We start from the raw sequence: 48,764 nt of genomic DNA, 5'->3' as shown, positions 1-48,764 counted from the left end.
AGGATTCTCGGGTTAAGATGTGTAAGAACCTAATTATTAACCTGGAGGAATTATCTGTAATTGGAAAAACTGAAGTAAACTACTTGAAATCCCTAATCAGTAAGGTTTTCATTAATGAACGACTCCCGTACGAACGCAGAGCTGAGAACTTACCTCGTATTTGCTCATTTGTTGGTTCAACAAATATGGTCGATTTCCTTACTGATGAAACAGGTTCGGTTCGATGGATAATTTTTGATGTTATCGGAAGAATCGATTTTAATTACTCTAAAGAAATTGACATGGACGATGTGTGGTCACAATCATACTTTTTGGCTTATCATGACAAAAATTTTGAGCCGGAATTAACGCAACAGGATATTATTGATAATGAAAAGAGAAATGAAAAATATACCAGTCTGACAATTGAGCAAGAAATGGTAATTAAATACTTCGAAAAAACGGAGAATTTAATCTATTTCAATACATCAACTGAAATCATGACAAAACTAATTCCATTGGGATTAAAACTGAGCAGAGAGAAAATTGGTAAGGCACTGAGTGGTTTCAAATTTTCTAGGATAAAACATCCTCAAAAGCAAGTATATGGCTACTTGGCAAAGCCAAAGTTCAATATTAGTCCTGTTGAAATTATGAATAATTAGAAAATGTACTTACCTAACTTACCTACTTACCTAAACCCCTATAAAATAAGACTTTTTTTTAGGTAAGTATATATAATTTAACCTACCTATACTTACCTAAAAAACTCAGGTAGGTAGGTAAGTATTAGGTAATTTATAAAAATGTTGCGAACACTTGAATTTACTGGTTTAGGTAAGTAGGTAAGTAAAAATGGCAAATACTTAGATAAAACTAAAAATGAATATAGAAAAAGCGAAGCAAATTCCAATTGAATTAGTACTTCAAAAAATGAATTATACACCATCAAAAACCAACGGATTTGATAAATTCTATTTCAGCCCTTTTCGTGACGAAAGAACTGCATCATTTAAGATAAATACTAAAATCAATAGGTGGTACGACCACGGACTTCAGAAAGGCGGAAACATAATAGATTTTATTGCAATTAAATTCAATTATACGATTCCAGAAGTTTTAAAATTCTTAAAAAATTATTCTGATGAATCTATTTTTTCTTTTCAAAAGCAAAAAAATATTGTATCCAATTTTAGTGAAACTGAAACTAAAGTAAACATAATAAAAGTAACTGAAATTCAACATTTTGCTTTAAAACAATATTTAGAAAACAGAAAAATTTATCATTACGAAAATGAACCAAATTTAAAAGAAGTCCATTATGAAATAAACGGAAAAAAATACTTCGGAATTGGATTTCAAAATCGTAGTAATGGATTTGAAATTCGTTCCAAATATGCAAAAATTTGCATTGGAAAAAAAGACATTACTTTAATTGTAAAAGGTGATAAAAACAAAAAAACTATCCGAATATTTGAAGGTTTCACTGACTATATTTCTTTTAAAAGTTTAGAAAAAAATTCAAGTGATTATTTAATTCTTAATTCATTAGCATTAATAAATCGATGTAATGAAGTTCTATCAAACTATGAAGAAATTGAATTGTATTTTGATAATGATGCAGCTGGAGATTTGTATACAAAATCAACTCAAGAAAAATTTAAAAATGCAAAAGATTTTAGGGGATTTTATAAAGATTTCAAAGACTTAAACGAATGGCTTATAAATACGATTTTATGAGGGTGGTTTAAGACTAGCAAGACGGAATGGAGGGAAACCCTGCCATTAGTAATGAATACGACATTAGTTTTTTAAATCTTACGGAAATAATACGGAAATACAATTTAATTAATTTATAATCAAATATTTAACACTACGGAAATGAAAAAAATGACACAAAATAAAGACATCCGTTTATCAGGAACTTTAGCAGACAGATGGGTAACATTACAAAACAGATTTGGTTACAAAACCAACATCCATTTAATTGACGATATGATGTATTTTTTTGAAACAAATCCTGTAAATCCAAAACAAAGTTTTGGTGGACTTTTAAAAAAATTAGAAGAAAAAATGATTGAATTTAATTCAGATAATAATCGAGTTATTGCAATTGTTCGTAACATTGAAAAAATAAAAATTGACCCAATATACCGTATTTTATCGACTGAAATAACTTCAGATTTAAGAGATATTAGAAAGAGAATATTGCTATCAGAAGCGTATAAAAAACCTTCAGAAAACAACTCTGAAATCCAAAAAGAAATTGAAGAAAAAATCACAAAACAACTTACTGAAAAATATGAAAATAAATTAACAGAGCACCGTAAGAGCTACATGGAATTAAATAAAAAATATGACCAAATCACACTTGAAAACGCTCGAATTCAGAATAAATTTTTAAAGTTTGGTAAATTATATTCAATTGAAAAATCAACATTTGGTTCAAAAAATAAAATTGTTTTCGATATGAGTGAAAGTGATTTTTTGGAACTAATTTCTTTAAAATAAATTTATTCAAACTGGATTTTTTTTGTTGTATAAATTTTCAAAACAGATTCATATTCTTGTTCCGAAATTTGAGAGCTTTTTGAAAATTTTACTTCGAATAAATCAACGAAATATAATCTGAAATAGATAAGAATAAGCGTATTTAATTGGTTGTCTGACTGATAATAGAGCAACATTTTTAAGAATTCAGCTTGAATATTATCAGGTTTATTTTTGAAATGTTTTTCTATTTCCATTGTAAATAAAAACAATAAAACATCATAACTATTTTTGTCATCTAATAGGGTATCAATGATTTCGCCTCTATCCTCATAGTTCAGATTAAGTAACTGAATTTTGAATATGTCAATTAATTTTGAATTCAGAACTTCTTCTGTTAATGTTCCGGTTTTATTCTTTTCAACAAAACTTTCTGATAGATTAGCGTACCCTGAACTAAAGTCTGGAATAGTAAAGTCTTGGAACAATAAATAGTTTAGGATTTTTTGAAAAGCCTTTTTACCGCTTTTTGTAGTTGCTTTTTCTTTCATAAGCGTAAAAAAATGCGTGAGACATTAGCCATCAGTAAAAGAGGTACTCGGAGACCCAACAACCAAATGACTACGCCCACGCAAGTATTATGCACAGGCGTAAGTCTATTAAAGTTGGTTGTTAAGAAGATTCCGAGTTTTCTTTTACCAAATTAATAGCTTACGCGATTAAATATATTTTTCTGATGTAAAAATATTACTTTTTCCTGATTGTTAATTATAAATCTTAATCAATATTAAAAAAAGAAACTAAAGAAAAACAAAAGAAAGATATTTAAAATAATAACTTACAAAAAATTAGAATTTTCAATATCTTTGAACATCATATTTTAATCACAATAAATTAATGGTTAATAAAAAAAAATTAACTGAAAGAGATATTTGTACTAAATTCATTACTCCTGCACTAATAAATTCAGGGTGGGATTTACACGTTCAAATTCGTGAAGAATTTCCTCTTACTAATGGACGTATTATTGTTCGTGGTCAGTTACATACACGTGCTAAAAACAAACGTGCTGATTATGTTTTATTTTATAAACCAGGAATTCCAATTGCTATTATTGAAGCTAAAGATAATAATCATTCGGTTAGTGATGGCATGCAACAAGGGCTTAGTTATGGCGACATGATTAACGTGCCTTTTGTGTTTAGTTCTAATGGAGATGGCTTTTTATTTCACAACAGCATAGCTAAAGATGGTAAAATTGAAACTGAAATTTCTTTAGAAGACTTTCCTTCGCCAGAAACATTATGGAAAAAGTGGTGCGAACACAAAGAAATTACACCAGTTCAAGAAGCTATAATATCGGAAGATTATTATAGTGATGGAAGCAATAAAACACCAAGATATTATCAATTATTAGCAATAAATAAAACCATTGAAGCTGTTGCGAGAGGAGAAAATAGAATTCTTTTGGTAATGGCAACGGGCACAGGTAAAACATATACTGCTTTTCAAATCATTTGGAGATTATGGAAGTCAAAAACTAAAAAAAGAATTCTATTTCTTGCAGATAGAAATATATTAGTTGACCAAACTATGACTAATGATTTTAAACCTTTTGGTTCAGCAATGACAAAAATTTCCAAAAGACAAGCTAATAAATCGTATGAAATATATTTGTCATTATACCAAGCGGTAACAGGAACTGAAGAAGAACAAAATATTTACAAACAGTTTTCTCCTGAATTCTTTGATTTAATAGTTATTGATGAGTGCCATAGAGGTAGTGCTGCTGATGATTCTAATTGGAGAAGAATTTTAGAATACTTTTCAGGAGCAACACAAATTGGATTAACTGCAACACCCAAAGAAACTCAAGAAGTTTCAAATACCGATTACTTTGGAAAACCAATTTATACTTACTCTTTAAGACAAGGTATTGATGACGGTTTTTTGGCTCCATACAAAGTAGTTAGAATAGATTTAGATAAAGATGTTACAGGTTGGCGTCCAGATAAAGACATGGTCGATAAATACGGAAATGTAATTGACGATAGAATTTACAATCAAAAAGATTTTGATAAATCTTTAGTACTCGATAAACGTACAGAATTGGTTGCAAAGAAAATATCCGATTTCTTAAAACAAACCAATCGTTACGATAAAACGATTGTTTTTTGTGACAATATTGACCATGCCGAACGAATGAGACAAGCATTGGTAAATGAGAACAGTGATATAGCTGCAACAAATAATAAATATATTGTTAGAATTACTGGCGACAACGAAGAAGGAAAAATGGAATTAGACAACTTTATCTTTCCAGAATCTAAATTCCCTGTTATTGCAACCACCTCAAAACTAATGACTACTGGTGTTGATGCACAAACTTGTAAACTCATAGTCCTTGACCAACGTATTCAATCCATGACCGAATTCAAACAAATAATTGGTCGTGGAACAAGAATAAATGAAGATTATAACAAATTCTTCTTTACCATTATGGATTTCAAAAAAGCAACTGAATTATTTGCTGACCCTGATTTTGATGGGGAACCAGTTGTTATTTATGAACCAAAACCTGGAGGTTCACCTGTCCCTCCAGATGATATTGACGGCGGAACAACAAATTTTCCACCAGATAATGGTGTTGATGGAGAACCAGATGGAAATGGAGGTGATACGCCTACAATAAAAAAATTCCATGTTGCAAATGTGCCTGTTTCAGTTATTGCTGAGAGAGTACAATATTTTGATGCTAAAGGGAAATTAATCACAGAATCATTAAAAGATTACACTAAAAAAGCACTTGAAAAAGAATTTACTTCTTTAGACGATTTCTTAACCAAATGGTCAGATGCTGATAAAAAGAAAATAATTATTGACGAACTGGCAAACGAGGGTGTTTTCTTTGAAGCGTTAGCCGAGGAAATCGGAAAAGACCTTGACCCATTCGATATTATTTGTCATGTGGCTTGGGACAAACCTCCATTATCAAGAAAAGAACGAGCAGAACAAGTTAAAAAAAGAAACTACTTTACTAAACACGGTGAACAAGCCCAAAAAGTAATAAATGCGTTACTCGATAAATATGCTGATGAAGGTGTTGAACCTATAGAAGAAACCAAAATCTTAACCATTCAGCCTTTTACCGATTACGGAACCCCAATCGAAATTATTAAAATTTTTGGAGGGAAAGCACAATACGAAGAAGCAGTAAAAGAATTAGAACAAGCAATATATTCATCTTAAATTAAAAATACTAAATATGTCATTAAGTACATTAATAAAAACCATTCAGGACATAATGCGTAAGGATGTTGGTGTCGATGGAGATGCACAACGTATTAGCCAGATGGTTTGGTTACTTTTTCTAAAAATATTTGACGATAAGGAAAAAGAATGGGAAATAACTATTGACAATTACAAATCACCATTACAAAGCCGTTTCAAATGGTCTAATTGGGCTGCCAACGATGAAGGAATGACAGGTGAAGAATTAATTGATTTTGTCAACAATGACTTATTTCCATCTTTGAAAAAATTATCAACTACTGCTGGTGTTTCACCACACGGCAAAATTGTAGGTAGTGTTTTTGAAGATGCCTATAACTACATGAAATCAGGTACGCTTTTGCGACAAGTTATCAATACCATTCAAGATGATGTAGATTTTAATTCGTCTAGCGACCGACATGTATTTAATGATATTTACGAAAAGATATTACAAGATTTACAATCGGCTGGTAATGCAGGAGAATATTATACACCTCGAGCTGTTACACAATTCATGGTGGATATTTTAAATCCTCAATTAGGGGATAGAGTATTTGATCCAGCTTGTGGAACTGGTGGTTTTTTGGTAAATGTAATTGAACACAAAAAGAAACTTTTCAAAACACTCAAGGACATTGAAAAATTACAAGATAACATTCACGGTATAGAGAAAAAACCTTTGCCTCATATGCTTGCCATGACCAATATGATGTTGCACGGAATAGATGTTCCAAGCAATATAAGACACGATAATACTTTAAGCAAACCGCTTAAAGATTACGGAACAAAAGACCGAATGGATATTATTATTACCAATCCACCATTTGGAGGGGTTGAGGAAGATGGTATTGAGAAAAACTTTCCGAAAAAATACCAAACTAGAGAGACTGCCGATTTGTTTATGGCTTTAATCATGCACTTACTAAGAGCCGACACTGGAAAAGCTGGTGTGGTGTTGCCTGATGGTTTCTTATTTGGTGAAGGTGTTAAGACTAATTTGAAGAGAGAATTGCTTAAAGAATTTAATTTACACACTATAGTGCGTTTACCTAAAGGTGTTTTTAGCCCATATACCAGTATTAGTACTAATATTTTATTTTTTGACAAAGGAAAACCCACAAAAGAAGTCTGGTTTTTTGAACATCCTTACCCAGAAGGTTATAAATCCTATTCTAGAAGTAAGCCATTACGAATAGAAGAATTTGACTTAGAAAAAAAATGGTGGAACAACCGCAAACAAAATGAGTATGCTTGGAAAGTTTCTGTAAAAGAAATTGAAGAGAAAAATTACAATCTTGATTTTAAAAATCCTCACAGTATTGAATTTATTCATACTGACCCGGAAATATTAATGAAAGAATACGAGGAAATAAGTAATGAACTTAATTCTACTAGAGATAAGCTAAAGTTAGAGCTTAAACAAAATCATAAAGATCATACTTTCATTAAATATTTTGATAAAATATATTCGACCAAAGAAAGTATTGAAAAACTAAAGAATGTAATTTTAAATCTTGGAGTAAAGGGCGAGTTTGGGACTCAAAATAAAAATGATCAACCCGTTTCAGAATTATTAGAACAAATAGATTTAGAAAGAAAATTACTTATAAAAAATAAGAAAATTAGTAAACAAAAAGAACTTTTACCTTTAACAACATTCGACAAAAAGTTTGAATTACCAAGTGGTTGGGATTGGGTTAGGTTAAATGAATTTGGAACTTGGAAATCAGGCTCAACCCCTAGCAGAACAAATAAGTCTTTTTACGATGGTGAAATTCCATGGGTTAAGTCTGGCGAAGTTAAACAAGGTAGAATAAAATTCACAAGCGAGACCATAACTTCATACGCATTAGAAAAATGTTCTCTGCATATAAACCCGATTGGTTCAGTTTTAATTGCAATGTATGGTGCAAACATTGGCGAAGCTGGAGTTTTAGAAATTGAAGCGGCAACAAATCAAGCAGTTTGTGCTTGTAATACTTTTGAAGGAATTGATAATAACTATTTATACAATCTACTGCTTTCATTAAAAAACAACTTTATTTCTCAAGGAGCTGGCGCAGCACAACCAAATATATCTCGTGAAAAGATAATAAATACTGTGGTTCCCTTACCTCCTTACGAGGAACAAAAAAGAATAGTCGCTAGAATAAGTCAACTTTTTGAACTGTGTGATAAACTTGAAAAAAAAATAGAGCAATCATCACAAAAGCAGTCTCAAATCCTAAATGCAGTTTTAGCGGAAGTATAAAGTCATGAGGATAAAATATTTACACATTATAGGCGAATATAAAAACCTAAAAGATTTTAAATTAGATTTTGATGGCATTAGTTTTATTGATGTTTTTGTAGGTAAGAATGGTACCGGTAAATCTAATTTGTTTGAGGCAATCATAGAGATTTTCAAGCAACTTTTTGAATCAGATTATGAAATAAATTTCGATTATGAAATAATTTATGAATTAAACAAAGAATATATAAGAATTAAATGGGAAGCAGGAAAACTAATTTGTAATGGTGGTGAATTTAAATCAATACCCAAGAACAATTTACCTGACAATATCATAATCTACTATTCTGGGCATAATGATAAAATAACAAGTTTAGTTACACAATATGAACAGAATTTCAAAAAGAAAGTAAAAGGTGCAAATATTGATGATATTAGAGAGTTTATAGGAATTGGAAAAGAATATAAAGCCTTGTTGCTAGCTGTTTTGTTGTTGCAAAATGATGATAACAATGCCAAAAACTTCATAAAGCAAAAATTAGGAATCAATCAAATTAGCTCTGAAGTAAAAATTGTTTTAAAGAGACCAGATTACGCAAGAGGAAAAGAAGAATTTAATGTTGTACTTGGAGACTCAACAACAAATTATTGGAAAGCTGATGGTGTAGTAGGTCAATTTCTAGAGAAATTATCAAAACTTAAAATTGGTAATTCCAATGGTAAATTTAGAGATGAAGGTTATTTCGAAAGAGTTAAAAATGAAGATGAATATATATTCTATTTTGATATTGCGGATTTACAAACAAAATTTACGGATTTTACGTCTTTAGATTTATTTAGAAGTTTTGACAATTTGAAAACTATTGGAATGTTAGACGAACTTTCAATATCTATCACTCTTGAAAATGGAACTGTCGCTGACATTAATAATTTCAGTGATGGACAATTTCAAACAGTTTATATTTATTCTATTGTAGAATTATTTAAAGATAAAAACTGCTTAACACTTCTTGATGAACCTGATGCTTTTTTACATCCAGAATGGCAGTTTGATTTTTTAAAACAAGTCTTAGAAATAAATGATAAAAAAGTCGAAAAAAACCATGTCCTTCTAAGTAGTCATAGTGCAATTACCTTACTTCAAAGTGAAGAGCGTAAAGTGAACTTTTTTAAAATTAATGGAAATACACTAAATATTTTCAAGGTAGACAAAGCTTATGCAATTTCACAATTATCCTCTCAATTGATTAACTTACAAGTTGATAAACAAATATTAAGTGTTATCCATACTCTTGGACAAGACAAACCGATTCTTTTCACAGAAGGATATTCTGACCCTATAATATTAAAACATGCTTATCAAATTCTTTACGACACGCATGACATTCCATTTGAAATATGTTTTGGTCATGGATGTTTATATCTACGACTGCTGTTACAAAATCAGAAGTTTTTAAATGAAATGAATGGCAAACCTATTTTTGGATTATTTGATTTTGATGAAGCATACAGTGAATGGAATTCAATAAAGTCAAACAAAGATTTATTGGTTGATAATTTGTCTCACGGTCTTGTAAAGCAGTTTAATGATAGAGAAAGTTATGCCATAATACTTCCGATTCCAAATATCCCTGAGATAATGCCACAAGTAATGAAGAAGGATGGTTCAACATATGAAAACCGTTCAAAAGTAGAGATGGAACATTTATTTTATAAAGAAAACACAAAGAAACATTTTCATGAAATTGAAATTACTGGTGGAGTAAAGATAATTGAGATAAGTGATGCTCAAAAAATGAGTTTTTCAACAGAAGTTATACCAACACTTGAAAAAGCAGAATTTGAAATATTCAGACCTATGTTTGAATTTATTAAAAGTAAAATTCTAAATACATAATAATGGAACTTAAACCAAGCCAAGTAGATATTAAATTAGCTGCATTTCATAAATCATGGAACTTAGAACGAATTCAAAACATGACATTAGAAGAATATGCTGATTTAAATAATCATGATTCATTATGTTATTGGTTAGAATATGGTTCAGATGAATTAGGTTTGATTGGTGGAGTATCACTTCATAAATTCGAAATATGGAAACCAAAAAACCCTGAAAAAGAATTAAAAGACAACAGATATAGTATTCAGGATGGTTATTTTTGGAATGCAAAAAAAGGACTAACTAGAGATGATGCCTTTCAAAATATTAAAGAATTAGTTGTTCAAATTGTAAATCATTCAATCAATCTTGATTGGGAAGCATTAGATAAAATAAACTATCATGCCATTGCAAAATGGAAAATTGCATTTATGTTTTCCAACAAGAAGATTTTACCAATTTATAGTAAAAGAGCTTTATTAGCTATTTCTAAAGGATTAGGAAATAGAGATTTTCCATACAAAACACAAATTTCAGTTTTGCAAAAGTTCATTCTTCAATACAAAAATGAGGATGAACCCATTGAACACTTTACGGGTAGAAATTATATAGCATTTGCCGAAAAAAAGAAACCTAATTTTTATATCATAGGTAGTAAATACGGAAAAGATTCAATACCACAAATTAATGCGTTTATTAAAAATCAATGTGTTGCAGTTGGTTTTTATGATTGGTTAGATTTTTCTTCATTCATGGGAAAGAGCGATAAACTGGTAAATGATTTTGTAATAAAACATTGGACAGAAGACCAACCAGCAGTACATAAATTACAATCAATATTTACTAAAATTTCAAAATTAAAAGAAGGTGATATTATTGCAGTGAAATCTCATGGAGCATATAATAGACTAACAATTATTGCTTATGCTCAAGTAATAAAAAGAAATGGCAATGTATATGAACATCATGAGGATAAACTAGGACATCATATTAATGTTGAATTTCTTGATGCCGGATTTTATAAAGAGTTAGGATTAACATATGGTGAAACAATACATGAACTAACTAAAAAGAAAGACGGGGTCAAATTTGATAAAGTCTTCGGTTGGTATTCTGGTGTAGAAAATAATTTTATTGAATTAGAAGAATACGATGAAGATGAGGATTTTGAAAATGAATATACTGAAGAAACAGGCTTTGCATATAATGAAAAATCAGAAGAATCATTTAATCGTATCGCAATTTCATCAGTTAAAGTAAATCAAGTTCATAATATTATTCAAAATAAGTTTATTAAACATCTAGTGAATAATTATCCTAATGAATCTATAAAAGGAGAAAAAAATAGAATTGATGCTAAAAGAGAAAATGGATCAGAAATTCACATATATGAAATCAAACCTTATGAAAATGTATTTTTATGCATTCGAGATGGTATAGGACAATTATTAGATTACTCCCATCATTTTGACACCAAAAAGGAAATTAAAATTTACATTGTGGGACCAAATGAACCAAATAAAAAAGACCTTGATTTTATTAAAGCTATAAAAAATAACTTGAAAATCTCATTCAATTATATTTCTTTTGATTATTCTTCATTAATCTCAAAAGAATTCTAAATATAATAAAAATGGGGGATTTCACTCCCCCATTTTTATTATATATCTTTTAAACAACTATAAATCTAATGTTAATGCCTTAATGGCTTTTTTAGAATATTTTTCAATATCGTCCTCAAGAACAATATCTACTTTATCAAGAGTATTAAGTAAATTCAAAGCATGATCAAATTCTTTGAATAAATCTTTAGATTCAGGCTTACCAATTAATAAATCATATCTTAAATTATTAACTTCAGCTTCATTTTTTAAGTCTGTAAACAAACCAAAATTTTCATAAGCCTTTTTTGCAATTCCTTTTGGCTCTTTTAAATCAAAACTAATTGGTTTAACTAAATTTAAAGTACCATTCTGCCATGCATAATCAAAATTAAATTCATTACCAGTTTCATTAATTACTTTGTAATTTTTGTAAAACTTGTCATTATTTACATTGATTTTTTCAAAATCTAAATCAGAAAGGTAACCATAAAACTTCTTGGTCAATAAAGGTTCTTTTACAATCGCTCCCCCAGCAATATTTTTCTCTTTTTCAAGTAAAAACTTATTAGTTAAATAAGAAATGGTTAAATCAACATCATTGTTATTTAAAAATGATTGTTTACTTTTAGAAAACTGCAAAACACTTCCATCTCTTGGCAAAATAAATTTATCAATAAATAAATCAAAATAATCAAATTTATCTTTATCAAAAAATGAGAACTCATTTGTTCTTAGATTTTTAATACTGTTTTCAATTTGAAATAAATAGTGCTTAATAGTTTTTTCAGAAACTACTTCATAAACCGCTTTTACTCTGCTTAAGTTTCTTGAATATTTGAAGACAAACTTATCTTCAAAAGGAAAATAAATAAGCACACCAATATTCAAGCTCTCCCCCAATAATGCGGAATGCTGATACTTTAAAATACTGTATGTATACTTTTTATCTATCATTTTATCCTATCAATTAACACTTTATTTATGTAACTATAATTTTGTTTCGCCCAATAAAGGTATGCAAAAATAATATTTTTTTCACCATATTCAATATCATATTTATCTAACTGATCAAAAATTAAATTCAATTTTTCAATATTTAACATTCGTAAGATTTCTATGAATTCAACAAAAATATCTTCTTTTTTGCCATTTTTTATACTTTTTAACGTCGCCCAAAATATATGATTTTGGAAATAAAAATTATTAAATGTGTTGAAATAATTTATATCCTTACTCTCAAATGAGTTGATGAACGCAAATGTTTGTTCGTGGTCGATTAACATCATCTCTTCATCTTTCAATAAAAGATTTGGTTTGTTTCTAAACCCTCCCCTGTCAACATTCATAATTAAATTATCAAAGGCAAATAAATTTTCAATTTCAAAATCTTTTAAAAATTTTGATGATGCTAAACTACTCATAATCACATAACCTTCATGATACTCTGTACAAAATTTATGCCCTTTATCCAATAATTTAATTTCTTCATCAGTATACAAGCCTTTTAAGTCTTTATTATCAATCTTAATTACTCCATACTCAGGAACTGGCAAATCAAATTCTTTTGCTAATTCTGTTACAAGTATTTCTTTTGCTATAGAGAAATTTTCACTTACAAATTTACTTTTATAAGTTTTCATTACATATGTTTTTTCTAAACCAGCCTCATTGAAAGCACTTATCAAAATCGGCTTTGAGCTCCCTCCCTTTATTATACTTTCAAAATTATTAAGCTTTAATTCTTGCATTTAAAATATGTAATGTAATTATACAGTGCTAATATATAAATTAAACCATCAAAAAAGAAATATAACAGTAGTTACTAATATTTAAAAGTTACATTATTTTCTTATGAACAGAGAATAAATACTAAGAAAATGTATTGTATTATGCATTTTTGACTAAAGTAACAAAACCATGCGGTGAATAACTCTTCTATTCACCGCAAAATATGCGGTGAATAATTTACCATTTCATTTTAAAAAAGACTCTAGACAACTTTTAAACTTACTTTTTTGCAAGTAAAATTAAATAAACCCAATATTAAACTTGCGAAAATGATTGTTATTTAAAACAAAAAAAATAATTTTGTATATAATATCAATCATTTTGTATGAACACTAAAAAGCAAGTTATTTTTCCAAAGTACAATTTACTTCTTGAAAAAATGGGTGAAAATATAAAATTGGCACGCAAAAGAAGAAAATTAACTACAATACAAGTTGCTGAGCGTGCTAATATTTCTCGTTCGACATTATACTTAATCGAATCTGGGAATCCAAGTGTAGCAATGGGTGGTTACTTTAATGTTTTGAGAGTACTGGGGCTTCAAGATGATTTTTTAAAGCTAGCTGCTGATGACACTTTAGGTAGAAAACTTCAAGATATTGAACTTTTGAAGTAAAAATATATTTGTACAATAAAGTCCTATATCTATTTAGATAATTTATTAGAAATACAAAGAAATCATTTATTTAATTTATTTTCATAAGTTTAGATTATGAATAAACAAGTTGACATAACAACTATCTTCCCCAAACATTTGTTTTGGGATATGGATTATAGTAAACTAAATATTGATAAGGATAAAGACATTATAATCCCAAGAGCTTTGTATGCCACAATTCCAGAAACTTTTGAAAAAGAAATACAAATATTAGAAAGTCTTTATTCTAGAGAAGACATCGTTGAATGCCTTAAAAACACGAAAGAACTTATTACTAACTCAGTTTGCGAAATGGTTGCTAAAAGATATAATATAGCCGTATTTTATCGTTTCAAAATATAAAAAACTTAACTACTACAGAAAAATTGTAAATTTGTAAAAATTATTTTTTTTCCTTTAATACCTAATTTTTGTAACACCTCGAGTACACCTCCAACCTCCTTATCCCTTATGAATAATGGAAAAGAAGATATTGTATCGGGAAATAAAAAAACACTATTTTTATAATTACGAATGTTTAAGAAAAATCTCCTCAACAACCCCCATCGCTGCTCTTTCTCCCGAAATCATCGCTGCGTTTAATGAACTGTTCAATTGCGTATCGCCCGCTAGAAAAATATTTGCAATTAACTTAGTTTCGGACGGATTCATTTCGTAAAGCAAATTTTCTAATTTCGGAAGTGCTTTTTTAATAGTGTATTGTTTGATGAATTTCGAAGTTTCGATACCGCAGCATTGTTTTAATTCTTTTATGACTTGGTGCTGCAATGCTTCTGCCGATAATTCGTGTTTTTTGACCACAGTAACCGATAATAATTCTTTTGTTCCAGCTGTTTTGGTTGCTACGCGTGTGTGATAAATTATATTGTTTACCAGTGAATCTTTATCCGCAACTAATCCAACTAATGGCTTATCTATGACTCTTTTATCGGTTTCAAAATACAAGGTATCGCAAGATTTCCATTCCACTTCTTGATTTTTTAGCTTACTAACCAAAGGACTTGCTTCGGCAGCGATTATCGTATAATTACTTTCTCGTTCCGTTCCATCAGCCAATATTATTTTACCCTCTCGAACCGATGCAACTTTGGTATTAAAAAGAAATTCAGTTTGTTTTAAAGTTGCTTTCAATTGCAAAGGAATTGCTTCTATTCCTGCTTTTGGGATGGTAGCATTGCCTTCGCCAAACATTTTATAAACAAATTCGAACATTCGACTCGATGTTTCTAAATTAGGTTCGAGAAAAATCCCGCTGAAAAAAGGTTTAAAGAATTTTGAAATCATTTCAGCAGAAAAACCGAAATCCACCAAATAATTATAAGTCGTTTTTTCAGGTTTGGCGAAAATTTCGGTCAAACTGCTTTGCTTCAACAAAGTATTCAACTTCAAAATTTTGAACTTATCACCAAATGTTCCAATTCCAGAAAAAAGTGTCGGAAGCAATAATGAAATAGCTCTTAACGGATCGCCAATAGTTTTTTGTTTTCCTTCATTAAAAATTGTTGCTCCCGGTAAAAATTCTTGTAATTCCAAGGCTTCAAAATTAAGATATTTCTGTGCTGCAGGATAAGCTGTCAACAAAACCTGGAAGCCGTGATCGAGTTGATAGCCATCCACAATATCCGTTTTCACACGACCACCTACGCGATCCGTTCCTTCTATAATGGTGGGATAAAAACCTTGGTCTTCTAAAACTTTAGCTGCTACGAGTCCGGCTACACCAGCACCAATAATATATATTTTGTGGTCTTCTTTTTTCATTTGAAGGATTTTAAAGTTTTATGCTTTAGCAAATATAAGTTTCTTGTCGCTCGTTTGCAATGAATAGCACTTACTTTCACTTGCTAATTTCTATTTTACTACCTAAAGAAAAAGTAGAAAAATAAGGTCAGTACAACCGAGAAAATAATGTTAAGTCCCAATCCTGCTTTCATCATATCTTTCTGTGGCACAAAACCCGATGAATAAACCATAGCGTTCGGCGGCGTTCCCACAGGCATCATAAATCCGAACGAAGCCGCAATTGTCGCCGGAAGAACTAAAACCATTGGATTAATTCCGGAAGCTTGTGCTAAGGTGTAAAGTAGAGGTAAAATCAGAGCAGCACTTGCGGTATTGCTCATGAATTCGGTCATGATAATCGAACCCATAACAATCAACCACAAAAATACGATTAAGGGCAAATGCTGACTTAATTCCATCACATAATTTACCAGCATGATTCCAAGTCCAGTACTTTCAACAATGTAACCGAGCGTAAGTCCACCACCAAAAAGCAATAAAATTTCCCACCGAATGGACTTTAAGATTTGTTCCCAAGTCATTACTTTAAAGGTGAATAATAACAGCATTGAAAAGATAGCGACTAAAGAGCTAAAGCTGGATTCAATTCCTAACATTGGTGCTAAGACGCCATCAAAAACCCAAAGTAAAACAGTGATTGCAAATATAGCCAGTAGTGCATTTCTTTTCGGACTTCTTTTTCCAGGTAAGGCGATTGTGGGAACTAACATTTTACGATCGGGCTTGAAATAGAGAGTCAAAACTAGTACCATTATGGGAAACGTAATTAGAAATATCGGTAAACCGTACACCAACCATTCCGAAAATGAAAGATTTAACAAAGCGGCACCAATCGCATTTGGTGGACTCGCAATCATTGTAACTATTCCTCCAATATTCGCCGCATACGCTATGCCTAACAATAAGAATTTGGCTTCTGCCGTAGCTTTTTTACTATCCGTAATTGCTAAAATCCCCAGAGCTAACGGAATCATCATTGCTGCTGTGGACGTGTTACTCACCCAACAAGCCGTTAAAGATGTTGCAAACATTAATAAAATAGACGATTTGTAAAAATTCCCTTTGGCTAATAATAATAGTTTATGAGCTAATAATCGATCTAAAGAATGAGCCGATAAAGCACCTGCTAAAACGAAACCTCCCATAAACAAATAGATCACCGGATTTGAAAATTCGGCAAACGCTTCTTTTGGTGCCGCAATTTTCAAAATAATAACAAGTACAGGAATCAGCAACGCCGTCATTGCCAATGGAATGGCTTCCGTAATCCATAAAATAGCGGTAAAGATTAAAATAGCGAGTGCCCCGTTTACCTTTTCATCTTCAAAAATGGGAAAAAATAAAATCCCAATGAAAACAAGTATAGCAAAAAGAAAGCTTTTCCAATGTAATTTTTCTTTCATCATTTACCGATTGATAATCTTATGAGTACTGCAATTGATCATTCGAATTATAATTGTAAATACTGATCACTTTTTGATGTATTTTGCGAATTTAACTTCGCCTTCAATTACGTTGCAAGGTATTCTTTCGGATTGAAGCGGACTAACATTTTTGAATAAAATATCAAAACAAAGAACAACCCGTTGAACGTGCAAAGTGAAGCAATAACAACTTCTAATCAATTGAAAATTAATTCAAAAGAAAATGACTAATTTAGCTTTTCGAAATCACACATTTTATTTAAGAGTAAAGTATAAATTAATCAATGGATTCTTTCACCCAAATTGTACTAGGAATCGCTACAGCCGAAATTGTAGCCGGAAAAAAACTACAAAACAAAACGTTTTTGTATGGTGCGATTTTAGGTACAATTCCTGACTTAGATATTGTTGTTGGAAAATTTATGAGCGATGTTGATGGTGTTGCCATTCACCGCGGCTTGAGTCATTCCTTATTCTTTTTTCTGTTCTTATCGCCCATTTTAGGTTGGGTTATTTCAAGGTTTGAAAAAGATAAAATTGGTTTTAAAAGTGCTTCTTGGCTGGCTTTTTGGTGTTTAACAACCCACGTTTTATTGGATTTATTCACATCTTGGGGAACTCAAATTTTTTGGCCTTTGGAACATCGATTTGCATTAAAAACCATCTTTGTAATCGATCCTTTATATACGGTTCCGTTATTAATTTCGCTAATATTCGTTTGGAAAACTAAAGATTTTTTAGCTAGAAAAACATATTTGAATCGAGGTTTATTGATTAGTTCCGGCTATTTATTTTTAAGTTGTGTCTTGAAAGTAATAGCTGTGCAAAGATTCGAAAAAGGGTTAGAAAACCAAAACATTTCTTACAGCGAATTGATCGTAAAACCAACCGCTTTTAATACGATTCTTTGGAATGCAAACATCGCTACGGCGGAAGGATATTATTTAGGTGATTATTCGTTTTTCGATTCCCAACCGATTTCTTTTAAATTTTATCCAAAAAATATCGCTTTAGAAGAAAATTTGGCTCAAGTTGAAGATTTTAAAAAATTACAAAAAATCAGCGAAGGTTGGTATTTGATAAGTGAAGAAAATGGACAATTCTATTTCAACGATTTGCGTTTTGGCTTGTTAAACGATGATCCAAAAAATCTTCAATTTGCGTTTCGTTATTTATTTGTCCTAAATTCGGAAGGAAAAACGATTGCACAAGAAGCACCAAAAGCAAAACGCGATGGAAAGGCTTTATTAGGTAAAATTTTCACTCGCATTCAAGGGAATTAATTACTCTTCTTCTGAGTCGTCTTCGTCGTCATCAACATCTTCGTCGGCTTCATCAAAGTCTTCGAAATCGGCTAATCCTTCAAAAAAACTTTTGGGATCAAACGGAATATCATCATCTGGATCTTTGTCATAAGCGGTTACGCCCGGCGGATTGAATAATCCCCAACGGTCAATGATATAATCCCATTGGTCAAAACCAGCAACCCATTCGATAAATAACAGCCGAAATTCATCAATCGTTTCCCGAAGTAGTTCCACATATTCGTTGTCTTTAAAATCGTCTTCAAAGCGTAAACTTCCAGCAGACACATAGAGTTGGCGTGCACATCTTCTAATAATGGCGGCGTTTTCCATTTTGATATCATACAAACCAACACCTTCTGCCCCAGCAATTTTTGGCGAAAGCATCATTGCATCTTCCATCATAAATTTGGCAGTAGTTTCTTGTAGATATTCATTATCTTCAGGAATCGTTCGTGCCAAAGCTTCGGTTAATTTAAAAATTTCCTCCGCTTTTTTATAAATTGGTAATTGGTGTAAATCGTCTCCTCGGTGCATAATTTTATTCTTTTGTACTCATTTTAATTTGCAAATGATTCAGTAAAACTTGGTATTTCGCAATTTCAACCATCATTTCTTCTTCTTCTGAGGTGTCTATTAAATCATCTAATGTATCACTAACTTCAACTAATTTCAGACTGGCATCAGAAAAATTTTGAACTGCCATTGCATCAATAATCAATTGAATGTTTGTTTTAATTTTATCAAATATATCGTTCATTATTTTTTGGTTTTCCACTCCATTTTCAATTTTGCTAATGGAATATTAGTATTTATTAATTGTTCTATTGTTTTTTTTCGAACTTCTTCGAGCTTTTCAAATTCATAGTGTTTTGCCCAATAATCGCCTTCTACTAATTCTTTTATTTGTCGAATTATTTTCGAAGTGTCTGATGCATTTCTTAAAACTGCAATTCCATCGTATTTCGGATTGCTTTTGTGTTGAAAAGTTACTTCTTTTTTTTCAAAATCTAATTTAATATAGAAGAGTTTTTCTAAATCATTATTCGGATAAAAATCGGACCATTTCGCATAACCAACTCGTTCTTTTTGGTTTGGACTTTTTACATTCGAAATCAATCGCCATCTGCAATTCGCGGCTCTTCCCCAATGATTTGAAATCCGAAAAACGCCGTCTTCCGTAAAGCAATAACCACTTCCCGATTTACTTTTAAAATGCAAATCAACTCCTTGTATTTCAGCTAAATTGACTTCTACAAACTCGCAAAAAGTATGCTTATGGAAATTATTTTTAGTATATATCTTCAACTTTTAAGGTTTTAAAGTAACAAATGTAACATTTGATTTTTAAAGATTAATAGTATCTTTACAGAAATCAATCGAAATGAAAGACCTGTTATCAGAATCGTATGGCTATATTTTTGAAGAAGCACTTATCGAAGAAATTGTAAAAGTGGCTTCGTACAGTCAATTTAAAGCCGATGATTATTTGATTGAAATTGGTGATTACATCAAAACAATGCCGCTGTTGTTAAATGGTGCGATAAAAATTTTGAGAGAAGATGAAAATGGTGATGAATTATTGCTTTATTTCTTAGAACGTGGCGATACTTGTGCGATGACATTGACGTGTTGTATGGGCCAATCAAAAAGTAGAATTAGAGCAATTGCAGAAACCGATGGTGCTTTACTGATGATTCCCGTTGAAAAAATGGAAGATTGGTTGACGAAATATAAAACCTGGCGAAACTTCGTATTTGACAGCTACAATGTGCGTTTGATGGAAATGCTAGAAGCGATTGATACGTTAGCTTTTATGAATTTAGACGAACGTTTGTATAAATATTTAACCGATAAAGCAAAAGTTTTAGGCAACACCGAAATTAATACTACGCATCAAGAAATTGCTTATGAAATGCATACTTCAAGAGTGGTAATTTCGAGATTATTAAAAGCTTTGGAATTAAAAGGTACGATTAAATTACACCGAAATAAAATAGAAATTTTACAATTTTAATGGAGACATTTGGATATATAGGAGCAGTATGTATTGGATTAATTTTAGGATTAACTGGTGGTGGAGGTTCCATTTTAACAGTTCCTATCTTAGTTTATGTGATGCTTCTAAACCCGATTACAGCAACAGCCTATTCACTTTTTATCGTAGGAACCACATCGGTTTTTGGTGCTTTACAAAATTACCGAAAAAACTTAGTGGATATCAGGAATGGTTTTCTTTTTGCAGTACCTTCATTTACAGCTATTTATTTAACCCGACGTTTTATTGTTCCTAAAATTCCAACCGTAATTATTGAGGAGCCTTTCTTGCTGTTGAAAAGTACGTTTTTAATGGTGTTTTTTGCGGTAATTATGATTTTCGCCTCTTTATCAATGTTGAAAAAGAAGAAAATGAATTTAGGAGAACCGAAGGAAATTTCGATGACCTTTTTGATTATTCAAACCTTTATCATTGGTCTTATTATCGGTTTAGTAGGTGCTGGTGGTGGATTTTTGATTATTCCATCCTTAGTTTTATTTGCTAAATTACCGATGAAAAAAGCAATCGGAACCTCATTATTCATTATGGCTATGAATTCATTGATAGGATTTATGGGTGATGTGCAAAATTTAGAAATAGATTGGGTATTTTTGCTATCTTTTACATCATTATCCGTTGTTGGAATTTTCATAGGAATTTACCTGAACAGATTTGTGAACGAAGCCCAATTGAAAAAAGGATTTGCTTATTTTGTACTAATAATGGCATTGTTCATTTTATACAAAGAGTTTATAGCGTAACAAAGGTTACAGCAAAATCAAGAATTTAGAATTATTTTTACAGAAAATTAGATCGTTATGAAAATAGAACAAATTTACACAGGATGTATCGCTCACGCAGCTTATTACATAGAAAGTAACGGCGAAGCTGCTATTTTTGACCCATTAAGAGAAGTGCAACCTTACATTGACAAAGCAACAAATGCTAATGCGAAAATTAAATATATTTTTGAAACCCACTTTCACGCTGATTTCGTATCAGGTCATTTAGATTTAGCTAAGAAAACAGGAGCACAAATTGTGTATGGTCCAACAGCCAATCCAAGTTTTGAAAGCATTATTGCAACGGATGGTCAGGAATTTAAAATTGGTGGTGTTACGATTAAAGCCATTCACACACCTGGTCATACGTTAGAAAGTACTACTTATTTAGTTACGGATGAAAACGGAAAAGATCACGGAATTATAACAGGTGATACGTTATTTATTGGCGATGTTGGTCGTCCCGATTTAGCTCAGACTTTAGTAAAAGATTTAACGCAAGAAGTATTAGCTAATCATTTATTTGATTCGCTTCGCAATAAAATTATGCCGTTGAGCGATGATTTAATTGTATATCCAAATCACGGTGCCGGAAGTGCCTGTGGTAAGAATATGAGTAAAGAAACCACGGATACTTTGGGTAACCAAAAGAAAGTAAATTACGCATTAAGAGCAAATATGACTCGTGAGGAATTTGTAGCGGAATTGTTGGATGGTTTAACGCCTCCACCGGCTTATTTCCCACAAAACGTAATGATGAATATTCAGGGTTATGAAAGTTTAGAGTCGGTAATGACAAAAGCAGACACTCCATTATCTCCTGAAGCCTTCGAAACCGTAGCCAATCAAACTGAAGCGGTGGTTTTAGATGTTCGCAATGAAAATGATTTCGTAAAAGAACACGTTCCAGGTTCAATATTCATTGGACTTCACGGACAATTTGCTCCTTGGGTTGGTGCTTTAATTCGCGATACCAAACAGCCTATTTTATTAATCACTCCAAAAGGAATGGAAAAAGAAGCGATCACAAGATTATCTCGTGTAGGTTTTGACAATACGCTAGGTTATTTAGAAGGTGGTGTTGAAGCGTGGAAAGCAGCCGGATTTGAAACGGATTCAATCACGTCAATTACGCCAGAAAAATTTGCTAAACAATACCAAAACTCAATCGTGGTAGACGCAAGAAAGCCAGGAGAATTTCAAGCAGAACACGTTGAAAAAGCAATAAACATTCCACTAGATTACGTAAACGAACAAATCGCTGAAGTACCAAAAGAGGAAACCTTCCTTTTACATTGTGCGGGTGGTTATCGTTCGGTAATTATGGCTTCAATTTTAAAAGCAAGAGGTTACCACAATATGATTAACGTAGAAAAAGGAATCTCTGGTATTCGAGCAGCAAATGTGCCGCTGACTGCTTTTGTTTGTCCTTCTTCGTTGAAATAAAATTACAAATAAATTAAAGAAATCCGACTTCACAAGAGTCGGATTTTTTTGTTGTTATTCTTTCGAAAAGGTGTCTTCTTTCCATTTGGCCGGATTGTTTGCAATGTAATTCTGAATGTTTTCAAAGACATTTGCATAAAGAATGTTGTATTTGTTTCTAAATTTATTTCGCAAGGCCTTGATTGTTATGCTATTATACAAAATAATAATTTTTTTTTCTAATTATTATAAAAAAACAAACCTCAAACCTGTTCATACGTAGACATTCTATAATAATTATGAAAAATGATATAAGAAGCAATCATTCGCAATGGTATAACTTTGTAAACAACTTAAAAAACTAAATTATGAATAGTACTAAAATTATCGGAATCGTATTAATTGCAGCTTCCTTATACGTAGGTTATTTAGGAGCAAACAAAGTTTCAAACAACACTGCAGAAGTAAAAGTATTGGGACTAGAAATAGATGCTTCTAATGAATCTGGAAAAAAAGACGGCTACATTTACCTTGGCGTTGCTCTTGCGATGTTCATTGGTGGAATTGCAGTTGTGAATAAAAAATAATTCTGGGAAACCTGATGTATATTTTACGTCGTAAAACATTATAAAACAAAAGAGACGCGATAAATCGCGTCTCTACAAATATTATATTTTGAAATACTACATATTTCTTCGGTATTGTCCACCAACTTCAAATAACGCATTTGTGATTTGACCTAATGAACAAATTTTAGTCGCATCCATTAATTTCTCAAATATATTTTGATTGCTAATGGCAGCTTCTTGTAAAATCTCAATGTGTTCAGCAACTTTTTCAGCACTTGTATGGTGCAAATTATTCAACATATCAATTTGATATTGCTTTTCTTCTTCTGTTGCACGAATCACCTCAGCAGGAATAACCGTTGGCGAACCTTTTGAACTTAAGAAGGTATTTACACCAATAATTGGGAATTCTCCTGTATGTTTCAACGTTTCATAATACAACGATTCTTCTTGAATTTTACTTCTTTGGTACATCGTTTCCATTGCACCTAAAACGCCTCCTCTTTCGGTAATTCTATCAAATTCTGCTAAAACCGCAGCTTCTACTAAATCTGTTAATTCTTCAATGATGAACGAACCTTGGATTGGATTTTCGTTTTTCGCTAAACCTAATTCCTTATTGATAATCAACTGAATTGCCATTGCTCTACGCACTGATTCTTCGGTTGGGGTTGTAATTGCTTCGTCATACGCATTGGTATGCAATGAATTACAGTTGTCATAAATCGCGTATAACGCTTGCAAAGTCGTACGAATGTCATTGAAATCAATCTCTTGTGCGTGCAACGAACGCCCCGAAGTTTGAATGTGGTATTTCAACATTTGTGCTCTTTCGTTGGCTCCGTATTTAGTTTTTAATGCTTTCGCCCAAATTTTACGAGCCACACGACCAATTACTGCATATTCTGGATCAATTCCGTTTGAGAAGAAAAATGATAAATTCGGACCGAAATCATTGATATTCATTCCACGACTTAAATAATATTCTACATACGTGAATCCGTTTGAAAGTGTAAATGCCAATTGTGTAATAGGATTTGCTCCTGCTTCAGCAATATGATACCCTGAAATCGAAACCGAATAGAAATTTCGAACATTTTGTTTGATGAAATATTCTTGAACATCGCCCATCAATCGTAACGCAAATTCTGTTGAGAAAATACACGTATTCTGTGCTTGATCTTCTTTTAAAATATCTGCTTGAACGGTTCCACGAACTTGTGTTAACGTTTTAATTTTAATTTCTTGATAAACATCTAAAGGTAAAACCTCATCACCGGTAACTCCTAAAAGCATCAAACCTAAACCATTATTACTTTCAGGCAAAGCACCTTGATAACTTGGTCTTGGTGTTCCTTTTTTCTTATAAATCGCAGCAATTTTTGCTTCAACTTCTTTTTCTAAACCATTTTCAACGATGTATTTTTCACAATTTTGGTCAATCGCCGCATTCATAAAAAATCCTAACAACATTGGTGCTGGTCCGTTAATTGTCATCGAAACCGAAGTTAAAGGATGACTCAAATCGAAACCTGAATATAATTTCTTCGCATCGTCTAAACAACAAATTGAAACTCCTGCATTTCCGATTTTTCCATAAATATCAGGACGAATATGTGGATCATTTCCATATAAAGTAACCGAGTCAAAAGCAGTTGACAAACGTTTTGCCGGCATTCCAGCACTTACATAATGAAAACGCTTGTTGGTACGTTCTGGTCCACCTTCACCCGCAAACATTCTGCTTGGATCTTCACCTTCACGCTTAAACGGATATAATCCCGATGCAAATGGGAATTCTCCAGGAACGTTTTCTTGTAAATTCCACTTTAAAATATCGCCCCAAGCTTGATACTTAGGCAATGAGATTTTTGGAATTTGAGAATGCGCTAAACTCTCCGAATGGGTTTTAATTTCAATTACTTTATCACGAACTTTGAAACTATAAATTGGGTTTTTATACTTGTTTACTTTTTCATCCCAAGTTAAAATTACTTCCCAATTGTACGCATCTAAATCCATTTTTATCTTATCAAATTGCTGCAATAACAATTCTAAAAATAATTTATTTTCTGCTGTTCTGTTTAAGGAATCGTCAATAATTCCAGCTTTATCAATTTCTGGTAAATTGCCATTAACCGATTGAATCGTTTTGAAAATTCCGTATAATTTTTGAGCTACTTCTACTTGAGAAAGAACCGTTTCATCATATTTTCTATTATTTTCTGCAATTTCAGACAAATAACGTGTTCTGTGTGGTGGAATTACATAAATTTTCTCACTCATTTCACGCGTAATTTCAAAAGTTGAATGTAAGTCAACTCCTGTTTTTTCCACCAATTTATCCATAATTGATTTGTACAACGTATTCATTCCTGGATCGTTGAACTGAGAAGCAATTGTTCCGAAGATTGGCATATTTGCTGTGTCTTCATTCCATAAATTATGATTGCGTTGGTATTGTTTTTTCACATCACGAATCGCATCTAACGCACCACGTTTGTCAAATTTATTTAAAGCCACCAAATCAGCAAAATCTAACATATCGATTTTCTCTAATTGTGTTGCTGCTCCAAATTCTGGCGTCATCACATATAAAGAAACATCAGAATGATCCATAATTTCAGTGTCCGATTGGCCAATTCCTGAAGTTTCTAAAATGATTAAATCATATTTAGCCGCTTTCAAGACTTGAATCGCTTCGGCAACATATTTAGACAAAGCCAAATTCGATTGACGAGTTGCCAACGAACGCATATAAACTCTAGAATTATTAATCGCATTCATACGAATTCTATCGCCTAATAAAGCGCCACCTGTTTTCCGTTTTGATGGGTCAACCGAAATTAATCCGATTGTTTTTTCTGGAAAATCTACTAGAAATCTTCGTACTAGTTCGTCAACTAATGATGATTTTCCGGCACCACCTGTTCCTGTAATTCCAAGAACTGGCGTTTTTGAAGTCTCGTTTATCTTGTGAATTTCATCGAAAACACCTTTTGCTACTTCAGGAAAATTCTCTGCAGCTGAAATTAATCGGGCAATAGCTGTTGGATTTTTCTCTTCAATATGAGAAAGTTCCCCTTCTAATTTATCACCGATCGGATAATCAGAACGCTCAACTAAATCGTTAATCATCCCTTGTAATCCCATCGCGCGACCATCATCTGGAGCGTAAATTCTTTCAATTCCGTAGTCTTGTAATTCTGCAATTTCAGAAGGTAAAATTACACCGCCACCGCCACCAAATATTTTAATATGCCCTGCTCCTTTTTCTTTAAGCAAATCATACATGTATTTAAAATACTCGTTATGTCCGCCTTGATAAGACGTCATTGCAATAGCATTAGCATCTTCTTGAATAGCCGTATTTACAACTTCTTCAACACTTCTATCATGACCCAAATGAATTACCTCAACACCAGTAGCTTGAATAATTCTTCGCATAATATTAATAGCCGCATCGTGTCCGTCAAAAAGTGACGCTGCAGTCACAATTCTTACTTTATTTTTAGGGATATAAGGTGTTTGTAATTCCATGTGTAATTTTTATTCGTTTTATAGGGTGCAATTTACGAATTTAATAATTTTAATCCCCTCAAAACTACTTAAAAAAAATCCTTTATAAAAAAAGGCATTATATTTGCGTATAAGATTTTTAAATAAAAAAAATTATGAAGAAAATAGTAGTGAGTTTAGTCGCTTTTAGTTTATTTGGATGTGCAGAAATGCAACAAGTAATGGATCAATTGCCACAAGGAACCGGAGTTTTGAGTCAAGCTGAAATTGAAAGTGGATTAAAAGAAGCTTTGAACAATGGAATTACCAAGCAAGTTTCTAAATTAACTGCTACCGACGGTTTTTACAGAAATGAAGCTGTTAAAATTTTCTTGCCTGAAGAATTAAAAGTAGTTGATAAAAAATTACGTCAAATTGGTTTAAGCAAATTAGCGGATGAAGGTTTAAAAGTAATCAATCGTGCTGCGGAAGATGCAGTTAAAGAAGCTACTCCAATCTTTGTTGATGCGGTGAAACAAATGTCATTTAACGATGCAAAAAACATTTTGTTAGGAAACGATAGTTCAGCAACTAATTATTTACAAAACACCACAACAACTTCATTGCAAGCGAAATTTACTCCGGTTATTCAGAGTTCATATACTAGAGTTGGAGCAGATAAAGTTTGGAGTGAAATCATCACCAAATATAACAGTCTTCCTTTAGTGAAAAAAGTAAATCCAAATTTAACGGAATATACTACAAGCAAAGCTATGGAAGGTGTTTTCAAAATGATAGCAGTTGAAGAAAAAGACATTAGAACAAATCTTAATGCTAGAAGCTCTAATTTATTGAAAAAAGTTTTCGCACTGCAAGATGGAAAACAATAATCTAAAAATTTAACAATCAACAACATAAGAATAACATATTCTTAACATTGGACAAAAAATAACTTCCGATATTTGCACTGTAATAAAGATAGTTTTTTCTCGTTTGGTTAGAGTTAGTTAGATAAATCACTCCGTCGAAAGTCGGAGTTTTTTTGTTTATATAAGATAAGTTATCGCTTTAAATATGCAATTACTGATTCATTAAAAACCAAAGCTTGTTCGACATTTACCACGTGTCCCGAGTTTTGAATTACTATTAATTCAGCAGTTTTTGTATGAATTGAAACCACTTGCCTTACTGAAGGTAAAAACATATAATCTTCTTCACCCATTACATATAAAGTAGGAATATCTAATTCTACTTGTCGGAACCAACGCAAAACCAGATTAATTTCGGCCGTAAGCTTAAACCATTTGATAAATTCCTTTTGATATAACTTCTTGGCTTCATTAATAAATAACAAGCGAGAATTTTTATGATTCTTTTTAGGCATAATCACAAAAGCAAAAAATTTATACAATACTAAATAAGGTAAAACGTATTTAAAAGTATTTCCTAATCGCATTAAAACCTGTGAACGGAAATTCATTTTTAAAATAGCACCTCCCAGAATCATTGTCTTCACGCGTTCAGGATGCATTTCGGCCAATTGGCGAATTACTATTGAACCTAGGGAAATTCCAACAAAATGCGATGTTTCAATCTTTAGATGATCAATCACTTCTTTTATATCTATGGCAATAGATTCAAATGTATATTTTTGTTTGAACGCCTCTTTTATTTGTTGATTTGAATTGCCATGACCTCTTAAATCTAACAATAAGACATTGAAATGTTTCTGAAAATCACGAATTTGTTTAAACCAAATAGACGAACTCCCTCCTGCTCCGTGAACAAAAGTGACCCATTCCGAACTGGATTCGTTGTTATATATAGTATAAGATATCAAATTTTCAATTTTGGTCAAATATACGTTTTTACCATCGAGTGCAAAACTAAACACTTCTTAAATTTAAATTTCCGCATAATCGTTTCATTTGTTTTGTAATTACGAATAAAAAAGAGACTCATCGTAAATTATTTCAAAAAACACATTTTAGAAAAACCCCACAAAAGCACACAAACCACTTATAATCAAAGAATTGCTTAAAAATTACTCTAACATCAGTTGTAATTGTATAAACATTATGCAAATTCTTGTAACAATTGTGCACACTATAGGTTGGATATTTGTACCATAATAATAATTATAAAAAAACAAACACTATGAAAAACGTAACAACAAAAGTAGCAACCCTTGTAGTCTTATTAATGACCTCTATGTCATTTGCACAAGAAACAAGTAGCACAGACGACAGAGATCAATTAAAATTTGGTATTAAAGCCGGAGTCAACTTCTCTAACGTTTATGATGAGGAAGGAGATGATTTCGTAGCTGACGGAAAAACAGGATTAGCCGCGGGTGCTTTCGTTTCTATTCCCTTAGGTAAATTTTTTGGTATTCAACCAGAGGTAATGTATTCTCAAAAAGGATTTAAAAGTAGTGGTGATGTTTTAGGAATTGATTACGACTATAAAGTAACTTCATCTTACTTAGACATTCCAGTATTATTGCAAGTTAAACCATCTCAATATTTTACTATTGTAGCTGGTCCTCAATTTTCTTACTTATTAGATACTAAGTATGAATTAAACGGGAACTCTACAATAGATGAAGAAGAAATCAACGGCGATAATTACAAAAAAGGAGTTTTTGGAGCTGTGGTTGGGGTTGATTTCAATTATCAAAATTTTGTCTTAGGAACAAGATTAGGTTGGGATGTAAGTAAAACTAATGAAGATGGTGATACAAACTCACCACGTTACAAAAATAAAGTTATTCAAGTTTCTTTAGGATATAGATTCTAATCCTTATTGAAATGCTATAAAAATATTCAAAAATGTTGTAACAAGGAAAAATGCTATAATTAGTAGCTTTGTTACAACATTTTAATAGAGTACAAATTAAAAAAATTAGAAATGGAAGCTAAAATTGGATTACCAAAAAAAGATTTAACCAAATCTATTGACAACTTAACACTTTTGTTAGCCAACGAAATGTTATTGTATGTGAAAACGAGAAAGTTTCATTGGAACATCGCAGGAAACAGCTTTATGGAATTGCATAAATTGTTTGAAAGCCATTATGATTTACTTGCAAAAACAGCAGATGAAGTAGCAGAACGAATTAGTGCTCTAGGCGGAAAAGCCATTGGGAGTATGCAAGACTTTATTAAACACGGTCAAATTGAAGAAAATACAGAATCTTCAAATACGCAAAAACAAATGTTAGATGAGCTATTGACCAATCACGAAACAGTGATGATTCAAATTAGAAAATCAATTGATGAAGTTGGAGAGCAAACGGATGACGTTGTAACTGAAGATTTTTTAACAGGAATACTAAAGATTCATGAAGATATTTCATGGCAATTACGAAAATATTCAAATTAATTATTAACTTTAAATTATACTATTATGAACACTACAGGATTAAAAGGAAAATGGAACGAAGTTAAAGGTAAATTAAAACAAGAATTTGCAGATTTAACAGATGATGATTTGCTTTACGAAGAAGGTAAAGAAGATGAATTATATGGTAGACTTCAACAAAAAGTTGGAAAAACCAAAGATGAAGTAAAAAAAATGATTGCTGATATGTAATATCTAGTATCATTTTAAGAGAAGGAGTTTTTTATACTATAGAAAGCTCCTTTTTTTTAAATTAAAAAGAACCGAATGGAAAATAAAACAAAACCACACCTTGCACTTGATTTTTTTGTAGTGATAGCCGTAGTATTTACTGCCTATATGCTAAAAGGAATTTTAGTACCATTATTGATTTCAATTATCTTGAGTGTGCTAATTTTTCCGGTAGTGTATTTTTTGGAGCGAAAACTTAGATTCAATAGGATTTTTTCGGCTACGTTTTCGGTGCTTTTCTTGTGTATGGCAATATTAGCGGTCTTCACATTTATTGGTGTTCAATTTAATGAAATTATATCCAAAAGTGATACTTATATTTCCCAGATCGAAAAGAAAATGAAACCGCTAATTCATAAAGCTGAAGTATCAACCGGAATTAAAACGGACAAAATTATTGAATCAGAAAATATGAAGATGGAGAAAGTGGTGGAAAACAATTTCTCTAACATCACTGGTTTTCTTATGGCCTCTGGTGGTTTTTTTGGCAATATGATTGTTGTGCCGCTTTACATGTTTTTCTTTCTTTTATATCGAAAATTCTTCATCAGTTTTATCTATAGCTTATGTGAGAAACGTTGTTCTAAAGAAGATGCTAAAGTAATTCTTACGAAACTTTATGATGTACAACAAAACTATTTAGTAGGATTAATCACCGTAATGTTCATCGTTGGTGTGTTAAATTCTGCTGGTTTGTTATTGTTAGGAATAGATTTTCCGTTTTTCTTTGGATTTTTGTGCGCCTTGCTCCTATTAATTCCGTACATCGGAATATTAATTGGCTCGCTTTTACCGGCTTTAGTGGCATTTGCAACCAAAGACTCTTATTGGTACGCATTTGGCGTAGTCGCTATTTTTAGTTTTATACAAATTTTAGAAGGTAATATAATTACGCCAAAAATTACAGGGTCAAAAGTGAGTGTTAATGCATTTGTATCAATCCTTTCTTTTGTAGTTTTTGCAATGCTTTGGGGAACTTCAGGAATGATTTTAGCCTTACCCATTACCGCAAGTTTAAAAGTTTTATTTGATCACTCGGCAAGATTTCAAGTTTATGGCTTTTTGTTAGGAGAACCAACTGATGAATTTCTAAAAAGCAGGGCAAGAAGAAGATTGAAAATTTGGAAACAACTTAGAAAAGAAAAAAATAAGTAAGAATAGTAAGGTAATTGTTTTAGATAAATAATAGCACTATGGATTTAAAATCTAATGAACCTTTTTGGTTGGTAAAAAACGGAATGCCGCACTCCTATCCTTCGTTAACTGCAAATATTGAAACCGATATTTTAATAATTGGTGCAGGAATTACAGGAAGTTTAATCGCTCATCAATGCATAAAAGAGGGCTACAAAACTACTATAATTGATCGAAGAGACGTTGCTAACGGAAGTACTTCTGCTACCACCTCAATGTTACAATATGAAATTGACGTTCCCTTATACAAATTGAAAACATTAATTGGTAATGATGCAGCAACAGCAAGTTACAAAGCCTGTTTAGCATCTCTTTCAAAATTGGAAGAAATTACTAAAGAAATCAATTCTAATTGTGGTTTTAAAAAGAAAGAATCCTTGTATTTTGCGTCTTATAAAAAAGATGTTCCTTGGTTAAAGCAAGAATATGAAGCTCGAAAAAAAGAAGGATTTGATGTCAAATGGTTAGAAGCAGAAGCTATTGAACAGAAATACGAAATTAAAAATTCATTTGGAGGCATTTTATCAAAAGATGGCGCTAGTATCGACGCTTATACTTTATGCCACGAACTACTAAACTTCAATTCAAAAAAAGGTTTGGCTGTTTATGACAAAACAGCAATAAAAGACACTACTTATAATTCAAAAGGAATTCAAGTAATTACGGAAGATCATTATGTGATTTCTGCTAAGAAAATCATTTACTGCAATGGATTTGAAGGGACTCAGCTAATAAAAGAACATATTGCGAACTTACTAGCCACTTATGCTTTAGTTTGTGAACAAAATTTAGAAATTCCAAAAAAAATAACAAATACATTAGTTTGGAACACGGCGCAACCTTATCTTTACCTACGCACAACCGATGATAATCGTTTGTTGATTGGTGGTGAAGATATTAAATTTACTACCGGTAAGAAAAGAGATCAACTGCTTACTTATAAAACCAGTAGATTAGAAAAAAAATTGAAAAAGATATTACCAGATTATTCCTTTAAGACAGATTATTCCTGGGCAGGAACATTTGCTGAAACGAAAGATGGTTTACCTTATATCGGTGAACATTCTGATTTCAAAAACACGTTATTTGTACTTGGTTTTGGTGGTAATGGAATTACTTTTTCGGTACTAGGAATGGATATAATTTCTGATTTACTAAAAGGCAAAAAAAACAAATTAGCGGAATATTTCAGATTTGAAAGATAATTTTTACATGAACAATCTGTATGCAAAAAGATAAAGTAAAAAAAGTAGCACTAAAATTAACAAAAATTCTATTGTGGATCATTGGTTCCGTAATAGGATTATTTTTATTATTGGTAATTGCATTACAAATTCCGATGGTGCAAAATTTTGCAAAAGATCAAGCCATTTCATTTCTTCAAACTAAAATCAACACTAAAGTATCCTTAGGAAGAATTGAGATTGGTTTACCCAAAAATATCATCCTAGAAGAAGTTTATTTCGAAGATCAACAAAAAGACACTTTGCTTTATGGAAAGAAGATTGTTGCGAACATCAGCTTATTCAAATTATTAAGTAATGAATTAGAAATAAATTCTGTAAACCTTAACGGAATTACTGCAAACGTTACTAAAACAAAAGAAGGAATCTTCAATTTTGATTATATTCTTGATGCTTTTGCTTCTAAAGAACCCCCTAAAAAAGACGAAAAACCAATGGTGATTTCAGTCTCTAAAATTGTTTTGGATGATATAAAAGTAGTGTTTGACGATGCCGTTTCTAAAAACGATTTCTCCGTTAAATTGAAACATTTCGATACAAAAGTAAAGAAATTCGATTTGGATAATTTATCTTTTGATGTGCCTAAAATAAAAATAGACGGTTTAAAATTGCAATTAAATCAAGGAATTGCCGAAGCTACTTCTAAATCAACCAAAGCGATTAAGGAAGAAGTAAACAACAGGCCTTTTAGCATTTCCAACGAACACACAGCACTTACTGACATTGACGTTACTTACAAACAAGAAAACTCAAAATTTGATACACGAATTAAACTAAAAGAATTAAAAGTTGATTTTAAGGAAATAGATTTAAGGCATCAAAAAATTAAAATTAAAAAACTCTACCTAAATGAAACAGAAGGAACTGTATTTTTAGGAAAAAATGAACAACAAAACATCGCCAATCAAAAAGAAGAAAATACTGAAGGTACTTCTTGGGAAATTGAGGCAGAGCAAATAAAATTAACCAAAGTAGATTTCAAATTCGATGATGAAAGCAGAAAAAAATCTTTGAAAGGAATTGATTATTCCCATTTAGATTTAACGAATTTGAATCTTGACGCTGATAATTTAAAATATACTTCAACTTTAACTTCTGGAAAATTGAATTCATTTTCAGTACAAGACAAAAGCGGTTTGATTGTGGAAGATTTGAAAACTGATTTTTATTATTCTACCAGTGTAGCTTATTTAAAAAACTTGTACTTTAAAACGCCTAAAACTGAAATTAAGGACGAACTAATCGCAAATTATACCAATATTAAAACATTAGGTAAAGATTTAGAGCAACTAAGTGTAAAAGCATCTTTAAAAAACAGCAAAGTTGCGGTTAGTGACATTTTAATTTTTGTGCCAGAACTTGAAAATACAAAGCCATTCCGTTCGAATAAAAATGCAATCCTTAAAATTGATGGTTTAGTTTACGGTAAGTTAAACGATTTAAACATTCCTAATTTAGAAGTTAGCGGTATTGGAACTACTTATGCTTCAATTTCAGGAACGGTTAAGGGATTGCCTAGAGCTGAGAATGCTTTTTACGACATTACTATTAAAAACATAAAAACTACTGCAAAAGACATTTATAGTTTGGTACCAAATGGAACGATTCCAAACACGATTCAATTGCCAACACAAATTGCTACTAAAGGAACATTCAAAGGAAAAATTTCAGATTTTGATGTAAATCTTTTGGTAAACAGTTCCATGGGAAATGCCAAAGTAGAAGGTAATTTTGACCAAACTATAAAAGACAAAGAAAAATATAACGCAAAAGCTTGGTTAGATGAGTTTGACTTGGGTGCACTTCTACAGAATAAAAGTTTAGGAAAATTATCTGTTCAAGCCGATGTGAAAGGTTATGGATTGAATCCGAAAACGGCAAATGCAACCATAAATTCAACTATTACAAAAGCGGAATTTAATAAATATGCTTACCAAGATATTACTGTAAACGGAAAATTAGAAAATGGAGTTTACGAAGCGAAAATTGATTCCAACGATGAAAATCTAAAATTCAATTTAGTTTCTAATGGTGGATTTGAAGGCAAATACCCTTCTCTGAAATTGCGTTTAAATTTAGATATTGCCGATTTAAGAAAATTGAATCTTCACGCCGGTTATCTTAAATTAAAAGGCGATGTTGATGCCGATTTTGATCAACTAGACCTAGACAATTTAAACGGAAAACTGAGCATTTCTAATACATTGGTAGTTTTAGAAAACGAACAATTTCCATTAGACACTTTGAATTTAATTGCGATTAATACACCCGAAAAAAATAGTTTCAAACTAGAATCTCAATTTACAAATGTGGAATTGGATGGAAAGTTTAAAATCTCACAACTTCAAGACGCATTGCTAAATTCGATTTCGAATTATTATGATTTAAACGTTACAAAAACAGCAAAAACGGAACCGCAACAATTAGATTTCAAAATTCAGTTGAAAGATGAACCTCTAATTAAAAAATTGGTTCCGGGATTAAAAAATATGTCGGGTATTTTATTCGAAGGGAAATACAATTCTGAAAACGACACCCTTCAAATAAATGGATTAATTCCAAAAATTGATTACAACGGAAATATTCTTACGAATGCTGTACTAAAAATAGAAAAAAAAGAAAATGCTTTGGTCTATAGCTTTATCGTAGATGATTTAAAAAATACGTCTTTCCAATTGCCTTATACTAATTTTTCTGGTAAAGTAGAAGACAATACTATTGATTACGTGTTGCAATTGAAAGATATCAAAGATGTAGAACGCTATTTATTAGCAGGAACACTTAAAACAGTCAATGGAAATTCTGAAATTGCTTTCATCAATGACAACTTGAAATTGAATTATGAGAAGTGGACTATTGCTGACAATAATATAATAAAAATGGGTGCAAACGGCATTTATATTAATGATTTCCTTTTAACAAATGGTGCTAATGAATTTGCTGTGAATTCTGAAAATGAAAAACCAAACGCACCAATAAATGTTGATTTTAAAGACTTTAATTTAAGCACACTTACAAATATTGTAGCGAGTGATTTTGAAGTTGGTGGTAAAATTAATGGAAGTACACAAATTACAAATTTGAAAACTTCACCTATTTTTGTAGCAGATTTGGCCATTGAAAATTTTGCAATTAAACAAGATACTGTTGGGAATTTAAAAATAAAAATCGATAATAAAACGGCTAGCATTTACAATGCTTCGGTAGCAATAACAGGTTACGACAATTTAGTAAATCTAGATGGGAATTATCAAGTTGGAAGTGGAACTTTCGATTTAAAACTAGCCATCGAGAAATTTAATATGAAGAGCATTCAAGCTTTTACTTTTGGGAATTTAACAGAAAGTACTGGTTTTTTAAATGGAAATCTAGCTATTACAGGAACTGCCAGTCAGCCTGATATTCTAGGAATAATCAACTTTAATGAAGTTGGTTTTGGTGTTAAAACATTGAACACAAAATTCAAACTACCAAGTGACAAAATTGAATTTAGAAACAAACAAATCGTATTTAAAAGCTTCAAACTTCAAGATGAAAACAATAATGATTTAGTTTTGGATGGCGTAATCAATAGTGCTGATTTTTCAAATTTAGGCTTAGATTTATCTTTAGTAGCTAATAATTTCAACCCCATTCGTTCGACCGAAAAAGACAATGATTTGTTTTATGGCGAATTGTATTTAGACAATGATATTCGAATTAAAGGCACTTTAAATAGTCCTGTTATTGATGGATCTGTCAAGATCAATAAGGATACAAAATTCTCTGTTGTTTTGCCGCAAACAGAACCTTCGATTGCAGACCGTGAAGGCGTTGTTGAGTTTATTGACCAAGATCAACCCATTTTATATGATCCTTCAAAAGAAACTAAAAAATTAAGCCAAACTGCAGTTACGGGTATTGAAGCATCGGTAAATATTGAAGTAGATAAAGATGCTGAGATTTCAATTGTAATTGATAAAGCTAATGGTGATTTCTTGCAATTAAAAGGCGAAGCAGAATTAACAGGTGGCATTGATGCTTCCGGAAAAACTTCCTTGACCGGAAAATATGAGTTTTCTGGAGGTTCTTATGAAATGAGTTTTAATTTAATCAAACGTAAATTTGATATAAAACCCGGAAGTTATATTCTTTGGAAAGGTGAGCCAACATTAGCCGATGTTCGCGTAACCGCAATTTATAAAGCCGATGTTGCACCAATAGACTTAGTAGCTGATCAACTTGGAACAGTTACGCCAGAAGTTAGAAATACATACAAACAAAAAATTCCTTTCGAAACCGAGCTAAAAATGGACGGTGAATTGTTGCAACCAAAAATTACTTTCGACATTATTTTACCCGAAGGAAACAATAGTGTTTCGGCAGATGTAATCAATACTACCAAAGCTAAGTTGGCACAAATAAGACAACAAGAAGATGCCTTAAACAAACAAGTTTTTGCACTTTTATTATTAGGAAGATTCATTGGCGAGAATCCTTTTGAGAGTGAAGTGGGTGGTTTTAGTGCTTCTTCCCTAGCCCGCCAAAGTGCTAGTAAAATTTTATCACAGCAATTAAACAACTTAGCAGGTGATTTAATTAGTGGTGTGGAATTGGATTTCGACTTGCAATCTACGGAAGATTACACTTCTGGAATTAAAGAAAATAGAACCGATTTAAAAGTTGGTTTGTCTAAAAAATTATTGAACGATCGCTTAAAAGTCTCTATTGGTAGTAATATTGGATTGGAAGGCACACCAAGAGAAAACGAAGAAGCTAGCAGAATTGCAGGCGACCTATCGGCAGATTATCTGTTATCTAAAGACGGAAGGTATAAATTGAGAGCATATCGGAAAAATAATTATCAAGTTGCATTGCAAGGTCAAGTGATTGAAACTGGGGTAGCTTTTATAATTACTATGGACTATGATAAATTTGATGAACTTTTTCACAGAATTAAAAAAAACAAACCTGTCACTAAAAAACAATAAGATGAAATATTACAAACTTCTTATCTTAATGGTTTTCATAGCCCTTATTTCTTCTTGTACTGGTTTAAAAGCGGTGCCTGAAGGTGATTTTTTATACACAGGTGCGAAAGTAAAAATTGAAGATAAAAACATTTCTAAACGCGAAAAAAATGCAGTTAAAGATGAAGTAAAGCAGTTATTGATTCCAAAACCAAATAAATCTATTTTTGGAATACGACCTTCTTTATTTTTTTACAATCTAGCAGGAGATGTTAAAAAGGAAAAAGGATTTAGACATTGGCTCAAATACAAATTAGGTAAAGAACCTGTGCTTTTTAGTAAAGTAGATTTGGATTATAACTCCGATATTATTCAAAATTATGTGGAGAATATAGGTTACTTTAACGCTACAACTATTGCTGATTCTATTAGTAAAGAAAAAAAAGCAAAAGCGAACTATAAAGTTACTTTAAGAAAAAGATATACCATCAAATCGATAAGTTATCCAACAGATTCAACAGTACTTTCTCGTGAAATTAGCAAAGCAATGGATAAAACTTTACTAAAAGTTGGTAAACCTTATAACCTTCAATTCATCAAAAACGAACGTTCAAGAATTGATATACGTTTAAAAGAGCAAGGGTTTTTCTATTTTGATGCTGATTACATTTTAGTTCAGGTAGATTCTACAGTTTCTAATCATCAAGTCGATTTGATTCTGAAAGTAAAGAATGAAATTCCGGCTGTAGCCCAAAAACAATATCGCATTAATGACATTATAATTTATCCAAATTTCACTATTAATGACACACTAAATAACAATAAGGATTCTGCTTTCGTTTACAATGATTTTAAGATATATGATCGAGAAAAAATGTTTAAACCTAAAATTTATGATCGCACTTTGTACTTTCATAAAGACGATTTATACAATAGAACCAATCACAATTTATCTTTAAATCGGTTGGTTACTTTAGGAACTTTCAAATTTGTAAAGAATCAATTTACCGTTGTAGAAGGAAAAGATGGTTACTTGGATGCGACTTATTATTTGACCCCTTTACCAAGAAAATCAATTCGATTAGAAGTATTAGCCAAGACGAATTCTGCCAACTACAATGGTTCTGAAATTAATATGAATTGGAGCAATCGAAATGCTTTTAGAGGTGCCGAACTTTTTACACTGAGTACATTTTTAGGAATTGAAACCCAATTTTCAGGACAGTATAAGGGATTTAATGTGTATCGCTATGGTGGTGAAGCTAGTTTAATTTGGCCCAGATTTATTGTGCCTTTCAAAATAACATCTGCCAGTGGCTTTGTACCTAGAACAAAATTAAATTTGTTCTACGAAAACCAAGTACGTACAAAATTATATCATTTAAATACCTTTAAAGGCTCATTTGGTTACCTCTGGAAAGAAAGCGAACGCAAAGAACACGAATTAAAATTAACAGAAATTACTTATGTGAACTCTAGTAGTGTTTCTGATTTGTACAAAGAACAAATTGCAATTAATTCTTCTTTAGAAAAGGTAATTGAAGAGCAACTTATTTTTGGACCTTCTTATTCTTATACCTTTACAAATACAATGCAAAAACAAAAGAAACACACTTTCTATTTTAAAGGTAGTTTAGATTTCTCTGGGAATTTTGCAGGTCTAGTTATGGGAGCGAACTCTAGTGTAGATCAGAAAGAAATATTAGGCGTTACCTTCAGTCAATTTACAAAATTAGAAACTGATTTTAGGCATTATCTTAATTTAGGAGGCGAATTACAACTTGCCAGTAGAGCGATAATAGGAATTGGTTATGCTTATGGAAATTCAAAAGAACTCCCTTATATCAAACAGTTTTTTGTAGGAGGAACCAATAGTGTTCGAGCTTTCAGAGCACGTTCTATTGGTCCTGGAATATTTATTGAAAGCAATCCAAATAATAATTTTGTACCTGATCAATCTGGAGATATTAAAATAGAATTTAACACAGAACTTCGTGGGAAAATTTATAATTTCATCAAAGGAGCCGTTTTTGTTGATGCGGGAAACATTTGGCTTTTAAATGAAAATTCAAATAAACCAGGTGCACAAATTAACAGTAAATTTATGGAACAATTAGCCATCGGAACCGGAGTTGGTTTGCGTTTTGATTTTTCGTTTTTAGTGTTAAGAACTGATTTAGCTTTTCCATTAAAATATCCTACTTCCAAGGATTTTAATAATTTCGCACCCTTAGATAAAACGTGGCGAAAAGATAATTTGATGTTTAATTTAGCTATTGGTTATCCTTTCTAAGCACAATAATCAACTTTTAATATTCTAATTTTACTTTCAAAATCTTATAATTATATAAACAATTCAAAAAATTGCATAAATTAAAAACATAATACTGTTATAGCTTTGTTAAGACATCTTATAACAGTTTATTATGAAAAAAAACGACGCAATTCCTTCCCCATTATATGTCTTCGAAAGTTTTAAAAAGAAGTTTACTGACTTTCTAATTAAAATTGCAGATGTAATGGCTTTTTTAAAACTTATTCTTAAAAATACGTTTGTTAAAAGCTTCGAATGGCAAGAGTTTTTCAAACAATGTTTCGTTATTGGAAACAAATCTGCAGGGTTAATTTCAATTACAGGAATTATCATTGGATTGGTTTTAACAATTCAATCTCGTCCACCATTAGTTGAGTTTGGTGCCGTTACTATGCTTCCAGGAATGGTTGCTGTTTCATTAATTAGAGAAATGGGACCCGTTATCACAGCCTTAATTTGTGCTGGAAAAATAGGCTCGAGTATGGGAGCCGAATTGGGTTCAATGCGCGTTACCGAACAAATTGATGCTATGGAAGTTTCCAACGCAAATCCGATAAAATATTTAGTAGTTCCGCGCGTATTAGCGGCAACTGTGATGATTCCGATTTTGACTTTATATGCTGATGTAATTGGTATTTTTGGAAGTTGGATTGGTGTTAATATTAAAGACGATGTGAGTTTAGTGCTTTTTGTGAATCAAGCCTTTGCTTCCGTGGAATTTATTGATATTATTCCGGCTGTAATTAAATCGTTTTTCTTTGGTGCTGTAATTGGAATTGTTGGATGTTATAAAGGATATAACGCCGAAAGAGGAACAGAAAGTGTAGGAGTTGCAGCAAACTCAGCAGTTGTAACAGGATCATTATTAGTAATTATCGTGGATTTAGTTGCGGTACAAATAACTGATTTATTATGATAAACGACGACAAAAAAGTATTAATAGACATTCAAGATGTGACTAAAAGTTTTGGTAGTAATGAAGTGCTTAAAGGTGTTACCTTACAACTTTACGAAAATGAAAACTTAGTAGTTTTAGGAAAATCAGGATGTGGAAAATCGGTTTTAATTAAATGCATTGTTAACTTATTAGAAGTTGATTCTGGCATTATTAAGGTAATTGATTTAGAAGTTAACAACGAAAATGAAGAAGAATTAATGGCTATTAGAGAAAAAATTGGCTTTCTATTTCAAGGTGCTGCTTTGTATGATTCCATGACTGTTAGAGAAAATTTGACTTTTCCGTTAACCCGAAGTAAAAAGAAAATTACTGTGGACAATATAGAAGCAAAAATTATTGAAGCGCTCGAAAATGTTAGTCTTCCGGATGCGATCGATAAGATGCCTTCTGAACTTTCTGGGGGTATGAAGAAAAGAATTGGTTTAGCAAGAACCTTAATTAACAATCCGAAAATCTTGTTATATGACGAACCAACTACGGGTTTAGACCCCATAACATCAGACGAAATTAGCGATTTGATTAACACAACTAAAGAAAAATATAAAACCTCATCCATTATTATTTCGCACGATATTAGATGTGTGAAAGCCGTTGCCGACCGAATAATTATGCTCAAAGATGGAGCTGTTTATAAAGAAGGAACTTTGCAAGAATTTGAAGCAGATCAAGACACCTATATTAAATCATTTTTTAAATAAAATAACATGGAAAACACTAACACAAATTATAAGAAAAAATTAGGTCTGTTTGTATTAATAGGACTTTTATTCTTTTTTGGAATTATTTTCTTAATTGGAAGACAACAAAATTTATTTACTTCCGAAATAAAAATATCTACTACTTTTCACAATGCAAGTGGCTTGAAAGTTGGAAATTCTGTTCGCTTTTCGGGAATTAATATTGGAACCGTAAATGAAATAGAGATCATCAACGATTCAACAGTAAAAGTTGCAATGAGCATTAAAGACGACACCAAAAAATTTATAAAAACCGATAGTAAAGCCTCAATTAGTTCGGAAGGTGTCATTGGCGATAAAATCTTAGTAATATCACAAGGTAGTTCTAATTTAAAATCGATTAAAGATGGTCAGAAAATTGGTTCTTTTGAGCCTGTAGAATTTAGTGATGTTATTGCTAGTATAAAAGTTACAGCTGAAAATGCGGAACTAGTTACCGATGAATTAGCTACTTTATTGATTGAAATTAATGAAGGTGAAGGAACTTTAGGTCGATTAATAAATGACGAATCAATGGCAAATAATCTAGATGCTACGATGGAAAATTTGAGAAAAAGTTCTAAAGGGTTAAACGAAAATATGGAAGCTGCTAAGCATAATTTCTTATTAAGAGGTTATTTTAAAAAGAAAGAAAGAGCAAAAGAAAGAGCTGAAAAAGAAGCTAAGCAATTAGCAGAAAAAGAAGCAGCAGAAAAAAAATCTAAAAAGTGATTCTAACAACAATATGAAATCTACTGTATTTTTAGTAATTTAGTTTTTTCTAAATAAATCTTACTAAATTTACACGAAAACTTCCCTATGAAAGCATTTATTAAATTTGACATAAACGTTTTAACAAAAAAATTACTGGAGTATTTAATAACTCCTTTTGGTATTAAATTTCGAATTATAGGATTTGGTGAAATTGAATTTTTAGAAAAAGTTTCACAAGAAAAAATTGATGAAATGACACTTATTTTGAATGAATATGGTATTGAAATCATTGAAAATCAAAAAAGTATTCTAGTGCAAAAAATAAAAGATACCATATCAGAACTCGTTAATTGCGAAGAACCGTTAGCTGTTAAAAGTTCGGTTTATCTTGCTGAAAAATTAGATCATAGTTATGGTTATTTGTCCAATCTTTTTTCTGAGATCACTTACACATCGATAGAAAATTATATAATTATTCAAAAAATAGAATTGGCAAAAAACATGATTATTAACAATCAAATGACTTTAACTGAAATTGCCTATAAATTAAATTATTCGAGTGTGGCTCATTTAAGCACCCAATTTAAAAACATTACTGGAATTACGCCATCGGCATTTCAAAGAATAGTAATGAAGCGCAGAGAAATAGCTATCAAAAACCTTTAAAAAAAACATTTATGCAGAAAGAATTTATGATCATAACCCTTGCAGATGATGATGTCGATGATCGTCTTTTTTTTGAAGACGCTTTTGATGAATTAAAAATAAATACAAGCGTTTCTACTTGCAATGACGGCGTAGAATTAATGGAATATCTTACCAATCCCGAAACAATTTTACCTAATATATTATTTTTAGATTTAAATATGCCACGCAAAAATGGTTTTGAATGTTTACTAGAAATTAGAGCAGATAAAAAGTTCGACGATATTGCAATTGCAATCTACTCCACCTCTTCTAGCGAAGATGATATTGAAAATACTTTTGTGCACGGCGCCAATATTTACATCAAAAAGCCAAGCGACTTTAACACCTTGAAAAAAGTATTGTCGGAAGTAGTGACTCTGAACTGGCAATATCATACTTCCGGGTTAAACAAAGATAATTTTTTACTACGATTATGATTAAATTAATAAACACTTTCAATTCCCGGCTTTTTCTAAATATTGCTTTTGTAATTTCATTAGCTTCCATTTTTTTTACGGCTTCTATTACCTATAAACATATTGTTGACCTTAATAAATCAACAAAATTAGTAATGAAATCATATGAAGTGAAACTGGAACTTGAAAAACTTATGTCTGTTTTAAAAGATGCAGAAACGGGTTATAGTGGTTATTTGCTTTATAATGACGAATCATTTTTAGAAACTTTTAATGATTCAAGAGCTTCTGTAGATCTATCTTTTTCAAAAATTAAAGAATTAACTGTAGATAATAATACCCAACAAAACAATTTAGTTCAATTAAATAAATTAATAGCACTTCGCTATTTCTATCTTGAAATCTACAATGTTAAAAAAAATAGAACGGAGAAATACTTCATTCAAAACAGTAAAAAATCAATGGATAACATTCGGAAAAAAGCTTCCGAAATGTCTAAGTTAGAAGATTATTTACTTCAAAAAAGGGAGAAATATTTCAATGACACATCCTATTATACTCCTTTCTATGCTTTATTAATTGTCATCATTACACTTGTTTTAATTGTTGTTGCTTATATTAAAATCAATAAGGACTTAAGTACTTTAAAAAAATCAAATAATCGTTTGTTGGTAATTAATGAAGCACAAAAGTTAGCAGAAATAATAGGTAAATTCGGTAGTTGGCAAATTAATATGAATAAAAACGAATATCAATTTTCAGATAATTTATACCGGTTATTGGGCTACGAGCCTGATGAATTTGAAGCGACCTTAGAAAGTTATTTAAAATCAATTCATCCAGATGATTTGGAATTTGTTAAGCGTAAGTCTTCTGAAATCATTGATAAAAAAGCTTTACCTAATTATACCTATCGCATTATTAAAAAAAATGGAGAAGTTCGCTTTTTTCATGCTACCGGAATCTCAATTCAAAATAATTTTGGAGAAGATGTATTGGTAGGAACGACACAAGATATTACGGAACAGCAAGAATACACCGAAAATATTAAAAAAAATAATGCAGATTTAATAGAATACAACAAGAAATTAACGATTTACGATGAATCTAGCAGGCAAGCCGAAATATTAGGTAAGTATGGAAGTTGGACCTTTAATATTGAAACCCAAGAATTTATTTTTTCAGATAATAAATTTAGACTTTTAGGTTTTGAACCTCAATCTTTCCAGCCCTCTTTTGAAAAGAAATTGCAATTCGTTCATCCTGATGATAAACATATTATTTTAGTTGCTAACAAAAATATTGAGGAAGGAAAAGAATTACCTGCTATAAATTTTAGAATTATTAAAGAGGATGGTCAAATTAGACATTTTAGAACTACCGCGAAAATCTATGTTGATTCTTTTGGTAGCAAAAGTATGATTGGAACAACACAAGATATTACTGATGATGTGACGTATAACCATATTTTAAATCAAAAAAATATGGAACTAGAACGTTCTAATAAAGAACTTGTAGAATTTAACTATGCTGCAAGTCACGATTTACAAGAGCCTTTGCGAAAAATTCAAACTTTTATATCGCGAATCAATGAGGTAGAGCGGGATAATCTCAGTGAAAAAGGAAAAGAATATTTAACTCGTATTATTAAAGCATCAACAAGAATGCGTATTTTAATTGATGACTTGTTGCAATATTCACGCACCAATAAATCAGATGGTTTATTTGAAGACATTGATTTAAACCTAATCTTGGAAGAAGTGAAAGCAGATTTTTCAGAAACCATTGTAGAAAATAACGCTATAATTATTTCACCGGAATTACCGCAAATAAGTGGAATTCCTTATCAGATTCACCAACTTTTCACGAATTTAATAGGCAATTCGATCAAATATAGAAAAATGGATGTAGATCCAATTATCACAATAACCTACGAAAAAGTAAAAATAAAAGAAGATAATTATACCGATGAATCGCATGGTGAATTTCACAAAATAGTTTTTAGCGATAATGGAATTGGCTTTTCTCCTGAATATTCAGAGCGAATTTTCTTGTTATTCAATAGACTTCACGCTAAAACTGATTATCCTGGAACCGGTGTGGGTCTTGCAATTTGTAAGAAAATTATTAGCAATCATAATGGTTATATAAAAGCCATTGGCAGACCTAATGAAGGCGCTAGTTTCATTGTTTTTATTCCAGTAGTTTTATAAAAAACCAAAAATGAGTCAAGTTAAATCCTATTTGAAATCTTTTATAAAAGTGCTGAAAAACACAGCAGTAGGGTTTTCAGAATTCAAAATTCTTAAAATCAGTGCTTCATTAGCTTATATTACTGTGTTTTCTCTTGCCCCTTTATTACTTGTTGTCCTTTTCATTTTCGACGTTTTCTGGGGAAAAGAAATGATTGAAGATATGATTTTCAACAATGCAAAAGATTATGTAGGCGCATCTACTGCAAGTCAATTGCGAGAAATGATTCAAAATTTGACTTTATCAAACAATAATACACTTTCCGCAGCTATCGGAATTGGATCCTTGGTATTTGGAGCGACTTCCCTCTTTGCAGAAATTCAGGATTCCATAAATACCATTTGGGGTGTTCGTCCAAAGAAAAGTTCCGGATTATGGCTATTTATCAAAAATCGCCTATTATCATTCGGTGTCATTGGAAGTTTAGGATTTATAATGTTAGTCGCCTTAGGTTTTTCAACATTATTAGATTCGCTGCAAGAATACTTAACGCAGCGCTATTCAGACACTATAATTTATGTGCTTTATGCTGTAAATATATTCGTCACTGTACTCATTACCTCACTTTTATTTGCGGCTATATTTGTAATTCTGCCCGATGCAAAAATTAAATGGCGCCAAGTTCGACTGGCTTCTATTACAACCACATTACTCTTTTTAATCGGTAAATTTGGAATCTCGTTCTATATTACTAGTTCAAATATTAATACAATTTATGGTGCAGCCGGTTCTATTGTTATTCTAATGCTTTGGGTTTATTATTCATCGGTGATTTTGTACTTAGGAGCAACATTTGCAAAATTTTATGCCATTGAATTTTCAACTGCTATTAAACCCTCAGAATTTGCTGAAATAGTTCAAAAAGTCGAAATCACTTCTGATTCCAAATCCTTACAAGAGGAAGAAAAGAAAAAACCGCTCGAGTAAATTTGTCCACTATAATACTACAAAACATCCCTATTTATACGGATGTTTTTTTTTGTATATGAATTCTATAACAATTGCCAAAAATGATATAAAATTTTTACTACCAATTATGCTCAACTTTGTATTGTTCAAAAGAAAACAAGTAAAATGTTATAAAATTGAAATTATATAACAACATCAAAAAATCATATAACATGTAAATTACCTCTTTTATTGAACTTTGTAATATCAAAATAAAGAAGAAATACTAACCCTTAAAAATTAGAAAACATGGGAAATTTATTATACACAGTCGCAGTAGTATTAGTTATACTTTGGGCTTTAGGATTTTTTGTCTATAGCATTGGAAGTATCATACACATATTATTAGTAATTGCGGTAATTGCAATTTTGTTAAGAGTAATTGGAGGAAACAAAACAGTTTAAAAAATAGAAATTAATTAAAAATAGAAATTATGAAATCAAGTAATGTATTATTAGGAATGTTAGGTGGTTTAGCCGCTGGAGCTGTGTTAGGAGTTTTATTTGCACCTGATAAAGGAGTGAACACAAGAAAAAAAATTGCACAAAAGAGTAATGATTTAAAAGATAATTTAACTGATAGTTTCAATGATTTTGTTTCTAATGTTGAAGATAAATATAAAGATTTAGCATCTAGAGCATCCCACTTAATAGAAGATGGATCTGAAAATTTGGAAAAAATCAATAAAAAAATGAACGGATAATTAATCTTTAAGATCATGGAAAACATCGCTACAAATATTGAAAGACTATACTTAAAGGCCGAGAGTTACACTAAAACATCTTTTGAATTAGTAAAACTTAGAGCTATAGACAAGACTTCGCAAATTATTTCATCATTAGCTGTAGTAATATCTGTTGCTTTGATAATTGCAATGTTTTCCCTGTTTTTAAATATTGGAATTGCTTTATACATTGGCAATCAAATTAATGATATGGCAGCCGGATTTTTAATCGTTTCAGGATTTTATTTAATTGCAAGTATTGTAGTTTATATTTTCAGAAATAATTGGATCAAAAAACCCATTGATGATTTAATTGTTGGTAAATTGTTAGAAGAACGAGCAGAGAATGAAACAGTAACAAATTTAAATTAATTGCTATGAAAAAGTTTAATTCAAATGTTTTACTAGATCAAAAGATTGCAGAACTTACTAACAAAAGAGACGCTGAATTAGTTGAATTAAAAAATCAATATGAAGTGGTACTTCAAAGTATAAAGCCTGTCAATATCGTCAAGCAGTCTATCTCATCATTTTATAACAGTCCTGAAAAAAAATTAAACGTTTTGGAATTTGCAACTAGTTTTTTAGGAGGTTATCTCTCTAAAAAAATTGTCGTTGGCCATTCTAATAATATCATTAAAAACGTATTAGGCAATGTATTACAATTTGGCATTTCAACAGTCATTAATAAATTTAACACAAAAAAACATGAAAACAGTATTTAAAGTAGTAACTCTCTTATTATTTATTAGCGCATCAACTGGGTTTGCACAAGAAACAAGTGCAACAAATTATGACCAAGGATTTAGATTAGGAATTGGTGTAAACGCAGGTTATCCATTTCAAGATCCGTATGATTTCAATTTAGGAGCTGATGCTCGTTTACAATATGATTTATCGCAAAGATATTCACTTACATTAACAACGGGTTTTAGTAACTTGTTTGTTTCTGGAGACGATAATGACTTAGGATATATTCCTGTAAAAGCAGGTTTCAAAGCATTTATTTTAAAAGATCAATTATATTTATTAGGAGAAGCTGGTGCAGCATTTGCAGTAACTAATGGATACGACAAAACTTCACTTTTATTATCGCCAGGTATTGGATACGCAACAGACAAAATTGATATCAGTTTAAGATATGAACATTTTAGTGACTTTCCTGTGATTGACAATGGAACAGTCGATGAAGGCCTTGGATTATTATCTTTAAGAGTAGCATACGGATTTAAACTATAAAACTATAAAATTATGAAAACTTTAAAAAAC

Annotated in this window: 45 protein-coding genes (1 of these 45 cut by a window edge); 35 read left to right on the top strand and 10 right to left on the bottom strand. The window is 31.2% G+C overall.

Features of this window, described 5'->3' with window-relative positions:
- From T1L09_RS04070 to T1L09_RS04060, 3 genes are all read left to right on the top strand, one after another.
- A partial coding sequence (locus T1L09_RS04070; RefSeq protein WP_322549671.1) for a VapE domain-containing protein occupies positions 1–644 on the top strand: 644 nt, incomplete at its 5' end.
- 217 nt (positions 645–861) lie between these two features.
- Entirely contained in the window at positions 862–1,719 is an 858-nt protein-coding gene (locus tag T1L09_RS04065) for a toprim domain-containing protein (protein WP_322549670.1), read from the top strand.
- Positions 1,720–1,860: 141 nt separating this feature from the next.
- Positions 1,861–2,490 carry a BfmA/BtgA family mobilization protein gene (locus T1L09_RS04060; protein WP_322549669.1) on the top strand — a complete coding sequence of 210 codons (630 nt, stop codon included), beginning with the start codon at positions 1,861–1,863 and terminating at the stop codon, positions 2,488–2,490.
- Between the two features lie 2 nt (positions 2,491–2,492).
- On the opposite strand, the gene T1L09_RS04055 is transcribed toward T1L09_RS04060, so the two are convergent.
- The gene (locus tag T1L09_RS04055) at positions 2,493–3,020 is read right to left on the bottom strand and encodes a hypothetical protein (protein WP_322549668.1); all 528 of its coding nucleotides are present in this window, start codon (positions 3,018–3,020) and stop codon (positions 2,493–2,495) included.
- Between the two features lie 346 nt (positions 3,021–3,366).
- Between T1L09_RS04055 and hsdR the strand changes: the two genes are divergently transcribed.
- From hsdR to T1L09_RS04035, 4 genes are read left to right on the top strand one after another with little or no spacing between them, the layout of a single operon-like run.
- Positions 3,367–5,718, top strand: coding sequence for an EcoAI/FtnUII family type I restriction enzme subunit R (gene hsdR, locus T1L09_RS04050; protein ID WP_322549667.1), 2,352 nt, complete (start codon positions 3,367–3,369; stop codon positions 5,716–5,718).
- A 16-nt stretch (positions 5,719–5,734) separates the two neighbouring features.
- The gene (locus tag T1L09_RS04045) at positions 5,735–7,993 is read left to right on the top strand and encodes an N-6 DNA methylase (protein WP_322549666.1); all 2,259 of its coding nucleotides are present in this window, start codon (positions 5,735–5,737) and stop codon (positions 7,991–7,993) included.
- A 4-nt stretch (positions 7,994–7,997) separates the two neighbouring features.
- Entirely contained in the window at positions 7,998–9,869 is a 1,872-nt protein-coding gene (locus T1L09_RS04040) for an AAA family ATPase (RefSeq protein ID WP_322549665.1), read from the top strand.
- Between the two features lie 2 nt (positions 9,870–9,871).
- Positions 9,872–11,473 carry a hypothetical protein gene (locus T1L09_RS04035; protein ID WP_322549664.1) on the top strand — a complete coding sequence of 534 codons (1,602 nt, stop codon included), beginning with the start codon at positions 9,872–9,874 and terminating at the stop codon, positions 11,471–11,473.
- A 57-nt stretch (positions 11,474–11,530) separates the two neighbouring features.
- On the opposite strand, the gene T1L09_RS04030 is transcribed toward T1L09_RS04035, so the two are convergent.
- Positions 11,531–12,409 carry a DUF3037 domain-containing protein gene (locus T1L09_RS04030; protein ID WP_322549663.1) on the bottom strand — a complete coding sequence of 293 codons (879 nt, stop codon included), beginning with the start codon at positions 12,407–12,409 and terminating at the stop codon, positions 11,531–11,533.
- Positions 12,406–13,203 (bottom strand): HipA family kinase, encoded by a 798-nt coding sequence (locus T1L09_RS04025; protein ID WP_322549662.1) that lies wholly within the window; start codon positions 13,201–13,203, stop codon positions 12,406–12,408. The genes T1L09_RS04030 and T1L09_RS04025 overlap by 4 nt, the downstream gene beginning before the upstream one ends.
- A gap of 365 nt (positions 13,204–13,568) precedes the next feature.
- On the opposite strand from T1L09_RS04025, the gene T1L09_RS04020 reads away from it, so the two are divergent.
- The gene (locus T1L09_RS04020) at positions 13,569–13,859 is read left to right on the top strand and encodes a helix-turn-helix domain-containing protein (RefSeq protein WP_322549661.1); all 291 of its coding nucleotides are present in this window, start codon (positions 13,569–13,571) and stop codon (positions 13,857–13,859) included.
- Between the two features lie 96 nt (positions 13,860–13,955).
- Positions 13,956–14,243 (top strand): DUF6922 domain-containing protein, encoded by a 288-nt coding sequence (locus tag T1L09_RS04015; protein ID WP_322549660.1) that lies wholly within the window; start codon positions 13,956–13,958, stop codon positions 14,241–14,243.
- 165 nt (positions 14,244–14,408) lie between these two features.
- On the opposite strand, the gene T1L09_RS04010 is transcribed toward T1L09_RS04015, so the two are convergent.
- Both T1L09_RS04010 and T1L09_RS04005 read right to left on the bottom strand, forming a co-directional pair.
- Entirely contained in the window at positions 14,409–15,662 is a 1,254-nt protein-coding gene (locus tag T1L09_RS04010; RefSeq protein WP_322549659.1) for an NAD(P)/FAD-dependent oxidoreductase, read from the bottom strand.
- Between the two features lie 98 nt (positions 15,663–15,760).
- Positions 15,761–17,110 (bottom strand): SLC13 family permease, encoded by a 1,350-nt coding sequence (locus T1L09_RS04005; RefSeq protein WP_322549658.1) that lies wholly within the window; start codon positions 17,108–17,110, stop codon positions 15,761–15,763.
- Positions 17,111–17,412: 302 nt separating this feature from the next.
- On the opposite strand from T1L09_RS04005, the gene T1L09_RS04000 reads away from it, so the two are divergent.
- Positions 17,413–18,411, top strand: coding sequence for a metal-dependent hydrolase (locus T1L09_RS04000; protein ID WP_322549657.1), 999 nt, complete (start codon positions 17,413–17,415; stop codon positions 18,409–18,411).
- Here T1L09_RS04000 and T1L09_RS03995 read toward each other — a convergent pair whose 3' ends face one another.
- Genes T1L09_RS03995 through T1L09_RS03985 form a run of 3 tightly spaced genes read right to left on the bottom strand, consistent with a single transcriptional unit; the run spans position 18,412 to position 19,740 of the window.
- On the bottom strand, positions 18,412–18,969 hold the full coding sequence (locus T1L09_RS03995; protein ID WP_322549656.1) for a hypothetical protein: 558 nt from the start codon (positions 18,967–18,969) through the stop codon (positions 18,412–18,414).
- 4 nt (positions 18,970–18,973) lie between these two features.
- The gene (locus tag T1L09_RS03990) at positions 18,974–19,192 is read right to left on the bottom strand and encodes a hypothetical protein (protein WP_322549655.1); all 219 of its coding nucleotides are present in this window, start codon (positions 19,190–19,192) and stop codon (positions 18,974–18,976) included.
- On the bottom strand, positions 19,192–19,740 hold the full coding sequence (locus T1L09_RS03985; RefSeq protein WP_322549654.1) for a hypothetical protein: 549 nt from the start codon (positions 19,738–19,740) through the stop codon (positions 19,192–19,194). The genes T1L09_RS03990 and T1L09_RS03985 overlap by 1 nt, the downstream gene beginning before the upstream one ends.
- A 76-nt stretch (positions 19,741–19,816) precedes the next feature.
- On the opposite strand from T1L09_RS03985, the gene T1L09_RS03980 reads away from it, so the two are divergent.
- From T1L09_RS03980 to T1L09_RS03965, 4 genes are all read left to right on the top strand, one after another.
- Complete coding sequence (locus T1L09_RS03980) at positions 19,817–20,449, top strand: Crp/Fnr family transcriptional regulator (RefSeq protein WP_322549653.1); 633 nt, start codon at positions 19,817–19,819, stop codon at positions 20,447–20,449.
- Positions 20,449–21,231, top strand: a complete 783-nt coding sequence (locus T1L09_RS03975) for a sulfite exporter TauE/SafE family protein (protein ID WP_322549652.1) — start codon at positions 20,449–20,451, stop codon at positions 21,229–21,231. Before T1L09_RS03980 ends, T1L09_RS03975 begins: the two co-directional genes overlap by 1 nt.
- 57 nt (positions 21,232–21,288) lie before the next feature.
- On the top strand, positions 21,289–22,698 hold the full coding sequence (locus tag T1L09_RS03970; RefSeq protein WP_322549651.1) for an MBL fold metallo-hydrolase: 1,410 nt from the start codon (positions 21,289–21,291) through the stop codon (positions 22,696–22,698).
- Between the two features lie 347 nt (positions 22,699–23,045).
- On the top strand, positions 23,046–23,264 hold the full coding sequence (locus T1L09_RS03965; RefSeq protein ID WP_322549650.1) for a hypothetical protein: 219 nt from the start codon (positions 23,046–23,048) through the stop codon (positions 23,262–23,264).
- Positions 23,265–23,360: 96 nt separating this feature from the next.
- On the opposite strand, the gene T1L09_RS03960 is transcribed toward T1L09_RS03965, so the two are convergent.
- Complete coding sequence (locus T1L09_RS03960) at positions 23,361–26,786, bottom strand: methylmalonyl-CoA mutase family protein (RefSeq protein ID WP_322549649.1); 3,426 nt, start codon at positions 26,784–26,786, stop codon at positions 23,361–23,363.
- Between the two features lie 134 nt (positions 26,787–26,920).
- Here T1L09_RS03960 and T1L09_RS03955 point away from each other — a divergent pair, with 134 nt between their 5' ends.
- A complete protein-coding gene (locus T1L09_RS03955; protein ID WP_322549648.1) occupies positions 26,921–27,634 on the top strand; it encodes a DUF4197 domain-containing protein in 714 nt (237 codons plus the stop codon).
- 170 nt (positions 27,635–27,804) lie between these two features.
- Here T1L09_RS03955 and T1L09_RS03950 read toward each other — a convergent pair whose 3' ends face one another.
- Positions 27,805–28,584: an alpha/beta fold hydrolase gene (locus T1L09_RS03950; RefSeq protein ID WP_322549647.1), complete on the bottom strand. Its 780-nt coding sequence runs from the start codon at positions 28,582–28,584 to the stop codon at positions 27,805–27,807.
- Positions 28,585–28,901: 317 nt separating this feature from the next.
- Here T1L09_RS03950 and T1L09_RS03945 point away from each other — a divergent pair, with 317 nt between their 5' ends.
- The 20 genes from T1L09_RS03945 to T1L09_RS03850 form a co-directional block, all read left to right on the top strand.
- Positions 28,902–29,543, top strand: a complete 642-nt coding sequence (locus tag T1L09_RS03945; RefSeq protein ID WP_322549646.1) for a porin family protein — start codon at positions 28,902–28,904, stop codon at positions 29,541–29,543.
- A 111-nt stretch (positions 29,544–29,654) separates the two neighbouring features.
- Positions 29,655–30,128: a Dps family protein gene (locus T1L09_RS03940; protein WP_322549645.1), complete on the top strand. Its 474-nt coding sequence runs from the start codon at positions 29,655–29,657 to the stop codon at positions 30,126–30,128.
- Between the two features lie 24 nt (positions 30,129–30,152).
- Positions 30,153–30,338: a CsbD family protein gene (locus T1L09_RS03935; protein WP_322549644.1), complete on the top strand. Its 186-nt coding sequence runs from the start codon at positions 30,153–30,155 to the stop codon at positions 30,336–30,338.
- 75 nt (positions 30,339–30,413) lie between these two features.
- Positions 30,414–31,532: an AI-2E family transporter gene (locus T1L09_RS03930; protein WP_322549643.1), complete on the top strand. Its 1,119-nt coding sequence runs from the start codon at positions 30,414–30,416 to the stop codon at positions 31,530–31,532.
- Between the two features lie 38 nt (positions 31,533–31,570).
- Positions 31,571–32,776, top strand: a complete 1,206-nt coding sequence (locus T1L09_RS03925; protein WP_322549642.1) for an NAD(P)/FAD-dependent oxidoreductase — start codon at positions 31,571–31,573, stop codon at positions 32,774–32,776.
- 20 nt (positions 32,777–32,796) lie between these two features.
- Positions 32,797–37,785, top strand: a complete 4,989-nt coding sequence (locus T1L09_RS03920; protein WP_322549641.1) for a translocation/assembly module TamB domain-containing protein — start codon at positions 32,797–32,799, stop codon at positions 37,783–37,785.
- Between the two features lies 1 nt (position 37,786).
- Complete coding sequence (gene tamL / locus T1L09_RS03915; protein WP_322549640.1) at positions 37,787–40,057, top strand: translocation and assembly module lipoprotein TamL; 2,271 nt, start codon at positions 37,787–37,789, stop codon at positions 40,055–40,057.
- Between the two features lie 133 nt (positions 40,058–40,190).
- Positions 40,191–40,994, top strand: a complete 804-nt coding sequence (locus T1L09_RS03910; protein WP_322549639.1) for an MlaE family ABC transporter permease — start codon at positions 40,191–40,193, stop codon at positions 40,992–40,994.
- On the top strand, positions 40,991–41,734 hold the full coding sequence (locus T1L09_RS03905) for an ABC transporter ATP-binding protein (protein ID WP_322549638.1): 744 nt from the start codon (positions 40,991–40,993) through the stop codon (positions 41,732–41,734). Before T1L09_RS03910 ends, T1L09_RS03905 begins: the two co-directional genes overlap by 4 nt.
- Before the next feature lie 6 nt (positions 41,735–41,740).
- On the top strand, positions 41,741–42,484 hold the full coding sequence (locus T1L09_RS03900; protein ID WP_322549637.1) for an MlaD family protein: 744 nt from the start codon (positions 41,741–41,743) through the stop codon (positions 42,482–42,484).
- A gap of 87 nt (positions 42,485–42,571) precedes the next feature.
- Positions 42,572–43,132, top strand: coding sequence for a helix-turn-helix domain-containing protein (locus T1L09_RS03895; RefSeq protein WP_322549636.1), 561 nt, complete (start codon positions 42,572–42,574; stop codon positions 43,130–43,132).
- Between the two features lie 11 nt (positions 43,133–43,143).
- Positions 43,144–43,590 (top strand): response regulator, encoded by a 447-nt coding sequence (locus T1L09_RS03890; RefSeq protein ID WP_322549635.1) that lies wholly within the window; start codon positions 43,144–43,146, stop codon positions 43,588–43,590.
- A 134-nt stretch (positions 43,591–43,724) separates the two neighbouring features.
- Positions 43,725–45,782: a PAS domain-containing protein gene (locus T1L09_RS03885; RefSeq protein WP_322549634.1), complete on the top strand. Its 2,058-nt coding sequence runs from the start codon at positions 43,725–43,727 to the stop codon at positions 45,780–45,782.
- A 10-nt stretch (positions 45,783–45,792) separates the two neighbouring features.
- A complete protein-coding gene (locus T1L09_RS03880) occupies positions 45,793–46,749 on the top strand; it encodes a YihY/virulence factor BrkB family protein (protein ID WP_322549633.1) in 957 nt (318 codons plus the stop codon).
- A 270-nt stretch (positions 46,750–47,019) separates the two neighbouring features.
- Complete coding sequence (locus T1L09_RS03875) at positions 47,020–47,175, top strand: lmo0937 family membrane protein (RefSeq protein WP_322549632.1); 156 nt, start codon at positions 47,020–47,022, stop codon at positions 47,173–47,175.
- A gap of 29 nt (positions 47,176–47,204) precedes the next feature.
- Positions 47,205–47,474, top strand: a complete 270-nt coding sequence (locus T1L09_RS03870; protein WP_322549631.1) for a YtxH domain-containing protein — start codon at positions 47,205–47,207, stop codon at positions 47,472–47,474.
- Positions 47,475–47,489: 15 nt separating this feature from the next.
- A complete protein-coding gene (locus tag T1L09_RS03865; RefSeq protein WP_322549630.1) occupies positions 47,490–47,867 on the top strand; it encodes a hypothetical protein in 378 nt (125 codons plus the stop codon).
- A gap of 5 nt (positions 47,868–47,872) precedes the next feature.
- Entirely contained in the window at positions 47,873–48,220 is a 348-nt protein-coding gene (locus tag T1L09_RS03860; RefSeq protein WP_322549629.1) for a hypothetical protein, read from the top strand.
- Positions 48,204–48,734, top strand: a complete 531-nt coding sequence (locus T1L09_RS03855) for a hypothetical protein (protein ID WP_322549628.1) — start codon at positions 48,204–48,206, stop codon at positions 48,732–48,734. The genes T1L09_RS03860 and T1L09_RS03855 overlap by 17 nt, the downstream gene beginning before the upstream one ends.
- Before the next feature lie 12 nt (positions 48,735–48,746).
- Positions 48,747–48,764, top strand: the start of a protein-coding gene (locus T1L09_RS03850; protein ID WP_322549627.1) for a hypothetical protein. It continues 645 nt past the right edge of the window; only the first 18 of its 663 coding nucleotides appear in the window; its start codon is at positions 48,747–48,749; the stop codon falls past the right edge of the window.

The sequence above is a fragment of the Flavobacterium psychraquaticum genome (genome assembly GCF_034497725.1).
GTDB lineage: Bacteria > Bacteroidota > Bacteroidia > Flavobacteriales > Flavobacteriaceae > Flavobacterium > Flavobacterium psychraquaticum.
The sequence above is the reverse complement of the archived record's forward strand: the minus strand, read 5'-3'. Positions and strand labels throughout refer to the sequence as shown.

Bases quoted from the DNA above. Each gene is read 5' to 3' on its own strand.
- T1L09_RS04065 (WP_322549670.1), top strand. From the start codon at position 862: ATGAATATAGAAAAAGCGAAGCAAATTCCAATTGAATTAGTACTTCAA.
- T1L09_RS04060 (WP_322549669.1), top strand. From the start codon at position 1,861: ATGAAAAAAATGACACAAAATAAAGACATCCGTTTATCAGGAACTTTA.
- T1L09_RS04055 (WP_322549668.1), bottom strand. From the start codon at position 3,020: ATGAAAGAAAAAGCAACTACAAAAAGCGGTAAAAAGGCTTTTCAAAAA.
- hsdR (WP_322549667.1), top strand. From the start codon at position 3,367: ATGGTTAATAAAAAAAAATTAACTGAAAGAGATATTTGTACTAAATTC.
- T1L09_RS04045 (WP_322549666.1), top strand. From the start codon at position 5,735: ATGTCATTAAGTACATTAATAAAAACCATTCAGGACATAATGCGTAAG.
- T1L09_RS04040 (WP_322549665.1), top strand. From the start codon at position 7,998: ATGAGGATAAAATATTTACACATTATAGGCGAATATAAAAACCTAAAA.
- T1L09_RS04035 (WP_322549664.1), top strand. From the start codon at position 9,872: ATGGAACTTAAACCAAGCCAAGTAGATATTAAATTAGCTGCATTTCAT.
- T1L09_RS04030 (WP_322549663.1), bottom strand. From the start codon at position 12,409: ATGATAGATAAAAAGTATACATACAGTATTTTAAAGTATCAGCATTCC.
- T1L09_RS04025 (WP_322549662.1), bottom strand. From the start codon at position 13,203: ATGCAAGAATTAAAGCTTAATAATTTTGAAAGTATAATAAAGGGAGGG.
- T1L09_RS04020 (WP_322549661.1), top strand. From the start codon at position 13,569: ATGAACACTAAAAAGCAAGTTATTTTTCCAAAGTACAATTTACTTCTT.
- T1L09_RS04015 (WP_322549660.1), top strand. From the start codon at position 13,956: ATGAATAAACAAGTTGACATAACAACTATCTTCCCCAAACATTTGTTT.
- T1L09_RS04010 (WP_322549659.1), bottom strand. From the start codon at position 15,662: ATGAAAAAAGAAGACCACAAAATATATATTATTGGTGCTGGTGTAGCC.
- T1L09_RS04005 (WP_322549658.1), bottom strand. From the start codon at position 17,110: ATGATGAAAGAAAAATTACATTGGAAAAGCTTTCTTTTTGCTATACTT.
- T1L09_RS04000 (WP_322549657.1), top strand. From the start codon at position 17,413: ATGGATTCTTTCACCCAAATTGTACTAGGAATCGCTACAGCCGAAATT.
- T1L09_RS03995 (WP_322549656.1), bottom strand. From the start codon at position 18,969: ATGCACCGAGGAGACGATTTACACCAATTACCAATTTATAAAAAAGCG.
- T1L09_RS03990 (WP_322549655.1), bottom strand. From the start codon at position 19,192: ATGAACGATATATTTGATAAAATTAAAACAAACATTCAATTGATTATT.
- T1L09_RS03980 (WP_322549653.1), top strand. From the start codon at position 19,817: ATGAAAGACCTGTTATCAGAATCGTATGGCTATATTTTTGAAGAAGCA.
- T1L09_RS03975 (WP_322549652.1), top strand. From the start codon at position 20,449: ATGGAGACATTTGGATATATAGGAGCAGTATGTATTGGATTAATTTTA.
- T1L09_RS03970 (WP_322549651.1), top strand. From the start codon at position 21,289: ATGAAAATAGAACAAATTTACACAGGATGTATCGCTCACGCAGCTTAT.
- T1L09_RS03965 (WP_322549650.1), top strand. From the start codon at position 23,046: ATGAATAGTACTAAAATTATCGGAATCGTATTAATTGCAGCTTCCTTA.
- T1L09_RS03960 (WP_322549649.1), bottom strand. From the start codon at position 26,786: ATGGAATTACAAACACCTTATATCCCTAAAAATAAAGTAAGAATTGTG.
- T1L09_RS03955 (WP_322549648.1), top strand. From the start codon at position 26,921: ATGAAGAAAATAGTAGTGAGTTTAGTCGCTTTTAGTTTATTTGGATGT.
- T1L09_RS03945 (WP_322549646.1), top strand. From the start codon at position 28,902: ATGAAAAACGTAACAACAAAAGTAGCAACCCTTGTAGTCTTATTAATG.
- T1L09_RS03940 (WP_322549645.1), top strand. From the start codon at position 29,655: ATGGAAGCTAAAATTGGATTACCAAAAAAAGATTTAACCAAATCTATT.
- T1L09_RS03935 (WP_322549644.1), top strand. From the start codon at position 30,153: ATGAACACTACAGGATTAAAAGGAAAATGGAACGAAGTTAAAGGTAAA.
- T1L09_RS03930 (WP_322549643.1), top strand. From the start codon at position 30,414: ATGGAAAATAAAACAAAACCACACCTTGCACTTGATTTTTTTGTAGTG.
- T1L09_RS03925 (WP_322549642.1), top strand. From the start codon at position 31,571: ATGGATTTAAAATCTAATGAACCTTTTTGGTTGGTAAAAAACGGAATG.
- T1L09_RS03920 (WP_322549641.1), top strand. From the start codon at position 32,797: ATGCAAAAAGATAAAGTAAAAAAAGTAGCACTAAAATTAACAAAAATT.
- tamL (WP_322549640.1), top strand. From the start codon at position 37,787: ATGAAATATTACAAACTTCTTATCTTAATGGTTTTCATAGCCCTTATT.
- T1L09_RS03910 (WP_322549639.1), top strand. From the start codon at position 40,191: ATGAAAAAAAACGACGCAATTCCTTCCCCATTATATGTCTTCGAAAGT.
- T1L09_RS03905 (WP_322549638.1), top strand. From the start codon at position 40,991: ATGATAAACGACGACAAAAAAGTATTAATAGACATTCAAGATGTGACT.
- T1L09_RS03900 (WP_322549637.1), top strand. From the start codon at position 41,741: ATGGAAAACACTAACACAAATTATAAGAAAAAATTAGGTCTGTTTGTA.
- T1L09_RS03895 (WP_322549636.1), top strand. From the start codon at position 42,572: ATGAAAGCATTTATTAAATTTGACATAAACGTTTTAACAAAAAAATTA.
- T1L09_RS03890 (WP_322549635.1), top strand. From the start codon at position 43,144: ATGCAGAAAGAATTTATGATCATAACCCTTGCAGATGATGATGTCGAT.
- T1L09_RS03885 (WP_322549634.1), top strand. From the start codon at position 43,725: ATGAAATCATATGAAGTGAAACTGGAACTTGAAAAACTTATGTCTGTT.
- T1L09_RS03880 (WP_322549633.1), top strand. From the start codon at position 45,793: ATGAGTCAAGTTAAATCCTATTTGAAATCTTTTATAAAAGTGCTGAAA.
- T1L09_RS03875 (WP_322549632.1), top strand. From the start codon at position 47,020: ATGGGAAATTTATTATACACAGTCGCAGTAGTATTAGTTATACTTTGG.
- T1L09_RS03870 (WP_322549631.1), top strand. From the start codon at position 47,205: ATGAAATCAAGTAATGTATTATTAGGAATGTTAGGTGGTTTAGCCGCT.
- T1L09_RS03865 (WP_322549630.1), top strand. From the start codon at position 47,490: ATGGAAAACATCGCTACAAATATTGAAAGACTATACTTAAAGGCCGAG.
- T1L09_RS03860 (WP_322549629.1), top strand. From the start codon at position 47,873: ATGAAAAAGTTTAATTCAAATGTTTTACTAGATCAAAAGATTGCAGAA.
- T1L09_RS03855 (WP_322549628.1), top strand. From the start codon at position 48,204: ATGAAAACAGTATTTAAAGTAGTAACTCTCTTATTATTTATTAGCGCA.